Below are 54623 nucleotides of genomic sequence, written 5' to 3' on the forward strand. Positions count from 1 at the left end.
TTCCACTTTACCGGCGACGTCGCCGAGATCCAGCAGTTGCACCACTTTTTCCGCCAGCTGCCGGGGCGGCATGCCCAGCTTTTTGGCGACGGACATCACGCCGTTGGCCTGGTAATCACCAAACTGCGCCTTGGCGGAAGGGCGGACCTGCGCTTCGCAATCGGCTGGCGCGCCAGCGGCGATCAGCGCCTGGCTGACTTTATCTGAAAGAAGAACCTGAATATTCACCGGGTTACCTTAATGACGAACGAGGGGCTGAAGCCAGCCCCTGTGGGATTCAACGGTGGCGGGCGCGATGGGCGACCGCCACAAAACAGCCTGCAATTGTAACCGATCTGACGGAGTCCGTCAGCAGTTGGCGCGGCCGCTGCGATGAAACAGTTGTCGGGTGCGGCGCGTTGATTGCCGGAAGGTGAAAAGCGGAATGAGCTGAACGGAATGTACGGAGGGGAGAGTTGCGAAGCTAGCGCTTTTTATTGCGGCGACCGGCATCCAGCGTGTTGACGCTGCGTGATTTGAAATGACGGTAGATGGCGTATACGGCGATAATTATCAACACCAAGGATATCGTCAGCAATAACATAATGATCATCTCGAATTTAAATTTCCTCCAAAGTAGCCGAGTTGTCTTGGTGAATCAATTGTCTGGGGTTAAATTAAGATAATCCTTAGCTTTTAATCAATTAATGCGTTTTATTTTCTTCTTTTACAATGGGTTGTGATTGCGGATTTGTGCGACATTGATAAGTGAGTCGTTTTGATTAAACCCAGCGATTCAATCGGCTTGACCAATGGCCTGCAGAGGATTTTGTGCAAAATAACTTAAATCATAGCGTCATAAAGAAAAGGTATAATGTCTTGCGAAAAATCTTATTTTTTATTTTTCCGCTGATTTAATAAGCTGTCACCTTAATAAAAATCCGGCTTTTATTCTCCGTGCCCGCAACCAAAAATCATGCTGAACTGCCGCCGAAAAACCTCGCAACGCTGGCGAGCGCTGTCGCCAGCGTGTAAATTACGGCGTTTAACTTTGCGCCCCGTTGTTTTGAGGTTCCTATGACCACTCCCTTGCAGGCCATTGCCGATCTTGACGATCTGAAGCTCGACCTGCCGCGTTTCGAACAGGCGTTGCACCAATTTGCCGCCAAATTGCGGCTTGATCTGTCCGCGTTTACCGCCGATCACATCTCTCTGCGCTGTCACCAGAACGCCACCGCCGAGCGCTGGCGCCAGGGGCTGATGCAGTGCGGGACACTGCTGTCCGAATCGATGATCAACGGGCGACCTATCTGTCTGTTCGATTTGTCTCAGCCACTGGCCGTTGGGCCGTGGCGGATAGACTGCATCGAACTGCCGTATCCGGGGGAGAAACGCTATCCGCACGAAGGCTGGGAACACGTCGAATTAGTGCTCAGTGGCGATCCGCAGACGCTGTACGCCCGGGCGTTGAGCCACCTGGCCGATGAAGCGTTGCTGGCGCCAGGGATCAAGCTGAAGCAAAGCTCGCCAAAAGGCGAGGGCGAACGGCTGCCGAACCCGACGCTGGCCATCACCGACGGAACGGTCACGATCAAATTTCATCCTTATTCCATTCGAGACATCGTCGCCAGCGAACAAGGTTAGCCAGGCAGTGCCGCACAGGCTCGCGCCATGCGATCGAGCGCTTCATCGAGCAGGGCCCATCGGCAACCAAAGTTAAGCCGCACAAAGTGCCGATCGCCAAAGTCCAAACCGGCGCTTAGCCCAACGCCCGCACGTTCGAAGAACTGATGCGGGTTATCCACCGGCAACGCGCTGCAGTCTATCCAGGCCAGGTAAGTGGCCTCGACAGGCAGCAACGTCAAACCCGGCATGGCGTTGATACGCTTTATCAGCCGATCGCGATTGGCGCGCAGATAAATCAACTGCTCATCCAGCCAGGGTTGCCCGTATTGATAAGCCGCCTGCGCCGCCACCAGCGCCAACAGATTGACCTCCGGCACGATACCGCTGCGCGCGCGTTTCAGCTTTTGTCGCAGCGCTTCGTTGGGAACGATCGCCATCGAGGCGCCGAGCCCGGCGAGATTAAACGTTTTTGACGGCGACATCAGCGTCACGCTGCGTTGGGCCGCATCGTCATTCAGGGTGGCGAAAGGGATATGCCGCACGCCGGGCTCAAGCAGCAGTTCGCAGTGGATCTCATCGGAACAGACGATTAAATCGTGTTCGCGAGCGAACTGATGGTGCTGCAACAGCTCATCCCGGCGATAAACGGTGCCACCGGGGTTCTGCGGGTTGCACAGCAACAGGAGTTTCTCGTTGCCACTCAGCCGATCATGCAGCGAGGAAAAATCCAGCACCCAGCGTTGGCCGGTCGCCTGCAGCGGCACCGCGAGGTGCTCGCGCCCGGCGAATTTGGCCGCTTTGCGAAACGGCGGATAAATGGGAGAGGGGGCCAGTGTGCTCTGATGTCCTTCGGTGCAGGCGCGCACGCACAAATTCAGGCCGCACACCAGCCCAGGCAGGAAAATGATCCATTCAGGCTTGATGTGCCAGCCGTAGCGCTCTACCATGCGGCGGGTAAAAACCTCAATAAGATCAGGGGATGGGTGAGTGTAGCCGAATACGCCGTGCGCCACGCGCCGCTGCAAGGCTTCGATCACCGCCGGCGGTGAGGTGAAATCGCTGTCGGCGACCCAAAGCGGGATGATGTCGCGGTCGCGATATTTATCCCACTTAACGCTGTCACTGTGACTGCGGTCTACCCATTGATCAAAATTGAATGCCATAGTTACAACCCTGAGCCGGTTTATGCCTATGCATGAGCCTACGTGAGAAATGAAGAAATGAACAATTGCCGCCGTATGTTGGCCGTTATCTGGGGGTGACAATGATAAAACTGGAAGTTTGTTGCTTTAGCGTCGACTGCGCGCTGACGGCCGAACGGGCGGGCGCCGATCGCATTGAGTTGTGCGCCAGCCAGAGCGAGGGGGGATTGACGCCGAGCTATGGCACGCTGCGTCTGGCGCGCGAGCGGGTTTCGATCCCGGTGCATCCGATCGTTCGCCCTCGCGGTGGCGATTTCTGCTACGGCGCGGTGGATTTCGAGGTGATCAAACAGGATCTCCGCCAGATCCGCGAGATGGGGTTCCCCGGCGTAGTGGTTGGCATGCTGGACGAAGAAGGGCACATCGATCTGCCGCGCATGCGCGAAGTGATGAGGCTGTGCGAGGGCATGGCGGTGACGTTCCATCGCGCGTTCGACATGTGCCAGAACCCGATGGTGGCGTTGGAGCAACTGAGCGAGCTGGGCGTGGCGCGCATTTTGACCTCCGGCCAGCAGCAGAGCGCCGAACTGGGCCTGCCGTTGCTGCGCGATTTGCGCCAGGCCAGTCAGGGCCCGGTAATCATGGCGGGTGCCGGCGTGCGCCTCAGCAATCTGCACAAGTTTGTCGATATTGGCCTGCATGAACTGCACAGCTCTTCCGGTCACCTGGTGCCGTCGACCATGCGTTACCGCAAGGCGGGCGTCACCATGTGCTCCGATAACGAGTTTGACGAATTTAGCCATTATTGCGTGGATGGCGAAATGGTGGAGGCGATGAAAAACGCGCTGGCCTTGGTTGATCCCCTGGCGCAAAGCGCATAAACACGCAGCTAACCGCGTTTGACAACCGGTTTCCGGGCCGTAAGACCCCTTTGCGTGTCACTGAGCCCTCGGCGATCACGCAAGTACCAGGCCCCGGCGTTTTGCCGGGGCTTTTTTTATGTCTTGCGAAGACGCGGTGCCCGTTTCACGCTGTTTCTCTGTCGCACTGCCCCCCATCTCTTCTTGCGCTCATCATGCCCTGCTGATAAGTTTGTGAGTTAAAATCCTTTAAATATCATAATATTAAATGATTTTTTGGTATGCATTTTCGTGGTGAATGATTTGCGCTCTGCCGCTCATCGCCACGTCTGCATTTTCATACCCGTTCATCGCCGGCCTATGGCCGGAACATCACAGCATTAATGAGGAGAGCCGTCGATGCAGCCGCGGAGCGCGTTGGCGGCGGACTTAACAAGGAGATAACGATAATGACCCGAACGGCACACTGTTTGACCGCTGCGCTTTTGCTGACCTTGACCCTGACCGGCTGCCAGACCGCCAAGCGGCCTGTTTCTACATTAAGTAAGCCGCCCAGTGCAGAAGACATTGCGGAACAAGACAAGCGGCAGCGTGAAGCCGAGCGTATACAGCAGTGCCAGCGCGAGTTGGATGCCATGCGCGGCATGGATAACGAAAAATACCAAAAATTCAAACGCGAATTCGATACCTTGATGGGCGGCGCCGCGCAGTATGCCGGGGTGCGCCAGCGGGTCAACACGGGCACGCAGGAAACCGTCGACGCCCTGTATCGTTATCGCACCAGCCGTCTGTGCGCAGACATCAGTTCTGCCATGATGACCGGCCTGGCTGAGCGCGGAGAGCGCGCCCAATGACCCCTCGAGCGAGAAAGGCATTACTGAGCCTGATGATACCGCTGGCGTTTGCGCCAGCGATGGCCGCAGCGGATGACGATGTGCCGGCATTACTGCAGTTCGCCGAGCGCTACCAGCGGCAGGACGCACCGGCAGCTGACGCCGCGGTTACTCCCTCCCGGGAAACCCAAAAGTCGGCGCCCCGGCCGGTTCAACCGCGTGAAACGAGCTCGCAGAGAAAGCAACTGGCGCAGTTGCAAAAGACGCTGCGCGAGAAAGAGGCTCGATTGGAGCAACAGCAAACCGCTATTCAATCACTGCAGCAGGAGCTGACCGCGTTGCGGGTTGCGTCGTCCCTGACGGCTGCCGATAAACCGACAGCTGCTCCCGATCTGAGCGCGTTGAGCGACTTCGCCAGCGGCGTGCGACGGGCGCTGAACCTGACGCCGCAGGAGCGCAAGGCTCAGGCGCAGATCGCCGAGGCGCAGGCAGCGTTAGCGCAGGAAAAACAACAAACCGAGGAGCGCGATCGGCGTATCGCCTTGCTGGAACAACGGCTGGCGGCGTTGCCTGAACAGGCGGATAACGCCTGGCAGGAGAAACTGACGGCGGCGCAGACCGCCAACGATAAAGCGCGCCAGCGTTATGAGCAGGACAAACAAGCGGCCGCCGCTGAGCTGGCGCAACAGAAGGCGGAAGCCGCCAAGGCACTTGGCGCATTGCAACAGCAGCTGGCGCAACTGCAAAAAGAGCAGGAGAATCAACGGCAACAGGACGGGCAGCAAGAGAAAAGCCTGAAAACGGCACTGGAACAGCAAAAGGCCGAAGCCGCCAAGGCGACGGGCGAACTTCAGCAGCAGCTGGCACTGCGGCAGAAAGAGCTGGATGAACAACGCCAACAGGCCGAGCGGCAAGAGAAAAGCCTGAAAACGGCGCTGGAACAGCAAAAGGCCGAAGCCGCCAAGGCGACGGGAGAACTTCAGCAGCAGCTGGCACTGCGGCAGAAAGAGCTGGATGAACAACGCCAACAGGCCGAGCGGCAAGAGAAAAGCCTGAAAACGGCGCTGGAACAGCAAAAGGCCGAAGCCGCCAAGGCGACGGGTGAACTTCAGCAACAGCTGGCGCAGCTACAGGAAAAAAACAAGACGCAAACCGAGCAGGCGAAGGCATTGGAGCAGCGGCTGACAACGGCGGTGGCGGAAAGCGAAAAATCAACGCTGCAACTGGCGAAAACGACGGGGCAGGCGAAAAAAAACGCATTGGCGCTAGCGGACGCCAACCAAACGCAGCAGGCATTGCGTGAGGAGCTGGATGGGCTGCGCTCTCGCGCCAAATGGCTGCCGGATGCACAGGCGCTCGAGAAAAAGCCGGCGCAACAGAGCTATGCTGCCGGTGTCGCTTTGGGGCGCGATATTCAAACGATGCTGGCGGAGCGTAAAAATTGGGGCATCAATCCCGATAAAACCGTGCTGCTGGCGGGCGTGATCGATACCTTCAACGGCCATTACCAGTTAAGCGATGCGCAGTTGACCCGCGCGCTGGCGGAGTCGGAAAAAGCGGTGAACGACGCCCGGAACCAGGCAGCGAAGGTGCAAACCAGCAAGGGCGAGGCGTTCGTCACCGAGTTTAAAAAGAAAAAGGGCACGCAGAAGTCGCCTTCCGGTTTCTGGTATCGCATCGAGTATGCGGGTGATGAAGCCATTAAGGAAAACGCGCGGGTGGACATCGTGGTGAAGGAAAGTTTAACCGACGGCAGCGTGATTCAGGATATGGATCGCAGTGGGAAGGTGATGTCACAGCCGCTCTCTGCCTATCCGCCGTTGTTCCGCGAGGCGATCGGCCATCTGAAAAATCATGGTTCGCTGACGATGGTGGTGCCGCCGGCGTTGGCGTACGGTGAAACGGGCTATGCGCCGCAGATCCCGCCGAACGCGACCATGGTGTATGAGCTGCGGATTGTCGATGTCAACAACGGGTAACGTCGGGCCGGCCCAGGCCGGCCCGATTAGCGAGCGCTAGGGCTTTTTGGCGGTCAGCACGGCGCGCAGGGGCGCCGGATAGCCTTCGATCGTTTTGCTGCGATCGCTCGGATCGAGGAATTCGGCCAGTGATTCGCTGGTCATCCAGCCGGTGCGGCGCTGCTCTTCGAGGCTGGTGACGCACATATCGGCGATCTTCACGTCGACGAAGCCGCACTTCTCCAACCAACATTTCAGCGCCTCGGCGGAAGGGATGAAATACACATTGCGCATCTGCGCATAACGATCGCCCGGCACCAGCACCTGGTGGCGATCGCCTTCCACCACCAGCGTTTCCAGCACCAGTTCACCTTCAGCCACCAGCTGGTTTTTCAGCTGATACAGATGATCGAGCGGCGAGCGGCGGTGATACAGCACCCCCATCGAGAACACGGTGTCGAATGCCGCCAATTCCGGCAACTGCTCGATGCCGAGCGGCAGCAGGTGGGCGCGCTGATCGCCGCCTAATAGCTTGCGCACCGCTTCGAACTGACACAGGAACAGCTGCATCGGATCGATGCCGACGGCGAGGTGTGCGCCGGCGCCAATCATGCGCCACAGGTGATAACCGCTGCCGCAGCCGACGTCGAGAATGGTGCGGCCGGCCAGCGGAGAAATGTGCGGCAGCACGCGATCCCACTTCCAGTCGGAATGCCATTCGGTATCGATATCGATGCCATACAGCGAGAACGGCCCTTTACGCCATGGCATCAGGGTGCGCAGCATTTTCTCGATGCCTTCAAGCTGGCCCGGCGACAGGCCCGGCTCCATCTCGGCGCGCACGCCGTGCAGCAGATCGAGACGGGTCGGGGTCAGCGTCGGCAAATGCTCGACCGAGTTGAACCACTGTTTGAATTTGCCGTGCAGCGATTCGCGTTGCCAGGCGCTCAGCTGCGCAGGCAGCGTGTCCAGCCAATGGCTGAGGGGGCTTTTGGCGATGCGTTGATAGAAATCACCGAACTCGATCATTGCGCATCCCCCGCTTTCAGGGCGATCAGCGAACCGAAGTTGAAGCATTGGAACCACACTTCGGCATGCTCGAACCCGGCCTGTTGCAGGCGCGCCTTGTGCGCTTCCACCGAGTCGGTGAGCATCACGTTTTCCAGCATGCTGCGTTTTTGGCTGATCTCCAGCTCGCTGTACCCGTTGGCGCGTTTGAAATCGTGGTGCATGTTGAACAGCAGCTCGCCGACTTCAGCGTCCTCAAAGCTGAACTTCTCCGACAGCACCAGTGCGCCGCCCGGGCGCAGGCCACGATAGATTTTCTCCAGCAGACGCAGGCGATCGGCCGGTTCGAGGAACTGCAGCGTAAAGTTCAGTACCACCATCGAGGCGTTCTCGATCTCGATGTCGCGAATGTCGGCTTCGATGACATCGACCGGCGTGTCGGCGCGGAAGGCGTCGATATGGCGGCGGCAACGTTCCACCATCGCCGGCGAATTGTCGACGGCGACGATATTGCAGCCGGGCACCTTGATATTCCGCCGCATCGACAGCGTCGCCGCACCCAGCGAGCAGCCCAGGTCATACACCCGGCTGTCGGGTTGCACAAAGCGCTCGGCCAGCATGCCGATCATCGAGATGATGTTGGAATAGCCGGGAACGGAGCGTTGGATCATGTCGGGGAACACTTCGGCGACGCGTTCGTCAAAGGTCCAGTCGCCCAGTTTGGCGATGGGGGCGGAAAAAAGGGTATCGCGGTTTGGCATAGCGGCAAATCAGTTCAGAATTCGAAGCTGCGTAGTCTAACAGAAAAGCGCAAAAAAGCGGAGCGGAAGCAGGCGGCGCGGCCGCCTGATGATAAAACGAGATCAGTGCAGGCTGAAAATCAGATCCCAGGGCAGATAGAAGATATTTGCCAGAACCATCAACAACAAAGAGATATAGGTCGCGGCCATGCCCGAACGGCGCCAGCGAACCTCGCGGTTGCGCAAACCGTAGTAATGCACCAGTCGCCCGGCCATCAGCATCAGGCCGCAAAGGTGAATCATCCAGATTTCCGCGCCGTTCATTTCCATAATCACCAGCAAGACGGCAGCAATCGGAATGTATTCAACGGCGTTGCCATGCACGCGGATGGCGGTCTGCAATTCGTAGAAACCGCCGTCGCCATAGGCTACGCGGTACTGCATCCTTAATCTGACTACGTCATAAGAGAGTTTGATCAACAACAATGCGCCGAGCACCACATAAAGCGCGCTTACCATTTTTAACTCCGTTCCCTAACCAAAACTGGCAGCCAGCATCATAGCCGTCATTGTATTCACTGTCGCGGGGAAATATTTGATGTTATTGGTCAGATTAATAGGTCAAAACAGTGCATCTTGTTCTGGCCAGTCCGGCGGCGCAGGCAAATCGGGGATCGCCAGCCGTAGCTGCTGCCAAATTTTTTGCGCCTGCTGGGGCGAATCGCCGTTGTCCGGCGTATGAATAAACAGATAGGGCTGATGCTGTTGCTGCCACAGCGGCAGTTTTTGCTGCCAGGCCTCGAACCAGCGCAGGTTGTCGGCCAATTGGTCACCGCCGATAAAGCGCACCAGCGGTTGGTCGGCGGTGACCAGAGCGTGCACCGGCAGCTTCGGCTTTTTCTGCTGGGCATCGCGCACGGCGGCGGTGTTGGGGGCGGCGTGATGCACCGGGCGGCTGTCGAGGATCACTCGATTGATGCCGCGCTGGTGCAATCCCTGATTCAGCGCACGCTCTTCCTCGCCCTTGGCGAAAAACGCCGGATGACGCACTTCTACGCCGTAGGTGAATTCCTTCGGCAGGCTTGCGAAGAACTGCCACATGCGCGGCAGCTCATCGGGGCCGAAGGCGGCGGGCAACTGCAGCCACAGTTGGCCGATGCGTTGATGCACCGGGCTCAGGCAGTGGTAAAACGCCTGCAGCTCGGCGGCGCAGTTGCGCAGGGCGGCCTTGTGGCTGATGTCCGACGGGAATTTGAAGCAGAAGCGAAAATCGTCACCGGTCATGTCGCGCCAGCGCTGCACGATTTCCAGCTTCGGCAGCGCGTAGAAGGTGGTATTGCCTTCCACGCAGTTGAAATAGCGGCTGTAATCCGCCAAATCACGCAGCCCGATGCGATTCCAGGCTGCATGTTGCCATTGCGGCAGTCCGATATAGATCACGGCGTCGTCTTCCTTTACTTGTCCTTGGCTTATCAGGCTACAACTTAACGTTACCGCTCGAGCGCGGCAAGAATTTCGCCGGTGTCGCGCACCCGTGCCAAACGCGGGAAGATGTGTTCGAACGCGAAACGGTGCATTTCCGCGTTCTGCGCGCTGCAGACATCTTCGGCGATCACCAGCTCATAGCCATGCTCCCAGGCGGCGCGGGCGGTGGATTCCACGCCGATATTGGTGGATATGCCGCCCAATACCACGGATTTGATGCCGCGGCGGCGCAGCTGCAAATCCAGATCGGTGCCGTAGAAGGCGCCCCATTGGCGCTTGGTGACCAGAATATCGCTGTCGCAGACCGCCAGCGGCGCGGGGAACTCCCACCAACTGGCCGGCAAGCCGCCGACGGGCGCGGGAGCCGGCTTGTCCACCGGCTGTTTCAGCGCTTCGGCGAAGGAGTCTGACCAGCCGACGCGCACCAGCAGCACCGGCGCGCCCAGCAGACGAAAACGGGCGGCCAGCAGGGCGGCGTTCGCTACCACCTGGTCGGCGCTGTGCGGGCCGCCGGCGTAGGGCAGAATGCCGTTTTGCAAATCGATCAGCACCAGAGCGGTGGTTTGGGCGTCAAGTTTCAGCATGGATTTCATCTCGTTGCGAAGTGGATAAAAACTGTTCGGCGCGCCGGGCGAGCTGCGTTCGGCGCAAAACCGGGGGAGAATCAGGCTACGTGAAAAAACTGTCGCAGGTTAATGGGAAATTTGTTAACCGATGTGTTGATTCGAGCAAAAACGCGCCATTTAGTGCAGTAACAATGCTGTGTTCGCACTTATCGGGCGGATGAATTTCCTTTATAATGACTCCCTTTTTTCAACACTCTTTAATCCAACGACCTATGCCGATTTATGAATATGCATGTGGTGCTTGCAACCATCGGTTAGAGAAATTGCAAAAATTTTCCGATGCGCCGCTGGCAGACTGCCCGGCGTGTGGGCAGCCCGCGTTGACCAAGTTGATTTCATCCTCCGGTTTCCAGCTTAAGGGCACCGGCTGGTATGCGACGGATTTTAAACCGGGTAACAAGTAGAATTTATCAGATAACAGCCGCGCGACAGGGGCGCAGTAGCCCGGCGCGGCATCGGCTGTGTAAAAGGATAGCGTATGCGTACTGAATATTGCGGGCAGTTGAATCTGTCCCACGTGGGCCAGGAAGTCACTCTGTGTGGTTGGGTCAATCGTCGTCGCGATCTCGGCGGCCTGATCTTTATTGATATGCGCGACCGCGAAGGCATCGTGCAGGTGTTCTTCGATCCGGACCAGAAAGTGGCGTTCGACAAGGCCTACGACCTGCGCAATGAGTTCTGCATCCAGATCGTCGGCACCGTGCGTGCGCGTCCGGACAGCCAGATCAATAAAGATATGGCCACCGGCGAAGTGGAAGTGTTCGCCCACGCGCTGGAGATCATCAACCGCTCCGAGCCGCTGCCGCTGGACTCCAATCAGGTCAACAGCGAAGAAGCGCGCCTGAAATACCGCTACCTGGATCTGCGCCGCCCGGAAATGGCCGAGCGTCTGAAGACCCGCGCCAAAATCACCAGCTTCGTGCGCCGCTTCATGGACAGCCACGGCTTCCTCGATATCGAAACGCCGATGCTGACCAAGGCGACGCCGGAAGGCGCCCGCGATTACCTGGTGCCAAGCCGCGTACACAAGGGCAAATTCTACGCGCTGCCGCAGTCCCCGCAGCTGTTCAAACAGCTGCTGATGATGTCCGGCTTCGATCGTTACTACCAGATCGTCAAATGCTTCCGCGACGAAGACCTGCGTGCGGACCGTCAGCCTGAATTCACCCAGATCGACGTCGAAACCTCCTTCATGACCGCCGATCAGGTGCGTGAAGTGATGGAGAAGTTGGCGCGCGAACTGTGGCTGGACGTGAAGGGCGTGGATCTGGGCGATTTCCCGGTCATGACCTTCGCCGAAGCGATGCGTCGCTTTGGCTCCGACAAGCCGGACCTGCGTAACCCGCTGGAGCTGGTGGACGTGGCCGACCTGGTCAAAGACGTCGAGTTTAAAGTCTTCTCCGGCCCGGCCAACGACGCCAAAGGCCGCGTGGCGGCGATCCGCGTACCGGGCGGCGCGCAGCTGACCCGCAAGCAGATCGACGAGTACGGCGCTTTCGTCAACATCTACGGCGCCAAAGGCCTGGCGTGGCTGAAGGTCAACGACCGCGCCGCCGGCATGGAAGGCGTGCAGAGCCCGATCGCCAAATTCCTCAGTGCAGACGTGCTGGAAGGCATCCTGGCGCGCACCGATGCGCAGACCGGCGATATCCTGTTCTTCGGCGCCGACAGCGTCAAGATTGTCACCGATGCGATGGGCGCGCTGCGCCTGAAGCTGGGGCGCGATCTGGCGCTGACCCAACTCGACAGCTGGGCACCGCTGTGGGTGGTTGACTTCCCGATGTTCGAAGAAGACGAAGAGGGCGGCCTGGCGGCCATGCACCACCCGTTCACCTCGCCACGCGACATGAGCCCGGAAGAGCTGGCGGCAGCGCCGGTCAACGCCATCGCCAACGCCTATGACATGGTGATCAACGGTTACGAAGTGGGCGGCGGTTCGGTGCGTATCCACCGTAGCGAAATGCAGCAGACGGTGTTCAGCATTCTGGGCATTAACGAACACGAACAGCGCGAGAAGTTCGGCTTCCTGCTGGACGCGCTGAAGTACGGTACGCCGCCGCACGCCGGCCTGGCCTTCGGCCTGGATCGTCTGGTGATGCTGTTGACCGGCACCGACAACATCCGCGACGTCATCGCCTTCCCGAAAACCACCGCGGCGGCCTGTCTGATGACCGACGCGCCGAGCTTCGCCAACCCGGCTGCGCTGCAGGAGCTGGCGATCAGCGTGGTAAAGAAAGCCGGTGCGGAACAAGAGAGCGAGTGATGAGTTACAAGCGCCCTGAATCTATCCTGGTAGTGATTTACGCGAAATCCAGTGGTCGGGTGCTGATGTTACAGCGGCGCGACGATACCGAGTTCTGGCAGTCGGTCACCGGCAGCCTGGAACAGGATGAGTCGCCACCGCATGCCGCGCGGCGTGAAGTCATGGAAGAAGTCGGCATCGATATCGAAGCAGAGCACCTGCCGTTGTTCGATTGCCAGCGCTGCGTGGAGTTTGAACTCTTTGTCCATTTGCGACATCGCTATGCGCCGGGAACCACGCGCAATAAAGAGCACTGGTTCTGTCTGGCGTTGCCCGAGGAGCGCGATCCGGTGATTACCGAGCATCACGCTTACCAATGGCTTGAGGCGGCCGAGGCCGTGAAGTTGACCAAGTCGTGGAGCAATCAGCAGGCGATTGAAGAGTTCGTGATCAATTCAGTCCAGTAGTTTTTTTCGGAGATTTTTTATGGCAGGTCATAGTAAGTGGGCCAACACAAAGCACCGTAAAGCGGCGCAGGACGCCAAGCGCGGTAAAATTTTCACCAAGATTATTCGTGAGCTGGTCACGGCCGCCAAGCTGGGCGGCGGCGATCCGGATTCCAACCCGCGTCTGCGCGCGGCGATGGACAAGGCGCTGTCGAACAACATGACGCGCGACACCATGAACCGTGCGATTGCGCGCGGCGTGGGCGGCGATGATGATACCAATATGGAAACCATCATCTATGAAGGTTACGGCCCTGGCGGCACCGCCGTGATGATCGAATGCCTGAGCGACAACCGCAACCGCACCGTGGCGGAAGTGCGCCACGCCTTCACCAAATGCGGCGGTAACCTCGGCACCGACGGTTCCGTGGCTTACCTGTTCACCAAGAAGGGCGTGATCACCTACGCACCGGGCCTGGATGAAGACAGCGTGATGGAAGCGGCGCTGGAAGCCGGTGCGGAAGACATCGTGACCTATGACGACGGCGCCATCGACGTGTTCACCGCCTGGGAAAGCCTGGGCGCGGTGAAAGACGCGCTGACCGCGGCGGGCTTCGAAGCCGAAGCGGCGGAAGTGTCGATGATCCCATCGACCAAGGCCGACATGGACGCGGAAACCGCGCCTAAGCTGCTGCGCCTGATCGACATGCTGGAAGACTGCGACGACGTGCAGGAAGTTTACCATAACGGTGAAATCTCCGACGAAGTGGCGGCGACGCTGTAATCCGGTAAAACGGGCGCCGCCGTTCGGCGGCGCCGTGCATGCAAGGTGGATGTAGATATGGCGATCATACTCGGTATCGATCCCGGCTCACGCGTCACCGGCTATGGCCTTATCCGCCAGCAGGGGCGTCAGTTGAGCTATATTGCCAGCGGCTGCATCCGCACGGTGGTGGACGACATGCCGACGCGGCTGAAGCTGATTTACGCCGGCGTCAGCGAGATCATCACCCAGTTTCAGCCCGACTTCTTCGCCGTCGAACAGGTGTTTATGGCCAAGAACCCGGACTCGGCGCTCAAGCTCGGCCAGGCGCGCGGCGTCGCGATCGTCGCGGCGGTGAATCAGAATCTGGAAGTGTTCGAGTATGCGGCGCGGCAGGTCAAACAGACCGTGGTCGGCACCGGCGCGGCCGAAAAGGCGCAGGTACAGCACATGGTGCGCTCGCTGCTCAAACTCTCGGCCAACCCGCAGGCGGACGCCGCCGATGCCCTGGCCATCGCCATTACCCACTGCCACCTCAGCCAGAACGTACTGCGGATGAGCGAAGGGCGGTTGAACCTGGCGCGCGGGCGTTTGCGCTGACGCAAAGCGATGATTGCTCAGGCTGGATATTCATCCAGCCTTTTTTATGTTATAAGCTTTACCAGCAACGGCATGGCAGGGCGCCATGCCCGGTCATTCTGCAGGAGGGTAAATGATAGGTCGTCTCAGAGGAAATATTCTGGAAAAGCAGCCGCCGCTGGTGTTACTGGAGGCGAACGGCGTGGGCTATGAGGTACACATGCCGATGACCTGCTTTTACGAGCTGCCGGAACTGGGGCAAGAGGCCATCGTGTTTACCCACTTCGTGGTGCGTGAAGACGCGCAGCTGCTGTACGGTTTCAACGACAAGCAGGAGCGCGCGCTGTTTCGCGAGCTGATCAAGGTCAATGGCGTCGGGCCGAAGCTGGCGCTGGCGATCCTGTCGGGCATGTCCGCGCAGCAGTTCGTCAGCGCGGTGGAGCGCGAAGAGATCACCGCGCTGGTCAAGTTGCCGGGCGTAGGCAAGAAAACCGCCGAGCGCCTGGTGGTAGAGATGAAAGACCGCTTCAAAGGGCTGAACGGCGATCTGTTCAACAGCAGCAGCGAGATCAGCCTGCCGTCCGCCGCCGCCAACGCGCCGGAAGCGGACGCAGAAGCCGAAGCTGTCTCGGCGTTGGTGGCACTGGGCTATAAGCCGCAGGAAGCCAGCCGCATGATCAGCAAAATTGCCAAACCGGGCGCCGACTGCGAGACCCTGATCCGCGACGCGCTGCGCGCGGCTTTGTAAGGCCGCTAAGAGGTAGATAATGATTGAAGCCGATCGCCTGATCTCCGCCGAACCGATCAACGAGGAAGAAGTCCTCGATCGCGCCATTCGTCCCAAGCTGTTGAGCGAATACGTTGGCCAGCCGCACGTGCGCGAGCAGATGGAGATCTTCATCCAGGCGGCCAAGCAGCGTGGCGACGCGCTCGACCATCTGCTGATCTTCGGCCCGCCGGGCCTGGGGAAAACCACCCTGGCCAACATCGTGGCCAACGAAATGGGCGTGAATCTGCGCACCACCTCCGGCCCGGTGCTGGAGAAGGCGGGCGATTTGGCGGCGATGCTGACCAACCTCGAACCGCACGACGTGTTGTTCATCGACGAAATCCACCGTTTGTCTCCGGTGGTGGAAGAGGTGCTGTATCCGGCGATGGAAGACTATCAGCTGGATATCATGATCGGCGAAGGGCCGGCGGCGCGTTCGATTAAGCTCGATCTGCCGCCGTTTACCTTGGTGGGCGCCACCACCCGCGCCGGCTCGCTGACCTCGCCGCTGCGCGATCGCTTCGGCATTGTCCAGCGGCTGGAGTTTTATCAGGTGGCGGATCTGCAGCACATCGTCTCGCGCAGCGCCGGCTGCCTGGGGTTGGAGCTGTCCGACGAGGGGGCTCATGAAGTGGCCCGCCGTGCGCGCGGTACGCCGCGTATCGCCAACCGCCTGCTGCGCCGGGTGCGCGACTTCGCCGAGGTGCGCGCCAACGGGGTGATCAGCGGTTCGGTGGCGGCGCAGGCGCTCGATATGCTCAACGTCGATGCCGAAGGCTTCGACTATATGGATCGCAAGCTGCTGCTGGCGATTATCGACAAGTTTACCGGCGGCCCGGTTGGGCTGGACAACCTGGCGGCGGCGATCGGCGAAGAGCGCGAAACCATCGAGGACGTGATCGAGCCGTTCCTGATCCAGCAGGGCTTTATCCAGCGCACGCCGCGCGGCCGCCTGGCGACGCAGCATGCTTACCGGCATTTCGGGCTGGAACGCGAAGCATAAGTTTGCCATCCTCCATACAAAAGGGCCGCATCTGCGGCCCTTGACGTTAATATTGAACTTGATGACGTTATCGGATTAATAGAAGGCGCATATAAAAAATAAGGAAAATCAATTCATTGATTTTCGGCTGCTCACCACAGAGGAGGAAAAACCGCGTTTTTTCCTCCTCTGTCAGCAGTAGAAAGGGCCGCATCTGCGGCCCTCGTCATATTCTGGTTCTGGCTTCAATCAAGCCTGCTGTTTTTTGAACAGGCTCAGCGTGAACAGCACGGCGGCGCAGAGCACTACCGAAGGGCCGGCCGGCGTATCGTAACACGCCGAGAAAGTCAGGCCGCCGGTGACGGCCACCATGCCGAGCAGCACCGCGACGCCGGCCATCTGTTCCGGCGTGCGCGCGAAGCGGCGAGCGGTGGCTGCGGGAATGATCAGCAGCGAAGTGATGATCAGCGCGCCGACGAATTTCATCGCCAGGCCGATGGTCAACGCGGTCACCAGCATCAGCACGGTGCGCGCCCGCGCCAGATTGACGCCGTCGACGTGCGCCAGCTCCGGGCTGATGGTCATCGACAGCAGATCGCGCCACTGCCACCACAGCACCAACAGCACCACGGCGACGCCGCCGGCGATCATCAGGATATCGCTCAGCGTAACCGACAGCAGATCGCCGAACAGGTAGGCCATCAGATCGACCCGCACGTTGGACATCAGCGCCACCACCACCAGCCCCAGCGACAGGGCGCTGTGGGCCAGAATGCCGAGCAGGGTATCCACCGAAAGCTGCGGGCGGCGTTCCAGCCATACCAGGGCCAGAGCCAGCAGCAGCGTAATGGCGATCACCGCATAGAAAGGATTGATGTCGAGCAGCAGACCAAAGGCGACGCCGAGCAGCGAGGCATGCGCCAGGGTATCGCCAAAGTAGGACATGCGGCGCCAGACCACGAAGGAGCCCAGCGGCCCGGCGGCGCCGGCCAACAACACGCCGGCCAGCCAACCGGGAAGTAACAGTTCGATCATGCTTCGCGGCTCCCGGTTTTCTTCAAGACAATTCTTCCCTGCAGGTCGTGGCGGTGATTGTGATGGTGGCGATACACCGCCAGTTGCTCTGCGCCGCGATTGCCGAACATGGCGATGAATTCGGGATGCATCGACACCACTTCCGGCGCCCCTGAGCAGCAGATGTGCTGATTGAGGCACAAGACCTCGTCGGTTTTCGCCATCACCAGATGCAGATCGTGCGACACCATCAGCACGGCGCAGCCGAGCTCTTTACGCAGTTGATCGATCAGATCGTAGAGCGCCAGCTGACCGTTGACGTCCACTCCCTGCGTGGGTTCGTCCAGCACCAGCAGCTGCGGTTTGTTCAACAGCGCTCGCGCCAGCAGCACGCGTTGGTTTTCACCGCCGGAGAGCTTTTGCATCGGCTGGTCGAGCAGGTGGGCGGCGTGCACGCGCTTGAGCGCCGGCAGAATGTCGGCTTTCTTGACGCCGGGCTTGAGGCGCATAAAGCGGCTGACGGTCAGCGGCAGGGTGGCGTCAAGATGCAGCTTTTGCGGCACGTAGCCGATGCGCAGATCGGGCTCACGCTCCAGCGTGCCGGCGGTCGGTTTGACCAATCCCAACACTACGCGCACCAGCGTAGACTTGCCCGCGCCGTTCGGGCCCAGCAGCGTGAGAATACGGCCGGGTTGCAGGCTGAGGGAAATGTTCGACAGCACCTTGCGGCTGCCGAAGGCGACGGAGATATTTTTTAGCGTTATCAGTGTAGACATCTCGAGATTACAGGTTGCAGAACGAAGCGAATGTTATAATATCACGCCTTGTTGATGAAAACGATGGGATTACTGATGATGGCAAAGAAAAATAAATGGCTGCAGCGCACGCTGCTGGCCAGCGCACTGTTGATGGCCGGCCCTCTGAGCAGCGCTTCCGCGGCGGTGGTGACCTCGATTCGTCCGTTGGGCTTTATCGCTTCGGCCATCGCCGACGGCGTGACGCCGACCGAAGTGTTGCTGCCGGATGGCGCTTCACCGCACGATTTTGCGTTGCGTCCTTCCGATATCCAGCGCTTGCGTTCCGCGGACCTGGTGCTGTGGGTTGGGCCGGATATGGAGGCGTTCCTGAACAAGGCGCTGGTGCCGATCTCGGCGACCCGAAAGCTGGCCATCAGCGAACTGTCGGCGGTGAAGCCGCTGCTGATGAAAGGCGAAGAGGACGACGATCATGATCATGCAGGCGAAGCGCATAACCATGCCGATGACGATCATGGGCATCATCACGGCGAGTACAATATGCACGTTTGGCTGTCGCCGGAGATAGCAAAAGTGACCGCGATCGCGATTCACGACAGATTGTTGGAACTTATGCCGCAAAATAAGGACAAATTAGACGCAAACCTGCGCCAGTTCGAGAATCTGCTGACGCAAACTGACAAAAATGTTGGTAACATGCTTACGCCTGTGCAAGGTAAGGGTTATTTTGTTTTTCATGATGCTTACGGCTACTTTGAGAAACACTACGGTTTGAGTCCGCTGGGCCATTTCACCGTCAATCCCGAAATTCAGCCTGGAGCACAGCGCCTACACCAAATTCGAACACAGTTGGTTGAGCAGAAAGCGGTATGCGTTTTTGCTGAGCCACAATTCAGGCCGGCCGTAATCAATGCCGTCGCCAAGGGTACCAAAGTGCGTTCCGGAACGCTGGACCCGCTGGGCGTCGGCATCGCGCTGGGGAAGGACAGCTACGGGAAATTCCTGACTCAGCTGTCAAACCAGTACGTGAGCTGCCTGAAGTAAAGCTTATGAGGATAATATCGAGTGCAGCAGATAGTCCGAACTATCGCTCTGGCGTATAACAACCTGCCACGGCCCCACCGCGTCATGCTGGGGTCGCTGACAGTCGTCACATTGGCCGTCGCTGTTTGGCGGCCTTTTGTTTACCACCCAGAACACAACCCCATTGCCAAGAGCGTCGAGTTAGAATCCAGCCAGATGCGGTCATTGCTCCCCGAAGCCAGTGAGCCGATTGATGCCGACCAACCCACCCCCGATGACGAAATCCCGCAGGATGAGCTGGATCAGAAAGACGCCGGCGACGATGGCGTGCATGAATATGTGGTTTCCACCGGCGACACCCTCGGCAGCATTCTGACGCAATATGGCATCGATATGTCGGATGTCACGCTGCTGGCCTCGCAAAACCGCGATCTGCGTAATCTGAAGATCGGCCAACAGCTGTCGTGGACCGTGAACGATGCGGGCGATCTGCAGCAGTTGACCTGGGAAGTTTCCCGCCGCGAAACCCGCACCTATGACCGCGTCGGCAACAGCTTCAAAGAGTCGAAAGAGGCGCAGCAGGGCGAATGGCGCAACAACGTGATCAGCGGTCGGGTCAACGGCAGCTTCGTCAGCAGCGCTGGCGACGCCGGGCTGAGCCGTAACGAAATCAACTCGGTGATTAAGGCGCTGCAGTGGCAGCTCGATTTTCGCAAGCTGCGCAAAGGCGACCAGTTCTCCGTGCTGATGTCGCGCGAGCATTTCGACGGCAAGAAATCGCAAAGCCAGCTGTTGGGCGTGCGTCTGCGCACCGGCGGCAAGGATTACTACGCGATCCGCGCCGAAGACGGCAAATTCTACGATCGCCAGGGCTCAGGCCTGGCGCGCGGCTTCATGCGTTTCCCGACCATGAAACAGTTCCGCATCTCCTCCAACTTCAACCCGCGCCGCGTGAACCCGGTGACCGGCCGCGTGGCGCCGCACAAAGGCGTCGATTTCGCCATGCCGGTCGGCACGCCGGTGCTGGCGGTCGGCGACGGTGAAGTGGTGATCGCCAAACGCAGCGGCGCGGCGGGCAACTATGTGGCGATCCGCCACGGTCGCCAGTACACCACGCGTTATATGCACCTGAAAAAGCTGCTGGTGAAACCGGGCCAGAAGGTGAAACGCGGCGATCGCATTGCGCTCTCCGGCAACACCGGCCGCTCCACCGGGCCGCACCTGCACTTTGAACTGTGGACCGGCCAACAGGCGGTGAACCCGCTGACGGCCAAGCTGCCGCGTTCCGAAGGGCTGGGCGGCAAAGACCGCAGCGATTATCTGGCACAGGTGAAGGAAGTGGTTCCTCAACTGCAGTTGGATTAACGTCCCCCTTTTTCCGGCGCTTCGGCGCCGCTAATTTCATCGGCCTGATTGCGGGCCGATGCTGTTTTATCTGGGCGGTTCGCGGTTGTTAATTGCAAAATCGGTGATGGCAATTATGATTAGCCGAATCGCTAAGCTAAGAGCATGTGCATGCAAAACGAGAAGAAATCGAACGTAGAGTTCATCCCGCAGTTTCAAAAAGCCTTTTTATATCCGCGCTACTGGGGCGTGTGGTTGGGAACCGGCCTGATGGCCGGCATTTCGCTGGTGCCCGCGCGCCTGCGCGATCCGGTGCTGGGTGCGGTCGGCAAACTGGCCGGCAAGCTGGCGAAGGGCGCGCGCCGCCGTGCCCGCATCAACCTGCTGTATTGCTTGCCGGGGCTGCCGGAAAGCGACCGCGAGCACATTATCGACCAGATGTTCGCCTGTGCGCCGCAGTCGATGGTGCTGATGGCGGAGCTGGCCTGCACCAAGCCCGAGAAAGTGCTCAAGCGCGTGCGTTGGCACGGTGAAGAGGTGCTGGACAAGATCCGGGCGGAAGGGCGCAACGTGATTTTCCTTGTGCCTCACGGCTGGGCGGTGGATGTGCCGGCGATGCTGATGGCCGCGCGCGGCCAACCGATGGCGGCGATGTTCCACAACCAGCGCAATCAGCTGATCGACTACCTGTGGAACGCCGTGCGGCGTAAATTCGGCGGCCGCATGCACGCGCGCAACGACGGCATCAAACCGTTTATCAGTTCGGTGCGGCAGGGGTATTGGGGTTACTATCTGCCCGATCAGGATCACGGCGCCGAGCACAGCGAGTTCGTCGATTTCTTCGCCACCTATAAGGCGACGCTGCCGGCGGTGGGGCGGCTGATGAAGGTGTGTCGCGCGGCGATCGTGCCTTTGTTCCCGGTGTACGACGGCAAAACCAGCATGCTGGATATTTATATTCGCGAGCCGATGGACGATCTGGCCGAAGCCGACGATCCGCGCATTGCCCGCCGCATGAATGAAGAAGTGGAAAATCTGGTGGGCCCGAATCCGGAGCAGTATACCTGGATCCTCAAACTGCTGAAGACGCGCAAGGAAGGGGAGATTGAACCTTACTCGCGCGACGATCTGTATCGTTAATCCTTTCTGCCGCTAACGCCGGCCGGGCCGCAATCCGGCCGGCGTCTCTTCATATATGCACCCTACAGCCGCGAGCACGCAGGATGTCGATGACGTTGGGGGTGTGGGTGAAATCATTCCAGCGCAGGTCCAGTTTGCGCAGGCGGCTCAGTTCGCCAAGGCTTTCCGGCAGGTCGCTCAGGCGGTTGGCGCGCAGATCCAGACTTCTCAGCGCCGTCAGCTCGCCGATATTTTCCGGCAGGCGCGTCAGCTGGTTGAAACGCAGGTTCAGCTCGCTCAGCCGCGGCAACCGACAGAAGGCCTGCGGCAGCTCGGCGATGGCATTGTTAGCCGCGTCGAGTATCTCCAGCTCACCGAGCTGAGCCATTTCCGCCGGCAGCGAGGTCAGGGCATTTTTCATGATATGCAGTTCGCGCAGCGCGTGCAGTTGCCCGATTTCGGCGGGCAGGTTGCCGATGCGGTTGTTGTATAAACGCAACTCCTGCAATGCCGCCAGCCTCGGTATCGCCTGTGGCAAAACGGTTAAATGGTTGTCGGTCGCGTTGAGGTAAACCAGCTGCTGCAGCTGCGCCAGCGAGCGCGGCAGATCGCTAAAGCCGTTATCGCTCAGATAGAGGTATTTCAACCGATGCAGCTGCCCCAGTTCTTCGGGGAGTTCGTTTGCGCGATTGTGGCCAAAGTCGAACATCTCGAGCTGTTGCAACTGGCCAATCTCCGGCGGCAGGCGGTCGAGCTGATTGCAGGAGATATTCAGCACCCGCAGATTTCGGTGCCGGAAGAGGGCGACAGGGAGGGCCGTCAGCTGATTATCGTACAGGCTAATCTTGCGCAGCGCGTGGCCGGCTAACGGCGACTCGTCGAGCTGCGTCAGGCCGTGGCCGTCGAGATCGAGCTCATCACCGCTCGCTGCGGGATTGTGTTGGTGGAGCATGGTGTTCTCCGTCTTTTATGGCGGTGCAGGGGCAAAAAAAATGCCGGCCAACGTGAGCCGGCCGGCATTTCGTCTGCGGCGTGGATTACTCGACGCGCAGGATACGGCTGGTATTGGTGGTGCCGACGGTTTCCATCACGTCGCCCTGGGTAACGATCACCAGATCGCCGGAGACCAGGAAGCCCTTGTCGCGCAGGCGATTGACGGCTTCATTGGCGGCGATCACGCCGTCTTTGTGGCTGTCGAAATACACCGGCGTCACGCCGCGATACAGCGCGGTCAGATTCAGCGTATGCTCATGACGCGACATGGCGAAGATCGGCAGGCCGGAGCTGATGCGCGACATCATCAGCGCGGTGCGGCCGGACTCGGTCATGGCGATCAGCGCGGTAACGCCTTTCAGGTGGTTGGCGGCATACATCGAAGACATGGCAATCGCTTCTTCGATGTTGTCGAACTGCACGTCCAGGCGGTGTTTGGAAACATTGATGCTCGGGATCTTCTCGGCGCCCAGACAAACGCGCGCCATCGCCGCCACGGTTTCCGCCGGGTATTGGCCGGCGGCGGTTTCCGCCGACAGCATAACGGCGTCGGTGCCGTCCAGCACGGCGTTGGCCACGTCCATGACTTCGGCGCGGGTCGGCATCGGGTTGGTGATCATCGACTCCATCATCTGGGTTGCGGTGATCACCGCGCGGTTCAGGGTACGGGCGCGGCGGATCAGTTTCTTCTGAATGCCGACCAGTTCCGGATCGCCGATTTCGACGCCGAGATCGCCACGGGCAACCATCACCACGTCGGAGGCCAGAATAATGTCGTCCATCGCTTCGTCGCTGCAGACCGCTTCGGCGCGCTCAACCTTGGACACGATCTTGGCGTTGCAGCCGGCGTCGCGCGCCAGGCGGCGGGCATAGTTCAGGTCTTCACCGGTGCGCGGGAAGGAAACCGCCAGATAGTCGACGCCAATCTTGGCGGCGGTCACGATGTCCGCCTTGTCTTTTTCGGTCAGCGCTTCGGCCGACAGGCCACCGCCGAGCTTATTGATGCCCTTGTTATTGGACAGCGGGCCGCCGACCGTCACTTCGGTAAACACTTTCATGCCCTGAACTTCGAGCACTTTCAACTGAACGCGGCCGTCGTCGAGCAGCAGGACATCGCCCGGCACCACGTCGGCAGGCAGGCCTTTATAGTCGATACCGACTTTTTCTTTATCGCCTTCGCCTTTTGACAGGTTGGCGTCCAGCAGGAATTTATCGCCCACGTTGAGGAAGATTTTGCCTTCCTTGAAGGTGGAGACGCGGATTTTCGGCCCTTGCAGATCGCCGAGTATAGCGACGTGACGTCCCAGTTTTGCGGCGATTTCGCGCACTTTGTCAGCGCGAGCCTGGTGATCTTCCGGGCTGCCGTGGGAGAAGTTAAGCCGAACTACGTTGGCGCCGGCGGCAATGATCTTTTCCAGATTATTGTCGCGGTCAGTAGCCGGACCCAGGGTGGTAACGATTTTGGTTCTTCTGAGCCGTCTGGACATGTATTACTCCGTTGACTGGTGAAGCAAATATTGGTGTTGCGATAACGTCGGATAACGAAACCAGGCGTGAAATGTAATTTTACAACACTGATATTTCACCCGGGTTACCCGCATGAGCATGTTAACAGGGTACCGCCTCTGATGCCGTCATTCAAATGTCTGTTGAACGGCGATTTTTTCTTCGTCGGGTCACGAATCAAAACTGTTGGGAATGACCACGCCTTTATCAAAGCGCGATTCTTTGAGTGCTTCTTTGACCCGCTTCAAGTTATCTCTGAATTTAGCCCCTCGGCGCAAGGTAAATCCGGTGGCGAGCACGTCAATGAGCGTTAATTGCGCGATCCGCGACACCATCGGCATGTAAACGTCGGTGTCTTCGGGCACGTCGAGCAGCAGAGCGAGGGTCGCCGCTTGGGCGAGCGGGGTGTCGCGCGAGGTGATAGCCAGTACCGTGGCGTCGTTTTCTCGCGCCAGGTGGGCCATCTCCACCAGATTCTTGGTGCGGCCGGTGTGTGAGATCAGCACCACCACGTCGCCTTCGCCGGAGTTCATGCAGCTCATGCGCTGCATAACGATGTCATCGAAGTAGACCACCGGAATGTTGAAGCGGAAAAATTTGTTCATCGCATCGTGCGCCACCGCCGCGGAGGCGCCCAGGCCGAAGAAAGAGATCTTTTTTGCCTGGGTGAGCAGGTCAACCGCACGATTGATTGCGGCAATATCCAAATTTGCCTTTACTGTATCCAGGCTGGCCATGACCGATTCGAAGATCTTGCTGGTATAGGCATCGACGCTGTCATCTTCCTCGACGTTACGGTTTACGTAGGGCGTGCCGTTAGCCAGGCTTTGGGCGAGATGCAGTTTGAAGTCGGGAAAGCCTTTGGTATCAAGGCGGCGGCAAAAACGGTTGACGGTGGGTTCGCTGACGTCGGCCATGCGCGCCAGCGTGGCGATGCTGGAGTGAATGGCGGTCTGCGGGGAGGCCAGGATCACCTCGGCGACTTTCCTTTCAGATTTGCTCAGGAGTTCCAGATGGCTCTGGATTTTGTCCAGCGTATTCATATAACGAGAGTCACTCATGGTTTTATCCCTGTGGCTTTCAAGCAACAGCGTCGAATCTCGCCCGTGTTCGCCGTGCAAGCAGACGCCAAACGAGCGGCTGTAACCTGGAATCGATAGGGTATGACGATTTCAAACAAAGGAGAAATCAATGCCGGTTTAGTGAAAATATACTACGTGCTGGTAACCGTTGGCAGTCTCGACAGGGCGTATGCAGGCTTTTTTCACCAGAATATGACCTGTGTCTAACTTTCATAATGGTAACAGAGCGTCAAAAAAGACGAAAAATTACAGTTTTGCCCGGGACGAGGGCGCTGGCGCACATTGGCGCTTTCCACTGGAATATTGAGGTCTTTTTTCTGCTTCTGCGCTGGGTTTGCTGGCCGTAGTCAAACAGAGTACATTAGTAATGTAAGAAAATTACAAATATCCTGCAACGAGGAGATGAACATGGCGGTAACCTCTACAGCCCAGGCGTGTGACCTGGTTATTTTCGGCGCGAAAGGTGATTTGGCGCGCCGTAAGCTGCTGCCTTCCCTGTACCAGTTAGAGAAAGCCGGACACATCCACCCGGAAACGCGGATCATCGGCGTCGGCCGCGCGGAGTGGGATAAAAAAGCCTATACCGAAGTGGTCAAGGAAGCGCTTGGCACCTTCATGAAGGAAAAACTGGATGACGAACTCTGGGCCACGCTGAGCGCACGCCTGGACTTCTGCAATCTGGACGTCAACGACAGCAAGAACTTTACCAAATTGGGTAAAATGCTGGATCAGAAACACCGCACCACCATCAACTACTTCGCCATGCCGCCAAGCACCTTCGGCGCCATCTGCAAAGGGTTGGGCGAAGCCAAACTGAACCATGAGCCGGCGCGCGTGGTGATGGAGAAGCCGCTGGGCACCGATCTGGCGTCTTCCCGCGTGATCAACGACCAGGTGGCGGAGTACTTCAACGAATCCCAGGTTTACCGTATCGACCACTATCTCGGCAAAGAGACGGTGCTGAACCTGTTGGCGCTGCGTTTCGCCAACTCGCTGTTCGCATCCAACTGGGATAACCGCACCATCGATTCGGTGCAGATCACCGTGGCGGAAGAGGTGGGCATCGAAGGGCGCTGGGGTTACTTCGACCAGGCCGGCCAGATGCGTGACATGATCCAGAACCACCTGCTGCAGATCCTGACCATGATCGCCATGTCGCCGCCGGCGGATCTGACCACTGACCGTATCCGCGACGAGAAGGTGAAGGTACTGCGTTCGCTGCGCCGTATCGATCAGACCAATGTACGGGAAACCACCGTGCGCGGTCAGTACACCGCCGGTTTCGTCCAGGGCAAGAAAGTGCCGGGTTATCTGGAAGAGGAAGGGGCGAACAAGAGCAGCAGCACCGAAACTTTCGTCTCCATCCGCGTGGATATCGACAACTGGCAGTGGGCCGGGGTGCCGTTCTACCTGCGTACCGGTAAACGTCTGCCGACCAAATGCTCGGAAGTGGTGGTGTACTTCAAAAACCCACCGCTTAACCTGTTCAGCGACTCTTATCAACAGCTGCCGCAGAACAAGCTGACCATCCGCCTGCAGCCGGACGAAGGCATCGAAATTCAGGTGCTGAACAAGGTGCCGGGGCTGGATCACAAGCACCGTCTGCAGACCACCAAGCTGGATCTGAGCTTCTCGGAAACCTTCAACCAGGAGCACGTGGCGGACGCCTACGAGCGCCTGCTGCTGGAGACCATGCGCGGTATTCAGGCGCTGTTTGTGCGCCGCGATGAAGTGGAAGAGGCCTGGAAGTGGGTCGACTCCATCATGGACGCATGGAAAGCCGACAACGAGGCGCCGAAGCCTTATCAGGCGGGCACCTGGGGGCCGGTGGCCTCGGTGGCGATGATCACCCGCGACGGCCGTTCCTGGAACGAGTTCGAGTAATGCGCAATGCCGGCAGCCTGTCTGCCGGCTTTTTTTTGCCTGCGATCTGCGCGTGGGCCACATCACTTACGGTACGGCCGGACGTCCGCGCATTTGCGCGGAGCCCTGTGGCAGGGGCGTGCCATTGTTAACCGCGAGTAATGGAGAAATAACGATGAAAAACTGGAAAACCAGCGCCGAGCAGATCCTGACGGCAGGGCCGGTGGTGCCTGTTATCGTGATCAACAAGCTGGAACAGGCGGTGCCGCTGGCGAAAGCGCTGGTTGCCGGCGGCGTGCGGGTATTGGAGGTGACGTTGCGCACCGCCTGCGGGCTGGAGGCGATCCGCGCTATCGCCAAAGAGGTGCCGGAGGCCATTATCGGCGCCGGTACGGTGATCAATCCGCAGCAGCTGCGGGAGGTGACCGAGGCGGGAGCGCAGTTCGCCATCAGCCCGGGGCTGACCGAAGCCTTGCTGCAGGCGGCGGCGGCGGGGCCAATCCCGCTGATCCCGGGCATCAGCACCGTTTCCGAGCTGATGCAGGGCATGGATCACGGCCTGCGCGAGTTCAAATTCTTCCCGGCGGAAGCCAACGGCGGCGTGAAGGCGCTGCAGGCGATCGGCGGCCCGTTCCCGCAGGTGCGTTTTTGCCCGACCGGCGGCATTACGCCGAACAACTACCGCGATTATCTGGCGCTGAACAGCGTACTTTGCATCGGCGGTTCCTGGCTGGTGCCGGCGGACGCGCTCGAAAGCGGCGACTACGCGCGCATCACTGAACTGGCGCGCAGCGCCGTCAGCGGGGCCGCGTTGTAACCCGCGCCGCGCCTGGGGTTGGCGCTTATTTGCGCGCCCGCGAATATCGCAAGGCTCAACGCTCCGTTGAGCCTTTTTTAATTTTTATCGTGATTAACGTTCTTATTTTTAACCCGTTTTTTTTCGATTTTTATGAAAACGGCAGTTTGCTTTCTTATTTTGGCTGTGGTAAAAATATCTCAGTCGAAAATTTTACTTTCATGAGGATATTGGGCAAATCGCACGGTGTGCGGCTGATAATAGAGAACGATTATGATGACTATTAACGGAATTACCCTCAGAACCTCTACGTGCCAACTCTTCCTGTCTGCGATCCTTGCCAGTGAGCATCACTGGTGCAGCGAGCTATAGCGTCTTTCTCCCTTAACCGGTGCCGGTAGCGGGCTTTCGCCTTCGCTCTACCGTTCAGCCGGGCAAACATTCTTTTTGCGTTTGGGTCAGTTTATCCCCAGGGATCTCTGCGTCTTGCGCGCCGCAATGCGGCCGTTCGACGAGATAAATCGGGATAAATATGCCTTGGCGCGCGTTATTCGCCGTTTGGGAGAAAAATTATGATTTATTGGATCTTTTTAGGTTTGGCCATCATGACCGAAATCATCGGCACCTTGTCGATGAAATACGCCAGCGTCAATGGCGGCATGATCGGGCACATCGTGATGTACGTGATGATCACCGCGTCTTATGTGTTGCTGTCCGTAGCGGTAAAACGCGTGGCGCTGGGCGTGGCCTATGCGCTGTGGGAAGGCATCGGTATTCTGTTCATTACCCTGTTCAGCGTGCTGTGGTTCGACGAGCCAATCTCGGCGCTGAAGGTGCTGGGCCTGGCTACGCTGATCGCCGGCATCATGCTGGTGAAATCCGGTACCCGCAAAGAGCGAAAACAGGTCAGCCCGCGAGGTAACAACCATGCAACAGTTTGAGTTGTACCATATTGGGTTCCTGGGGCTGGCGATCGTGCTGGAAATCATCGCCAACATCTTCCTGAAGATGTCGGACGGCTTCCGTAAAATTTGGCTGGGGCTGTTGTCGCTGCTGTCGGTGCTCGGCGCGTTCAGCGCCCTGGCGCAGGCGGTGAAGGGCATCGATCTGTCGATCGCTTATGCGCTGTGGGGCGGTTTCGGTATCGCCGCCACCATCGCCGCAGGCTGGATCATGTTCGGCCAGCGGTTGAACGCCAAAGGCTGGATTGGCCTGGCGCTGCTGCTGATGGGGATGGTGATCCTTAAACTGTCCTGATAACGGGCAATAAAAAACCGCAGGCGTTGCCGTCTGCGGTTTTTTTTCGTCTGCGCTCAGGCTTACAGCGCGGCGATGATTTTGATTTCCACCTTGTACTTCGGATTCATCAGCTGCGCCTGCACCGTGCAGCGCACCGGCGCGCTGCCGGCGACCACCCAGGCGTCCCAGGCGGCGTTCATCGCGGCGAAGTCGGCGCTGTTGGCCAGGAAGATGGTGGCGTCCAGAATGCGGCTTTTGTCCGAACCTACGCGCGCCAGCAGCACGTCGATGGCGGCGAGGGCGTTGGCGGTCTGCGCGGTCGCGTCGTCGTCCAGGTTCTCCGGCACGCTGGTGTAGTAAACAGTCTCGTTGTGCACCACGGCTTCGGACCAGCGCTGATCGGGATCAATTCTTTCGATATTCATTTGCTTATCTCCATATCATAGTCCCGCTAAGGGTAGCACAGCCGGTGATGAAAAAGCGCGGCGATAAAGTGGGTGGTAGCCGGGCGGCAGGCTTGGCATAATCACCGCTGAATGACACCGGCAGAGAGACAGCGTGACAGACGATTTTGCAACAGACGGCGCCTTGGCGCAGGCTATCAAGGGATTCAAACCGCGTGAGCCGCAGCGGCAGATGGCGCAAGCCGTCACCGAGGCGATCAATTTCAAGCAGGAGCTGGTGGTCGAAGCCGGCACCGGCACCGGCAAAACCTTCGCTTATCTGGCGCCGGCGCTGCGCGCCGATCGCAAAGTGATCATCTCGACCGGTTCGAAAGCGTTGCAGGATCAGCTGTATGCGCGCGATCTGCCCACCGTCGCCAAGGCGTTGAAGTACAAAGGTAAGCTGGCGCTGCTGAAGGGGCGCTCCAACTATTTGTGTCTCGAGCGGCTGGAGCAGCAGTCGATGGCCGGCGGTGAGCTGGCGGGGCAGACGCTGATCGATCTGGTGCAGTTGCGCAAGTGGTCGTCGCAGACCAAAGAGGGCGACATCAGTACCTGCAGCGAAGTGGCGGAGGACAGCTTCGTCTGGCCATTGGTGACCAGCACCAATGACAACTGTCTGGGCAGCGACTGCCCGCTGTATCAGGATTGCTTCGTAGTCAAGGCGCGCCGCCGTGCGATGGATGCGGATGTGGTGGTGGTGAACCATCACCTGTTCCTGGCAGATATGGTGGTGAAAGAGGGCGGTTTCGCCGAGCTGATCCCGGAAGCCGAGGTGATGATTTTCGACGAAGCGCACCAAATCCCCGACATCGCCAGCCAGTATTTCGGCCAACAGCTCACCAGCCGCCAACTGTTGGATCTGGCGAAGGACATCACCATCGCCTACCGCACCGAGGTGCGCGACGCCGCTCAACTGCAAAAAAGCGCCGACCGTCTCAGCCTGAGCACGCAAGATTTCCGTCTGAATCTGGGCGAGCCGGGTTTTCGCGGCAATCTGCGTGACGTGCTCGGTGAACCGAACGTGCAGCGCGCTCTGTTGCTGCTCGATGACGCGTTGGAGCTGTGTTATGACGTGATGAAACTGTCGCTGGGGCGTTCGGCGCTGCTGGACGCCGCCTTTGAGCGTGCCACGCTGTACCGCGCGCGCCTCAAGCGGCTGAAGGCGGTGACGGAGCCGGGCTACAGCTATTGGTATGAATGCAACTCGCGCCATTTCGTGCTGGCGCTGACGCCGCTGACGGTAGCCGATCGGTTCCGCGAAATGCTGGACGAGAAGCCGGGCAGTTGGATTTTTACCTCGGCCACGCTGTCGGTCAACGAGCGGTTGGGCCACTTCACCGAACGGCTGGGGCTGACCAAGGCCAAAACGCTGCTGTTGCCGAGCCCGTTCGACTATGCCAAGCAGGCGCTGCTGTGCGTGCCGCGCTTTTTGCCTTCGCCGAATCAGCGCGGCGGAGCGCACCAGCTGGCGCGCATGCTGCGGCCATTAATTGAAGCCAACAACGGCCGCTGCTTCTTTTTATGCACCTCGCACCAGATGATGCGCGAGCTGGCGGAAGAGTTCCGCGCCACGATGACGTTGCCGGTGCTGTTGCAAGGGGAAACCAGCAAAGGGCAGCTGCTGGCGCAGTTCGTCGCCGCCGGTAACGCGCTGCTGGTGGCGACCAGCAGCTTCTGGGAGGGGGTGGACGTGCGCGGCGATGCGCTGTCGTGCGTGATCATCGATAAGCTGCCGTTCACTTCACCGGACGATCCGCTGCTGAAGGCGCGCATTGAAGATTGCCGCCTGCGCGGCGGCGATCCGTTCAATGACGTGCAACTGCCGGATGCGGTCATCACCCTGAAACAGGGGGTGGGCCGTTTGATCCGCGACACCGACGATCGCGGCGTGCTGGTGATTTGCGATAACCGTCTGGTCATGCGGCCCTACGGCGAGGTGTTCCTCAATAGCCTGCCGCCTACGCCGCGCACCCGCGATTTGAAGCAGGCGATCGCCTTCCTGCAGGCTGCCGACACGTCGGCCACGTGAAAGATGAAGGGCTTACGGGGCTGTGCTACAATGCGCGCCCTGTATGAAAAACCCAGTTTTATTCCCGCCAGAGGTTGGCATGTCCACGCGAATTTTAGCGATCGATACCGCGACGGAAGCCTGTTCCGTCGCCGTCTGGAATCAAGGCGAAATCCACGCCCTGTTTGAGCTGTGCCCACGCGAGCATACGCAACGTATTTTACCTATGGTGCAGCAGGTGCTGGCGGAATCCGGCCTGGCGCTCAACCAGCTCGATGCGCTGGCCTTTGGCCGCGGCCCCGGCAGCTTTACCGGGGTGCGCATCGGCATTGGCATCGCTCAGGGCCTGGCGCTGGGCGCCGATCTGCCGATGCTCGGTATTTCCACGCTGCAAACCATGGCGCAGGGCGCCTGGCGCGTCTGCGGGGCGGAGCGGGTGCTGGCGGCGATAGATGCGCGCATGGGCGAAGTCTACTGGGGGCAGTTCGAACGCCAGGCGGACGGTAGCTGGTTGGAAAGCGAAGGCGAGGCGGTGTTGTCGCCGGCGCAGGCGCTGGAGCGTGCGCAGCGCCTGCAGGGCGAATGGGCCCACGTCGGCACCGGCTGGCAAACCTATCCCGATCTGGTCAAGGGGTCTACGCTGAGCGTGCGTGACGGGCAGATGCTGTTGCCGCAGGCGCAAGACATGCTGCCGCTGGCGCTGCACGCCTGGCAACTGGGGCTGGCGGTGGCGGTGGAAAACGCCGAACCGACCTATCTGCGCAATGAAGTCACCTGGAAAAAACTGCCGGGCCGCGAGTAAGCGCGGCCTATTGTGCTGTTGTTGAGGCCGGGCGATGAAAGCCTGCAACTTGAACGATGAAACGCGGTCAAAGTTACAGCCATTTCAGGAGATTGCGACCATGTTAATCCGCACTGCAAGTAAAAAGCTGTCGCTGCTGGCCGTCGCCTGCGGCGCGCTGGTTCTGTCCGGGTGCGTCACCGTACCGGATGCGATCAAAGGTTCCACCCCTTCGCCGGTGACTCAGCTTTCCTCGGTACAAAATGCACCCAATCTGTTTACCGGCGCGGAAGCCCGCTTCGGCGGCACCGTAGTAAACGTCGCCAACGAGCAAGGGCGCACGGTGCTGGAGATCGCGGCGGTGCCGCTCGACAGCGGTGCGCGGCCGGTTTTGGGCGAACCGTCGCGCGGCCGCTTGCTGGCCACTGTAAACGGTTTCCTCGAACCGGTTGATTTCAAAGGCCAGTTGGTGACCGTCGTCGGCCCCATTACCGGCCTGAAAGAGGGGCGTATCGGCATGACGCCGTATCGCTTCGTGACGATGAACGTGACCGGTTTCAAACGCTGGCACCTGGTGCAGCAGGTGGTGATGCCGCCTGCGCCAATGGGCCCCTGGGGCTGGCGCGGTGGCCCGTGGGGACCCGGTTGGGGCGCAGGCTATGGTTGGTACAATCCCGGCCCGGCACAGGTGCAAACCATCGTAACCGAGTAGCATACGCTTGATGTGAACACATTTGACAGGGCGGCTCAGGCCGCCCTTTTGCTTTTTGGGATAAGGAATATCCGACAATTAGTGACGTACATCGCAACCTGAATAATGTTTAAAACCTGCACTGGTCTGCTGAGTTAAAATATTGTTATGGTTAGGCTGCGAGTTTGAGGCTGCGATGATAATTAGTAATGATTTCAGGAGTAATACCTTGGATAAGGTCTGGTTAAAACGGTATCCGGCAGATGTGCCCGCAGAGATTGATGCCGATCGCTATTCGTCGTTGATCGAAATGTTTGAGCATGCCGTGCAGCGCTATGCCGATCAGCCCGCCTTTATCAACATGGGCGAGGTGATGACCTTCCGCAAACTGGAAGAGCGCAGCCGGGCTTTCGCGGCTTACCTGCAAAATGAACTGGGCCTGAAGAAGGGCGACCGCGTCGCGCTGATGATGCCTAACCTGTTGCAATACCCCATCGCCCTGTTCGGCATTCTGCGCGCCGGTATGGTGGTGGTTAACGTCAACCCGCTGTATACCCCGCGCGAGCTGGAACACCAGTTGAACGACAGCGGCGCCAGCGCCATCGTCATCGTCTCCAACTTTGCCCATACGTTGGAAAAAGTGGTGTTCAACACCCAGGTCAAGCACGTGATCCTCACGCGCATGGGCGATCAGCTTTCGGCCGCCAAAGGCACGCTGGTCAACTTTGTGGTCAAGTACATCAAGCGCCTGGTGCCCAAATATAACCTGCCGGACGCCATTTCATTCCGCAGCGCGCTGCAGCGCGGACGCCGTCTGCAATATGTAAAGCCGGACATCATTAATACCGATTTGGCCTTCCTGCAATACACCGGCGGCACCACCGGCGTAGCGAAAGGCGCGATGCTGACGCACCGCAACATGCAGGCCAACCTCGAACAGGCCAAAGCCGCCTACTCGCCGCTGTTCCGTGAAGGGCAGGAACTGGTGGTGACGGCGTTGCCGCTGTACCACATTTTCGCGCTGACGGTGAACTGCCTGCTGTTTATCGATCTGGGCGGGCGCAATTTGCTGATCACCAACCCGCGCGATATTCCGGGGCTGGTGAAGGAGCTGGGCAAATACCCGTTCACCGCCATGAGCGGGGTGAATACCTTGTTCAACGCGTTGCTGAACAACGAAGAGTTCCACAAACTCGACTTCTCCACGCTGCGTTTCTCGGTCGGCGGCGGCATGTCGGTGCAAAAAGCGGTGGCCGAGAAGTGGGAGAAAACCACCGGCAAACACCTGCTGGAAGGCTATGGCCTGACGGAGTGCGCGCCGCTGGTGGCCGGCAACCCTTACGATCTGAAACACTACAGCGGCAGCATCGGCTTACCGGTGCCATCGACGGATATTCGGCTGTTGGACGACAATGGCCAGGATGTGCCGCCGGGAGAACCGGGCGAACTGTGGGTCAAAGGCCCGCAAGTTATGTTAGGCTATTGGCAACGCCCGGAAGCTACCGACGAAGTGCTGAAAGATGGCTGGTTGGCGACCGGTGATGTGGTGACCGTGGACGAGCAGGGGTTTGTGCGCATCGTCGACCGTAAGAAAGACATGATCCTGGTCTCTGGTTTCAACGTTTACCCGAACGAGATCGAGGACGTGGTCAGCCAGCATCCGAAGGTGCTGGAATGTGCGGCGATCGGGGTACCCAGCGAGGTCTCCGGCGAGACGGTGAAGATCTGCGTGGTGAAGAAAGACGCCTCGCTGACCAAGGAAGAGCTGTTGACCCATTGCCGTCGGCACCTGACCGGGTATAAAGTGCCTAAAATTGTTGAGTTCCGCGATGAATTGCCGAAGTCGAACGTCGGCAAGATTTTGCGGCGAGAACTGCGCGATGAGCTAAAAACGCCGAAACCGGCCGATGCCGCCTAGGTTTCGCTCTTGCGCCTGACTATCGACAACGCCGGTGAATGCCGGCGTTGTTGTGTTTGAATCCTACAAGAGAATGATGTTTTGAATTATCAGTTGATCACTACCGATGCCGGATTGCAGCAGGTCTGCGAGCAGGCGAGAAAGCATGCCCAGATTGCGCTGGACACCGAGTTTGTCAGAACGCGCACCTACTATCCGCAGCTGGGCCTGATCCAGCTCTACGACGGTGAACAACTCTCCCTTATCGATCCTCTGCCGATCAAGCAATGGCAGCCGTTTGTCGACCTGCTGGCCGATACCGCCGTGGTGAAGTTCCTGCATGCCGGCAGTGAAGATCTTGAAGTGTTTCTCAACGCCTTTAAAACGCTGCCGACGCCAATGGTCGATACCCAGATCCTGGCGGCGTTTACCGGCCGGCCGCTCTCCTGCGGTTTCGCGACGCTGGTGGCGGAGTATATGAAAGTTGAGCTGGACAAGAGCGAGTCGCGCACCGACTGGCTGGCGCGTCCGCTGACCGAAAGGCAGTGCGTGTACGCAGCCGCCGACGTGTTCTATCTGCTGCCGATGGCCAAACAGCTGGTGCAGGAGACCGAAGAGGCCGGTTGGACCGCGGCGGCCAACAATGAGTGCCTGCTGCTGTGCCAGCGCCGCAGCGAGGCGCTGGCGCCGGAATTGGCCTATCGCGAAATCAGCAATGCCTGGCAGCTGCGCCCGCGTCAGCTCGGTTGTTTGCAGAAGTTGGCGCAATGGCGGCTGCGCCAGGCGCGCGAGCGCGATCTGGCGGTGAACTTCGTGGTGCGTGAGGAAAACCTGTGGCAGGTGGCGCGCTATATGCCGTCTTCGCTGGGAGAACTGGATTCGCTGGGCCTGAGCGGGCCGGAGATCCGTTATCACGGTAAAACGCTGCTGGCGCTGGTGGCGGAGGCCGAAGCGCTGGACGAATCCGAGCTGCCGGCGCCGTTGGCAAACCTGATCGATCAGCCGGGCTACAAGAAGGTGTTCAAAGACATCAAGGCGGCAATCGCTACTGTCAGCGAGCAAAGCGGGTTGAGCAGCGAGCTGCTGGCATCCCGTCGCCAAATTAACCAATTGCTGAACTGGCATTGGCAACTGAAAGACGGCGAAAGTCGCCCTGAATTAATCAGCGGCTGGCGTGGCGATCTATTAATGGCACCGCTGCAGGACATCCTGAAAGATTATTAATCGCTGATTATCACCAGGGCAGGGTAGGGAAACTCTGCTCGGGTGAATATAGGCAGGAAATAATGCGTTGAAGGTAAATCTGGCCAGAATTTACTTTAAACGAGGCGGCGGCAAAGTTAATTGGGAATAGTCCCAAAGGGAAAAATCCCTTTTTTACTGCCGATAAAGCTTAATAACTGGATGCACATACAGTTACCCCCTGCATAAAATATACAGGGGGTAATTAATGCGTCGCAATCATTTAGCTGCTTCTTCCGATTCCGGTAATGTCACGTTAAGTTCAAGTACCGAAATATCGTCCCCTTTCTGCTCGAACTGCACGTGCAGCATTTCAGGATCGATCTGAATGTATTTGCAAATAACCGCCAGAATATCGCGTTTCAGATCAGGCAGATACGGGGGCTCACTGTCCCCGCGACGACGCTCTGCGACGATAATCTGCAGCCGTTCCTTGGCTATATTGGCTGTCTGTTTTTTGCGGGACAGAAAGAAGTCTAATAAGGCCATGGTTTATCCCCCAAAAAGGCGTTTCAGGAAACCCTTCTTCTCTTCTTCAATGAAGCGGAATGGGCGTTCTTCCCCCAACAAGCGGCAAACGGTATCGTCGTACGCCTTACCGGCGTCTGACTCGGCATCCAGAATGACAGGCTCACCCTGGTTGGAAGCGCGCAGCACGGACTGGTCTTCCGGGATCACACCCACCAGTGGAATGCGCAGGATTTCCAGCACGTCTTCCATGCTCAGCATGTCGCCACGGCTGACGCGACCCGGGTTGTAACGGGTCAGCAGCAGGTGTTCCTTGATGGGCGACTCGCCTTTCTCGGCGCGGCGTGACTTGGAGGAGAGGATGCCCAGGATACGGTCGGAGTCGCGTACCGAAGACACTTCCGGGTTGGTGGTGATGATAGCTTCGTCGGCGAAATACAGCGCCATCAGCGCACCGGTTTCGATACCGGCCGGTGAATCGCACACCACGAAGTCAAAATCCATCTCGCCGAGATCGTTGAGAATTTTTTCAACGCCTTCGCGGGTCAACGCGTCTTTGTCGCGCGTCTGCGAAGCAGGCAGGATATAGAGGTTTTCAGTGCGTTTGTCTTTGATCAACGCCTGATTCAGCGTGGCATCGCCCTGAATCACGTTCACGAAATCATACACTACCCGACGTTCGCAGCCCATGATCAGGTCAAGATTACGCAGGCCGATATCGAAATCGATCACGACGGTTTTCTTGCCTTTCTGGGCCAGGCCGGTAGCGATGGCCGCGCTCGAAGTGGTCTTGCCAACGCCCCCTTTACCCGATGTAACAACAATAATGCGTGCCATGAAATGGATTCCTTGTCAAAAGGGCTTAATTTAAAGGTTGTATGGTTAAAGCGTTATCCAACAGGCTGAGTCGTACGGCCTGCCCGACGTAATCGGACGGGATTTGGTCGCTCAACCAGTACTGCCCTGCGATAGAGACTAGCTCAGCCGCCAGGTGGGTGCAAAAAATCTGACATTGCGTGTCGCCTGACGCGCCTGCCAGTGCGCGACCGCGCATCATGCCGTAGACATGAATGTTGCCGTCGGCAATCAGTTCGGCGCCGGCGCTGACGCTGCTGGTCACGATAAGATCGCAGTTGCGGGCGTAAATCTGTTGGCCGGAACGGACAGGCGTGCTGATGATGCGCGTTTTGGCGGGGGCGTTATCCGCCACCACGGGCGCAGGTGCAGGCTCCGGCGCCGCCATTTTCTGGCCTTTGCCTTCGCTCAGCAGCGGCAGCCCGGCGCGGGCTATCGCGCGCTTTTGACGCTCATCTCTGCAACCGCTGATACCCACAACGCGCAGACCTGCTGCCGCGACAGCCTGTTGAAGTTCTTTCCAGTTCGCATCGCCTTCCAGCGTTGCGACGTTGATAACAACAGGGGCGTTTTTCAGAAAAGCGGGCGCTTGCTCAACTTTTTCCTGTAACGCCTGACGTATTACCTCGGGCTGCGAATTATGCAAATGAACAACCGATAGGGTAAAACTGCTGCCTTTTAGCTCAATTGGCGATTGTGACATCTATCCTGACTCAGTCTCAGCAACTTTAAATCCCCGGAATACCACTCGGGGTGCGATATTCCGATGTACTATAAGCATGTTATAGTCAGAGTTATATCCAGGCAAGACGCTCCCTCAATTAAATAGAGTTAAAAAAATGCTTTGTGTGATCTATAGAAGCCCGAAACGCGATCAAACTTATCTTTATGTCGAAAAAAAAGACGATTTCTCTCGTGTGCCAGAGGATCTGATGAAAAGTTTCGGCGTGCCGCAATTCGCCATGATGCTTTCGCTCGATGAGCGCAAGAAATTGGCCTCGGCGGATATCGAAAAGGTGAAGCAGGCGTTGAAAGACGAAGGCTATTACCTGCAGTTCCCGCCGCCGGTTGAAAACCTGCTCAATCAGCATCTGGCGGGCGACAAGGCCTGAGACAGTCGCCACGGGCAAGGGAGGCGCGATGACACGTTCGGCGAGAAGAACCGTATTGGCCGCCTGGCTGGCGCTGAGCGGTGTGCTGATGCCCGGCGCGCCGCAGGCGGCTCAGGAGACGACGCTGGCGGCGAGCGGCCGCGATCCGGCGCAGTTCCCGGCGTATGTCGAGCAGCTCAAGCGCCGGGCGCGGGAGCAGGGCATCAGCCAGGGCACCCTTGACCGCGCTTTTGCGCAAATCCATTTCGTCGATCGGGTGATCAAGGCCGATCGCAATCAGCCGGAGCAGAAAATTACCCTGGACGACTACCTGCGGCGGGTGATGTCGCCCGCCAAGGTGCGCCAAGGGCGCGAACTGTATCGGCAGCGCCAGGCGCAATGGGCGCGCGCCAGCGAGCGCTACCGGGTGCCGGGGCGCTATATCATTGCGCTGTGGGGCATGGAGAGCGCCTACGGCAAGATTCAGGGGCGGGAAGACGTGGTGTCCGCGCTGGCGACGCTGGCGTTTGAAGGGCGCCGCGAGGCCTTTTTCAGCCAGGAGCTGATGGCGGCACTGCGGATAGTCGAGCAGGGGCACGTCGGCGATACGCCGCTGAAAGGCTCCTGGGCCGGCGCGATGGGGCAATGCCAGTTTATGCCGAGCTCCTTCTTGCGCTACGCGGCGGACGGCGACGGTGACGGGCGCATCGATATCTGGAATAACATTGATGACGTCTTTGCGTCTACGGCCAGTTATTTGTCCAAAGAGGGCTGGCAGCCCGGTATCGGCTGGGGGCGCGAGGTTAAACTGCCCGCCGGTTTCAAGCGATCCGAGCTGGGGTTGAAAGACGCGCAGGCGCGCAGCGTCAACGCCTGGCAACAGCGCGGGGTGCGTCGTGCGGATGGCAGTGCATTGCCGCATGCCGTCCAGCGCGGTTGGATCATCGCGCCGGATGATCTGCAGGGGCGGACGTTCCTGGTCTATGATAATTTCCGCACCCTCATGCACTGGAATCGCTCTTACTATTTCGCCATCGCCGTGGGTATGATGGCGGACGCGATCGGGCATTGATCCGGCACACCAATAATCGGCTTGGCGCGCCAAGCCTCCACAGTTTGGGAGAAGCGGTATGTATCAACATAGAGACTGGCAGGGTTCGCTGCTCGATTTTCCGGTGAACAAGGTGGTTTGTGTCGGCAGCAACTACGCCGATCACATCAAGGAAATGGGCAGTGCGGTTTCCGTCGAGCCGGTGGTGTTCATCAAACCGGAAACGGCGCTGTGCGATATTCGTCAGCCGGTGGCTATCCCCAAAGAGTTCGGTGCGGTGCACCATGAGGTGGAGCTGGCGGTATTGATCGGCACGCCGTTGAAACAGGCCAACGAAGACCGCGTTGCGCGGGCGATCGCCGGCTACGGCGTGGCGCTCGATCTGACGCTGCGCGATCTGCAGGCGGGTTTTAAAAAGGCCGGTCAGCCGTGGGAAAAGGCCAAGGCTTTCGATGGTTCCTGCCCGATGTCGGGGTTTATCCCGGTGGCGGAATTTGGCGATCCGCAAAACGCCGAGCTGTCGTTGACCGTCAACGATCAACTGCGCCAGCAGGGCAATACGCGTGACATGATCACGCCGATCCTGCCGCTTATCAGTTACATGAGCCGTTTCTTCACGCTGCGCGCCGGCGACATTATCCTGACCGGCACGCCGCAGGGCGTGGGCCCGATGGCCTCCGGCGACATGCTGAAAATCAGCCTGAACGGCAAAATGCTCAGTACCCGCGTGATCTGATCTCTCGCCGCCGGCGCCGTCGGCGGCAAAGCTTGCATCTTGCGGCTAATATGTCTATATAGTCCCCCCTCGAACCTGTGCGCAGGTGACTTATCCATTTACCGAAACCGGACGCTAACATGTCACAACTCGCTTTTTGGCAACAGAAAACGCTGGCGGAAATGTCAGAACAAGAGTGGGAATCGCTGTGCGACGGGTGCGGGCAATGCTGTTTGAATAAGCTGATCGACGAAGATACCGACGAGATTTATTTTACCAACGTAGCCTGCAACCAGCTCAACATCAAATCCTGCCAATGCCGCAACTACGAGCGGCGCTTCGAGATGGAAGAAGACTGCATCAAACTGACGCGCGAGAACCTCACCACCTTCGATTGGTTGCCGCCGACCTGCGCCTATCGCCTGATCGGCGAAGGCAAGCCGCTGTTCCCCTGGCATCCGCTGCTGAGCGGCTCCAAGGCGGCGATGCACGGCGAGCGCATCACGGTGCGGCATATCGCGGTGCGCGAGAGCGAAGTGGTGGACTGGCAGGATCATATCCTCAACAAGCCGGACTGGGCCAGATAAAGGCGGGCGCCTGCAGGGCAAGACGGGGCTTCATGTAAGAGGGCGGCGTGTTCAGACATGCCGCCCTCTTGCATTATTTAATCATTGGCGTGCGAATGGCGTTGACGCTCGAGGCCGGACAGAGGGAAATTTCAACATTTGATTCAAGGATGATAGGGGCTTGCGTAATAAGAGGTAGGGGGAAAAAAGCCCCTGCAAAGATGAGGGGCAAGACACACAACAACACCAGGGAAATCGGTAGTACTCACTTTGCCGATACTATAAGGATTTTATGGGTAAACTTCACCAAAATATTGTGCTCTGAATGTGACAAAGGTGCGGTCGTTCATAAGTAACGGTAATTTATTGATGCCTGTAGGTAGGGATGGCCGCGCTGGCGCAGCCTGTTTTTACCCGCCGGCGTCGCAGAAGTTTAATGTTATGTAAATTACGCGTTTAACCGCGCCAGGATGCTTCTTTTCAAACGATAAGTTGGGTAATTTGGCCGCTCTCCCGCAAGTTCGAGAGTATAACAATGAAAATGGTCCGTCTGTTTGCCGTGGCTGGAGCGCTGATCGTGCTCGTTTACTTCCTTACACATACCTGAGAGGGTTTTATCTCGGAATGTGACAGCAATACCTAAAAAAACGGCGCCTTTCGGCGCCGTTGTTGTTTGTCAGCCGATCAGCGGCCGAACAGATCGCGGCGACGTGGGCGAACAAATTGTGCGATCAGCACAATCAGCGCCACCAGCAGATAGGCGCCGAAGATGCCGACCAGCCACTGCGGCATTTCCAGCGTCAGGAATTGCCATTGGCGCACGGAGCAGTCGCCGGAAGCGTGGAACACCGCCGGCAGCCATTTGTCCAGCGGCAGCCACGAAGGGAAGCTCACGAAGAAGTCGCAGGTATTGAACGGCGAAGGGTGCAACTGGATCATGGTGTGCTTCCACGCCAGCTGGACGCCTTCCCAGGCGCTGTAGATCCACAGCAAGATCGCCGCGTAGCGCAGTGGGGTTTTCGGCGCGATGGCGCCCACCAGCGAGGCGCCGAGGATGCCGAACAGCGCACAACGCTCATAAATGCACATCACGCACGGCTGCAGCAGCATAACGTGCTGAAAATAGAGCGCGACCAGTTCCAACACCAACGCTGTCAGGGCCATTAGCAGCCAGGCGCCGCGTCCTTGTGAACAGCGGTTAAAGAATTGCAACATATCTAGATTCTTCCATGCAGTAAGCAATTGAACCGGCAGTGTAAACCAATTCCTCCTCGCTGCCAGCCACCTGGGCTGGATTCAGCGTAAAAATAGTCGGTTCACCCTGCCGGCACCGTTTCAGTGGCCGACGGCGTCGATGGGCGGCAGCGTCAGCCAATGCCACTGGGTCAACAGCTCGGTCGCCGGTTCCAGCGTGAACTGGACGCACAGCAAGCCAACCACCGTCAGCACCACCGTATAAGGCAGGGCCATCCACACCATGCGGCCATACGACAGACGCACCAGCGGCGCCAATGCCGACGTCAGCAGGAACAGAAACGCCGCCTGCCCGTTAGGGGTGGCAACCGATGGCAGGTTGGTGCCGGTATTGATGGCGACCGCCAGCAGCTCGAACTGCTTCAGCCCGATAGCGCCGGTTTCCAGCGCGGTGCGCGCCTCGTTGATGTAAACCGTGCCGACGAACACGTTGTCGGAAACCGACGACAGCAGGCCGTTGAACAGATAGAACAGCGAAAGCTGAGAGGCGGGCTCGGCGCGCAGCACGAACTGGATCACCGGGCTGAACAGGTGCTGTTCGATGATCACCGCGACCACGGTGAAAAACACCGTCAGCAGAGCGGTGAACGGCAGCGCTTCCTGGAACGCTTTGCCGATGGCGTGCTCATCGTTCACGCCGCACAGGGAGGTGGCGAGCACGATCACCGACAGGCCGATCAGCCCCACTTCCGCCAGGTGGAAGGCCAGCGCCAGCACCAGCCAAACGCCGATCAGCGCCTGCATCACCAGTTTGAGCCGTTCTTGCTTGCTGCGGCCCGCAGTGGCCTTGCGATCATACTCTTTCAGCACGTCGCGCACCGCCTCCGGCAACTGCGCGCCATAGCCAAACAGGCGAAAACGTTCTACCAGCCAACAAACCAGCAGGCCGCACACCAGCACCGGCAGCGTGACCGGCGCCATACGCAGGAAGAAATCGATAAAGCCCCAGCCCGCGTTTTTGGCGATGATCAGGTTCTGCGGTTCGCCCACCATGGTCATGACCCCGCCGAGCGCGGTGCCGACGCCGGCGTGCATCAGCAGGCTGCGCAGAAAGGCGCGGAATTGCTCCAGCGTCTGTTTACGCTCTTCACCGGCGAAATCGCTGTCATCGCCGATGTCGCCATCGGGGCGATTCGAGGTCACGTTGTGATAGATGGAATAAAAGCCGGTGGCCACGCTGATCACTACCGCCACGACCGTCAGCGCGTCGAGGAAGGCGGAAAGTAAGGCGGCGGCCAGGCAGAACGCCAGCGACAGCAGCGTTTTCGAACGGATGTTGAGCAGCAGCTTGGTGAACACGAACAGCAGCAGCTGCTTCATAAAGTAGATGCCGGCCACCATAAAGATCAGCAGCAGCAGCACTTCCAGGTTATGTTCGATTTCCTGCGAAACCTGCGCCGGGCTGGTCATGCCGATGGTCACCGCCTCCAGCGCCAGCAGGCCGCCCGGCAGCAGCGGATAGCATTTCAGCGCCATCGCCAGGGTAAAGATGAACTCGACCACCAGCAGCCAGCCCGCGATAAACGGGCTGGCGAAAAAGAACACCAGGGGGTTGATCGCCAGAAAAATGAGAATGGTCAGTTTGTACCAGTCGGGAGATTGCCCCAGAAAATTTTTGAGCAGGGCGCTGCGCAAGGTTGTTTCCATTGTCCTTTATGCATCCTTAAATCAGTCGTAGCACGTACCCTAACAATGCGGCGGGGGCGGGCGCAACCGGAGCTTGTTTTACGGCGGCAAATTTCTGCCGGCCGGTATTTTTGCTCGTTTTTTGCCACGTTATGCACACTTTCGTTTATTGTTTTTCGCTCACGCTATGTCATGTCAGCGCGATCTGGTATGATGAGCTGATTACTTTTACTGATTTTATCGTCGCAACGGAACGTCAAACACATGGTCATAAAGGCGCAGAGTCCTGCCGGTTTCGCGGAAGAGTACATTATTGAGAGTATTTGGAATAATCGCTTCCCCCCTGGCTCTATTTTGCCCGCGGAGCGTGAGCTTTCGGAGTTGATTGGCGTCACGCGCACCACGTTACGTGAAGTGTTGCAACGTCTGGCCCGCGATGGCTGGTTGACCATTCAGCATGGCAAACCGACCAAAGTGAACAATTTCTGGGAAACGTCCGGCCTCAATATCCTTGAGACCGTAGCCCGTCTCGATCACAAAAGCGTCCCGCAGCTGATCGATAACCTGTTGTCCGTGCGTACCAATATCGCGTCGATCTTTATTCGCGCCGCGGTGCGCAATCATCCTGAGCAGGCGCAGGAAGTGCTGGCGAAAGCCGCCGAGGTGGAAGATCAGGCGGACGCTTTCAATCTGCTCGATTACGAGATCTTCCGCGGCTTGGCGTTCGCTTCCGGCAACCCGATCTACGGCCTGATTTTCAACGGCCTGAAAGGGCTGTATACCCGCGTGGGCCGTTACTACTTCTCCAACCCGGAAGCGCGCAAGCTGGCGTTGGCCTTCTACAGCAAGCTGTCCACGCTGTGCCATGAGAAGCTATACGACCAGGTGATGGATACCGTGCGCAACTACGGTAAAGACAGCGGGGCGATTTGGCAGAGCATGCAGGGCACCATGCCGAGCGATCTGACCGAAGCGCGTCGCTAATCGCGTGTCGATGAAATAACGAAGGGCGCCATGCGGCGCCCTTTGTCGTTGTGGCGGTTACAGCGGCGTCGGCCGCGGCGGGCAGCGATCGAGCAACTCCACGCTGCCGTCTTCGTTTTGCTGTTCGAGGATCACGTCGAAGCCCCACAGGCGATGCAGGTGCTTCAACACGTCGCGGCGGCTCTTATCCAGCGGCGCGCGTTCCTGTGGGATGTAGCGCAGCGTCAGCGAGCGGTCGCCGCGCAGATCCACGTTCCAGATCTGAATGTTCGGCTCGTGATTGCTCAGGTTGTATTGCGCCGACAGCTCCTGGCGGATCGCCCGGTAACCGGCCTCGTTGTGGATCGCGGCAATTTCCAGATAGTTGTTGCGATCGTCGTCCAGCACGGTGAACAACCGGAAATCGCGCATCACTTTGGGCGACAGAAACTGGCTGATAAAGCTCTCGTCCTTGAAGTCGCGCATGGCGAAGTGCAAGGTGTCCAGCCAGTCTTTGCCGGCGATGTCCGGGAACCAGTAGCGGTCTTCTTCGGTTGGCGACTGGCAGATTCGCTTGATGTCCTGGAACATGGCGAAGCCCAGCGCATAAGGGTTGATGCCATTATAGTACGGGCTGTTGTACGGCGGCTGATACACCACGTTGGTGTGGCTGTGCAAAAACTCCAGCATAAACCGCTCGGTCACACGGCCCTCGTCGTACAAATGGTTGAGGATGGTGTAGTGCCAGAAAGTGGCCCAGCCCTCGTTCATCACCTGAGTCTGTTTTTGCGGATAAAAATACTGGCTGACTTTGCGCACGATGCGCAGCACCTCACGCTGCCAGGGTTCCAGCAGCGGCGCATTTTTCTCGATAAAATAGAGGATGTTTTCCTGCGGCTCGCTCGGATAGCGGCGCGCCTGCTCCGGCGACTCTTCACGTTCGACGCGTGGCAGGGTCTTCCACAGCGTGTTCACCTGGCTTTGCAGATACTCTTCGCGGCTTTTCTGGCGCGCTTTCTCTTCCACCAGTGAGATTTTCTGCGGGCGTTTGTACCTGTCGACCCCGTAGTTCATCAGCGCGTGGCAGGAGTCCAGCAGCCGCTCCACTTCATCGACGCCGTAGCGTTCTTCGCACTGGCTGATGTAGTGGCGGGCGAACAGCAGATAATCGACGATGGAGCTGGCGTCGGTCCAACTGCGGAACAGATAGTTATTCTTGAAGAACGAGTTGTGGCCATAGCAGGCGTGCGCCATCACCAGCGCCTGCATGGTGATGGTGTTCTCCTCCATCAGGTAGGCGATGCAGGGATTGGAGTTGATGACGATTTCATACGCCAGCCCTTGCTGGCCCTGTTTGTAGCGCTGTTCGGTTTCGATGAATTTCTTGCCGAAGGACCAATGGGTATAGTTGATCGGCATGCCGACGCTCGAATAGGCGTCCATCATCTGCTCGGAGGTGATCACCTCGATCTGATGGGGGTAGGTGTCGAGCCGGTAATGCTTGGCGACGCGGTCAATCTGCTCCAAATACACCTGCAGCAGTTCGAACGTCCAGTCCGGTCCATCGCTCAGACGTTTGTCATCCTTGACCTTTTCATGTGTTGAAGTAGTCATCAGCGCACCCTCATTATTCACGGGTCTTGCTCAAACGGCAGACCCTGTATCAAGCATAGTTCAAGTCATAATTAACCATTGCAAATCAGTGAAATAAAAATGCCGGTACGCAAGGGAGCGAGCGGCGGTCAATCCGGCGCCCGTCCCGGCAGAAAGCGCCTCAGCACTTGGCTCCCTCTCCGAGTATAGCCCTGCGGCAAGGGCGCGCAACACACTGCCTGCTGCGCGACAGGGATTGAAAAATGTTATGTTATATTGTAACTTTTAATTTTTCTCAATAACGGACAAGGAGCGCATTTTGGCGAGGCATTTTGGCAAACTGGCGGTGGCGCTGGCCGCACTGTTTATCAGCGGGCAGGCGTTTGCCCACGGGCATCATTCACATGGCAAGCCGCTGACGGAGGTGGAAAAAAAAGCGGAGGCGGGCGTGTTCGACGATAAGGACGTCAAAGATCGCAATCTGGCGGATTGGGAGGGCGTCTGGCAATCCGTGTATCCTTATCTGCTCAATGGGGATCTTGACCCGGTGTTCAAGAAGAAAGCGGCAAAGGATAAGAGCAAGACCTTCGAGGAAGTAAAAGCGTATTACCGCAAAGGGTATGCTACCGATGTGGATACCATCGGCATTGAAAACGGCGTCATGGAGTTTCATCGCGGCGACCAATCCAGCGCCTGTCAGTATAAGTACGCCGGGCATAAGATCCTGACGTATGTCTCTGGTAAGAAGGGCGTGCGTTATCTGTTCGAATGCCAGGATGCCGGCAGCCTGGCGCCGAAATTCGTGCAGTTCAGCGATCATATTATCGGCCCGCGCAAATCGGCGCATTTCCATATCTTTATGGGCAACACGTCGCAGGAAGCGTTGCTGAAAGAAATGGACAACTGGCCGACTTATTACCCATTCCAACTGCAGACCAAAGAAGTCGTGGACGAGATGCTGCATCATTGATGCCACTCGCTCACGTCACCACAAGCCCGCTTATGTGGGCTTGTGCTCAGTCAAACGGTCTGATTTGCAGGTAATCGTCCGTCACTGCCATTTCAAACAGCGTTTCATCCGCCAACAGGGTCGCCCGCATTCGCTCCCGGGCTTGCCGGTAGCGTTCATCCAACTGAATATCCCCGGCGTTTTCCCATGCGGCTCGGCTTGGCCATTGCGCATAGCCGATAAACTTCCCGCTCATATCTCGATGCAGGCGCGAGCCGAGGCTGCCGCGCTGCAGATAGATCCCTTGGGTCAACTCAAGCCAGGCCAGGCGAAAGGCGTGTTCGTGCCCGGTTTTGACTGAGAACCGGTAGATGGCGATGAACATAAAGGGTTCTCCAGAAAAGCAACAGTGTGAACTTTAGGATCTGCTTCTGGCTTCAACGTTCATATCGTGCTGCCGCGTTCAACATAAACGGGCGGGGCTAAGGGCTCGGCTGTTTTAATCCAGTAGTGAAAACAAGGTTAATTTTTTGCCGAAATTTTACGCGTTTTTTCTGCTGCGGGGAGAGGGGATTCATTTTGTCTGTTATGTTGGTATTTTTTGTTTTATTGGGTTTTTATTCTGTTTATATGTTGGCTGATGTTTTTATATTCTGTTAAATCAATGTTGCTTATTACGCCTTTTTTGGCTGCTATCATTGATAGCATTGCTATCGATTCAGCGGCGGTCTGACGCTATAATCCCTTCTAAACCGCATCTTATCGCTATTTACGAGCGGCTATTGCAAATGCTCGGCTCATCGACGATAAATTAATTGTGAATATTGTCACGTTTGATGACGAAGTTGTTGGACGGATTTTTTCACTGAGTTAATTTCCTGTGAGCAGAAGATTATGCTTTGTGAAGCCTTGGGCTGGAGTCAGCGATGCGAGTGGTAATTTTAGGTAGTGGAGTGGTGGGCGTAGCCAGTGCCTGGTATTTGGCGAAGGCAGGGCATGAGGTGACGGTGATCGATCGTCAGCCAGGTCCGGCACTGGAAACCAGCGCGGCGAACGCCGGGCAGATTTCACCGGGCTATGCCGCGCCCTGGGCGGCACCGGGCGTGCCGTTGAAGGCCATCAAGTGGATGTTCCAGCGCCATGCGCCGTTGGCGATCCGCCTCGACGGCAGCAGCTTCCAGCTGAGCTGGATGTGGCAGATGTTGAAAAACTGCAACACCGAACACTACATGACCAACAAAGGCCGCATGGTGCGCCTGGCGGAATACAGCCGCGACTGTATCAAGGCGCTGCGTCAGGAGACCGGCATCCAGTACGAAGGTCGCCAGGGCGGCACGCTGCAGCTGTTCCGCACCCAACAACAGTTCGAAAACGCAGCGAAAGACATTGCGGTATTGGAAGATGCCGGTGTGCCTTACAGATTGCTGGAAGCCGGCCAGCTCGGCAGCGTCGAGCCGGCGCTGGCGCAGGTGGCGCACAAGCTGACCGGCGGCCTGCAGCTGCCGAACGACGAAACCGGCGATTGCCAGCTGTTTACGCAGCAGCTGGCGAAAATGGCGCAGCAGGCGGGCGTAACCTTCCTGTTCAACCGCAGCGTTGACCGCCTGCTGGTGGAGGGCGACAAGATCGCCGGCGTGCAGTGCGGCGAGGACGTGTTCAAGGCCGACAGCTACGTGGTGGCATTCGGTTCGTATTCCACGGCGCTGCTGCGCGGCCTGGTTTCTATCCCGGTTTATCCGCTGAAGGGCTATTCGCTGACCATTCCGATCACCGATGAAGCGGCGGCGCCGTTCTCCACGGTGTTGGACGAGACGTACAAAATCGCCATCACCCGTTTCGATCAGCGCATCCGCGTCGGCGGCATGGCGGAGATCGTCGGTTTCAATACGCAGTTGGAGCAAAAACGGCGCGAAACGCTGGAGATGGTGGTGCGCGATCTCTACCCGAACGGCGGCAGAGTGAAAGACGCGACGTTCTGGACCGGCCTGCGGCCGATGACGCCGGACGGTACGCCCATTGTCGGCCGCACTTCGCTGAAGAACCTGTATCTCAATACCGGGCATGGCACGTTGGGCTGGACGATGGCCTGCGGTTCCGGGCAGTTGTTGTCCGATCTGATGTCCGGCATTACGCCGGCGATCCCTTCCGATGATCTGGCGGTGGCGCGTTACAGCGCCGGGTTTCGCCAGCAACACGCGGTTCCGCTGAACGACGTGCATCCCGCGCGTTAATCGTCGACGCTGTCATAGACTTTCCCGGCCACGCGCAGGCGCGCGTGGCCGCTGTACGCTGCCCCAAGGAGAAGCGATGCCCCGTCCGATAACCGCCACGATGCATCTTGGCGCAATTGAAAATAACCTGCAGGTGGTGCGCCGTTTCGCCCTCGGCGCCAAAGTCTGGGCGGTGGTCAAGGCCAACGCCTATGGCCACGGCATCAAACACGTTTGGCGCAGCATGGCGCAAACCGACGGCTTCGCCATGCTGGATCTGGCCGAAGCGGTGCTGCTGCGTGAGTCGGGTTGGCAAGGGCCGATTCTCCTGCTGGAAGGTTTCTTCCAACCGCAGGATTTGGCGTTGCTCGATCGTTATCGCCTGACGACGGCGGTGCACAGCGACTGGCAGCTGGCGGCGATCGCCGATGCCACGCTGAGCGCACCGCTCAATGTCTATCTGAAAGTGAACAGCGGCATGAATCGGCTGGGGTTCGCACCCGAGCGGCTGCACGAGGTGTGGCGCAGGGCGCAGGTGGTTGCCAACATCGGCGAGCTTACGCTGATGAGCCATTTCGCCACCGCCGACGGCCCGGAAGGCGTGACCCAGCAGATGGCTACCATCGAGGCGGCCGCTGCCGATATCCCGCTGCCGCGCTGCCTGGCCAACTCGGCCGCCACGCTGTGGCATTCTTCTACCCACGGCAGTTGGGTACGCCCTGGGATCATTCTGTATGGCGCTTCGCCGAGCGGGTGCTGGAATGACGTTGCGGCGACGGGGTTGCAGCCGGCGATGACGCTGAGCAGCGAGATCATCGGCATTCAGCAGCTGAAGTCTGGCGATCGCGTGGGTTACGGCGGCCGTTACAGCGCCGCCGGCGCGCAGCGTATTGGCGTGGTGGCCTGCGGTTACGCCGACGGCTATCCGCGTCATGCGCCGACCGGCACGCCGGTATGGGTTGACGGCGTGCTGACGCGCACCCTGGGAACGGTATCGATGGATATGCTGGCGGTGGATCTGACGCCCTGTCCGCAAGTCGAGCTGGGCGCCGAAGTGGAGCTGTGGGGGAAACGCCTGCCGGTGGACGAGGTGGCCACGGCGGCAGGAACGTTGGGCTATGAGCTGCTGTCGGCGTTAGCGGCGCGGGTGCCGGTCGCCATTGAAGCCTGAGCCGCGGCTCAGGCGACTTTTCTGATCTGCCCTTTAATCTGCTTGCTGAGCCGCCGCGCGTGCAGCGCCAGCAGGCAGCCTGCCAGCATCACCAGCGCCAGCGACAGCTTCGGTTGCAGCGGCAACGCCATCGCCACCAGACCCAGCGCGGCACCGCCCGCCATCTGCACGAAACCGACCAGCGCGGACGCGACGCCGGCCTCATTGGAATACGGTTCCAGCGCGTAGCTGGTGGCCGGGCCCATCACGAACGCCAACCCGGCGCAGGCGCTGGCGACCGGCAACATATATGCCAGCCAGTGCGCTTGCGCCGTCGCGGGCAGCAGCATAACGCCCAGCAGCAGGCCCAGACAGCCCAGCCCCATCAACATGCCGCCGGTCGCCAGACAAACCGGGCGGCCGACCTTGTGGATGATGCGGTTGGCGAAGAAGCTGACCAGCATGATCCAGAAACCGTTGGCGCCGAACACCAGCGAGAATTGCAGCGGGGTCAGGCCGGCGGTGCCCATCAGCACGTTCGGCGCCAGAGAAACGTAGGTCAGCGCCATGCCCATTGCCCCGGAGTTGACCACCGCAAAGGAGAGGAAATGGCGATCGCTGAGGATGCGCGCGTATTGGCGCACCGGCAGCCCTTTGACCGGCACGGTGTCGGCAGGGCGAGTTTCCGGCAGGCGCAGCGCGATCAGCACCAACACCAGCAGCGCGTAGCCGACCAGGAACCAGAAGGGGGCGCGCCAGCCGAAGGCTTCGGCGAGCAGGCCGCCGAGCAGCGGCGCCAGCGCCGGGATGATGTTCAGCGTGCCGTTGAGAAAGCCGAAAGCGCGGGCGGCATCGTCGCCATTCAGGCGATCGCGCACGCCGCTGAAGGCGACGACGGCGGTGCAGCAAACCGCCACCCCTTGCAGCAGACGCGAAGCGATGAAAATCGTCGGGCTGGTGGCCAGCGCCGCCATCGCGGCGCCGATCATGTAGAGGATAATGCCGGCCAGCGCCACCGGCTTGCGGCCATAGTTATCCACCAGCGGCCCGGCGATGACCTGGCCGAGGCCAAGCACCAGAATAAACAGTGAAATGGTGGATTGGATCAGCGCTTCGCTGCTGCCCAGGCCGACGGCAATGGCGGGAATGGTCGGCAGGTAAAGATCGATGCCTAATGGGCCGAGCAGCACCAGGCTGAGAAGCATAAACAGAAACTTTTGCATAACAGGAAAGGCACGTCCAAGTGACAAAGAGGGCTAGAGTAGAGACTCTGGCGGCAAATGAAAAGGGGCAAAGCGGGTCAGCGCTGCGCCCCTTGGCGGTAATAGAGCGCCGAGACGGTATCGGCCACATAACGGGCCTGGTGGCGAGCATCATCCAGCGCGCGATGCGGCATACCTTCGAACGGGCGGGCTTTTTTCGGGTTAAAGCCGTGCAGTTCCGCCAGCGTGATCACCGTGCGCACGTCCTGGGTATCCCAGAATTTCCACGGGCAGGGCATTTCCAATTGCTGGAAGGCGTGTTCGAGGATCGCGCAGTCGAACTCTTTGCCGTTGCCCCAGACTTTCACCGTGTCGGTGCTGTTCATATGGATAAAGCGGCTGAGGCTGCTCAGCACGCGTTTCAGGCTCTCGGTGCCGCTGAAGGCCTGTTTGCGGGCCTCATCGGACTGTTTCGCCCACCAGGCGACCGTATCCAGGCTAATGGTTCGGCCCGGCTGGTCTTTCTGGCTGCTGACGGCGGCTTCGAATTCGGCGCCCAGCTCCCCGGTTCGGGGATCGAAAAACACCGCCGCCACCACCAGAATGACGGCGCTGGGTTTTATATCCAGGGTTTCAATGTCTAACATCAGATGGTGCATCGGCGTATCCGGCGGTTGCGTGGTGGCTTAATGTTACTACAGAACGTGCGCCGATGAGGGCGGTGTGCGCATGAAATCCTTTTAAAGCGCCGCGTTCAGGTTATGATATTCGGGATACTCTTGTCAGGTTGGTCGCTATCGGTGAGAACGCTTATCTTTATTCTGTGCATGGTCGGCTACTTGCTGCTGCTGGGCTACCTTGGCATGTTCGTCACGGACAAGATCTGTGAGAAGGCGGGTAACTACACTAAAATCTGCCGTATCGTAGACATTTCCGAACCGCACATCCCCTAATAGCCCCCTGTTTATCCCAGATAGTCGGTGGTAATCAGCGGCGTCAGGATGGCCGCCAGCGCCGTGAGCGCTCCCCATTGCCGCCAGCCCAGCCGCGCCAGCCAGTCATGCCGCTGCGGCGGCGTGGCCAGTTGCCCGACGGCCACGGCGCCGGTAAGCAGCAGCGTCAGAATCAGCAGCACCAGGCCACGGCTTACCAGCGTGAACTCTACATGCAGTACATTGGCGTAATACAGGCGCATCAGAATAAAATAGCTGAGCAAGACCCAGGCGAAAACGACGTTCTTCTTGAGCACCTGCTGCAGCATCAGCGCGAGGAACAGGCTGTGAAACAGCGACAGCAGCGGGGCCTCGATCGGATGCCGAACGCAGACGTTGTAGACCGCCATGTAAATGTTGAAAACCAGCAGGCTATAGATCACGTAAATATACCAGCCGTAGATGACCTTGAGCTTTTTCGGGTTCGGCGGCAGAGAGAGTGCGTCCGGTTTCATTAATGCCTCCTGATGATGCCATGCGAACGCTGCGGTTGAAGACGGCGCGGCGACATCGTAATTTAAAATCCACAGGGTATATATCACCCGAGCGCTAAATGACAATTAAACGCCGGATCGGCTTTATTTCCGCGTTTGCCTGGAACTCTTTTGCGCTTGCGGGGTCGATTGGCGTGTGAACGCCTGGCGGTGTTCGCACCACAATGGAAGACGTAATGCATTGATATGAAAGATTATAAAAACACTTCGGGCACAAAAATCCTGCTGCTGTTCAGCCTGGCGTTTTATACGTTGTTGCCGCCGTTGTTGACGGCGGCCGTGTTCGACCGTTTCAATCTTAACCCGTTTGCGATCGTCAAATTTTTCCACTTTAACCCGTTTTCAGCCGATCGGGGCATACCCGGTTATCAGACGTTCTTCTACTTGCTGATGTTATGGTTGGGGTTGAATATTTTTCTCTGGCTGCTGGTGTGGGGCGCAGGGCGGCTGTATCAACGCTGGCGTGCGCCGCGAGGCTGATATTTTTCCAGGGGGAAGAGTTACGCAGGGAAATGACTTTACATTCAATAATGAGACGTATTATCATTTGAATCGCCGGTGAGGGGAAAAGGGTTGTCTCCTTCTGTGCCCCCCGATCCGGCACGACATTGCTCACATTGCTTCCAATTTTCATGCCAGCCTTGTGCTGGCGTTTTTTTATCCCGCGCCAAAAATCCACTGCGCCGGTGGTCGGCCTCTTTTCATTAGCATGCCTGTTTAAAAACCCACGCGAGGTATTGGGGGCGTCAGAACAGCGAAAACAGCAACACCACCGGCAGGCTTAACGGCCAGGTTAACCCGATGGTCAGCGCGCTGATACAGCGAATTTTGACGGTGTCCCGGCTAACCAGGTAGGTGAAAATCATAGAAACTAACAGGCCGATAAAATAACAGTATTGCGTTGCAACCCACAGCGACGACATGAAACCCGATCCCAGTTGTATTTTTACGCGCGAATTCTAGGAGCTTGGCGGGTGATAATCAATGACCAAAGGCCGTTTATTCAAACCTTTATCCATAAGAATGCATAATTTATTTCTATAAAGAACGTAGGGTTATTAACGGTCTTACGTTTATTACCAAAAGAAATCAACAGCATAGTTACCGGTAACATTCCGCGTCTGGCAAACCCTCTTTCTGGAGGTGACTCCCCTAAGCAGTAAAAGAGCCGGTGAAGGGGGGAACGCGATGGGGGTTATGACTCATAAAAATTAATGATGTATTGGCGGACGGACGGCTAAGGTGAGGTGGCGTCGGGTTTGGCGGTACGTGAACCCTTCAAGTGCCGGTTTTAGCGCATCTGTCACGATGCGCCGCCAGCCGGCCAGGGAGGGGGATTGTGGACGTTGCGGGTTTAATGAATGTTAAGACCGTAGACGAACAGCCACGAAAACAGCAGCGCCAGCAGGCATGCCATAAAAACGATGGAGATCATTTCCTTCACAACTTCATTCCTTTTCCCGTTGGGCTAAATTTACTTCTCTTTGTTTTTGCGCGAAATTTTAGATCGACATGGGTAAAAATCCTAGTTTTAATCGTTTTTTTCTCCACCCTTGCGGCGTAAGCCGCTTCGATAAGGCCGTGGCGACGCCGGAAAACCGGGAACG

The 54623-nt window shown here is 58.4% G+C and carries 57 protein-coding genes (1 of these 57 cut by a window edge); 33 read left to right on the forward strand and 24 right to left on the reverse strand.

The annotated features are described in order from the left end of the window. Window positions 1-228, reverse strand: the 5' portion of a protein-coding gene (gene argS / locus ACJ8MK_RS07265) for an arginine--tRNA ligase (RefSeq protein ID WP_060706631.1). 1503 nt of this gene lie to the left of the window's left edge; 228 of the gene's 1731 nt are visible here — the first part of the coding sequence; it begins with the start codon at window positions 226-228; the stop codon falls past the left edge of the window. 828 nt (window positions 229-1056) lie between these two features. On the opposite strand from argS, the gene ACJ8MK_RS07270 reads away from it, so the two are divergent. Next, entirely contained in the window at window positions 1057-1623 is a 567-nt protein-coding gene (locus ACJ8MK_RS07270; RefSeq protein WP_442517623.1) for a VOC family protein, read from the forward strand. Here ACJ8MK_RS07270 and ACJ8MK_RS07275 read toward each other — a convergent pair. Next, window positions 1620-2768: a MalY/PatB family protein gene (locus ACJ8MK_RS07275; protein WP_094859899.1), complete on the reverse strand. Its 1149-nt coding sequence runs from the start codon at window positions 2766-2768 to the stop codon at window positions 1620-1622. The genes ACJ8MK_RS07270 and ACJ8MK_RS07275 overlap by 4 nt on opposite strands. 101 nt (window positions 2769-2869) lie before the next feature. On the opposite strand from ACJ8MK_RS07275, the gene cutC reads away from it, so the two are divergent. The 3 genes from cutC (at window position 2870) to ACJ8MK_RS07290 (ending at window position 6419) form a co-directional block, all read left to right on the forward strand. Then, the gene (cutC, locus tag ACJ8MK_RS07280; RefSeq protein WP_033634860.1) at window positions 2870-3628 is read left to right on the forward strand and encodes a copper homeostasis protein CutC; all 759 of its coding nucleotides are present in this window, start codon (window positions 2870-2872) and stop codon (window positions 3626-3628) included. A gap of 428 nt (window positions 3629-4056) precedes the next feature. After that, window positions 4057-4461: a hypothetical protein gene (locus tag ACJ8MK_RS07285; RefSeq protein ID WP_369949461.1), complete on the forward strand. Its 405-nt coding sequence runs from the start codon at window positions 4057-4059 to the stop codon at window positions 4459-4461. Then, entirely contained in the window at window positions 4458-6419 is a 1962-nt protein-coding gene (locus tag ACJ8MK_RS07290; RefSeq protein ID WP_442517624.1) for an FKBP-type peptidyl-prolyl cis-trans isomerase N-terminal domain-containing protein, read from the forward strand. Before ACJ8MK_RS07285 ends, ACJ8MK_RS07290 begins: the two co-directional genes overlap by 4 nt. A gap of 36 nt (window positions 6420-6455) precedes the next feature. Here the strand turns inward: ACJ8MK_RS07290 and cmoB are convergent, their stop codons facing one another. From cmoB to ACJ8MK_RS07315, 5 genes are all read right to left on the reverse strand, one after another. Beyond that, window positions 6456-7427: a tRNA 5-methoxyuridine(34)/uridine 5-oxyacetic acid(34) synthase CmoB gene (cmoB, locus tag ACJ8MK_RS07295; RefSeq protein ID WP_033647645.1), complete on the reverse strand. Its 972-nt coding sequence runs from the start codon at window positions 7425-7427 to the stop codon at window positions 6456-6458. Further along, a complete protein-coding gene (gene cmoA, locus ACJ8MK_RS07300; RefSeq protein ID WP_033634856.1) occupies window positions 7424-8167 on the reverse strand; it encodes a carboxy-S-adenosyl-L-methionine synthase CmoA in 744 nt (247 codons plus the stop codon). Before cmoA ends, cmoB begins: the two co-directional genes overlap by 4 nt. A 102-nt stretch (window positions 8168-8269) precedes the next feature. Further along, complete coding sequence (locus ACJ8MK_RS07305) at window positions 8270-8665, reverse strand: MAPEG family protein (protein WP_004932387.1); 396 nt, start codon at window positions 8663-8665, stop codon at window positions 8270-8272. Window positions 8666-8767: 102 nt separating this feature from the next. Then, entirely contained in the window at window positions 8768-9583 is an 816-nt protein-coding gene (locus ACJ8MK_RS07310) for a DUF72 domain-containing protein (protein ID WP_086581081.1), read from the reverse strand. Window positions 9584-9636: 53 nt separating this feature from the next. Continuing rightward, entirely contained in the window at window positions 9637-10215 is a 579-nt protein-coding gene (locus tag ACJ8MK_RS07315) for a hydrolase (RefSeq protein ID WP_442517625.1), read from the reverse strand. A 254-nt stretch (window positions 10216-10469) separates the two neighbouring features. On the opposite strand from ACJ8MK_RS07315, the gene ACJ8MK_RS07320 reads away from it, so the two are divergent. The 7 genes from ACJ8MK_RS07320 to ruvB all read left to right on the forward strand — a co-directional run bounded on the left by ACJ8MK_RS07320 (window position 10470) and on the right by ruvB (window position 16059). Next, on the forward strand, window positions 10470-10661 hold the full coding sequence (locus tag ACJ8MK_RS07320; RefSeq protein WP_033632845.1) for an FmdB family zinc ribbon protein: 192 nt from the start codon (window positions 10470-10472) through the stop codon (window positions 10659-10661). Window positions 10662-10735: 74 nt separating this feature from the next. Then, window positions 10736-12520 carry an aspartate--tRNA ligase gene (gene aspS, locus ACJ8MK_RS07325; RefSeq protein WP_043147580.1) on the forward strand — a complete coding sequence of 595 codons (1785 nt, stop codon included), beginning with the start codon at window positions 10736-10738 and terminating at the stop codon, window positions 12518-12520. Continuing rightward, complete coding sequence (gene nudB / locus ACJ8MK_RS07330) at window positions 12520-12966, forward strand: dihydroneopterin triphosphate diphosphatase (protein WP_004932373.1); 447 nt, start codon at window positions 12520-12522, stop codon at window positions 12964-12966. Before aspS ends, nudB begins: the two co-directional genes overlap by 1 nt. A gap of 19 nt (window positions 12967-12985) precedes the next feature. Next, on the forward strand, window positions 12986-13729 hold the full coding sequence (locus ACJ8MK_RS07335) for a YebC/PmpR family DNA-binding transcriptional regulator (protein WP_004932370.1): 744 nt from the start codon (window positions 12986-12988) through the stop codon (window positions 13727-13729). Between the two features lie 57 nt (window positions 13730-13786). Next, window positions 13787-14308 (forward strand): crossover junction endodeoxyribonuclease RuvC, encoded by a 522-nt coding sequence (gene ruvC, locus ACJ8MK_RS07340; protein ID WP_033634853.1) that lies wholly within the window; start codon window positions 13787-13789, stop codon window positions 14306-14308. A 112-nt stretch (window positions 14309-14420) separates the two neighbouring features. Next, window positions 14421-15035, forward strand: a complete 615-nt coding sequence (gene ruvA, locus ACJ8MK_RS07345; protein ID WP_033634852.1) for a Holliday junction branch migration protein RuvA — start codon at window positions 14421-14423, stop codon at window positions 15033-15035. Between the two features lie 19 nt (window positions 15036-15054). Beyond that, window positions 15055-16059 (forward strand): Holliday junction branch migration DNA helicase RuvB, encoded by a 1005-nt coding sequence (ruvB, locus tag ACJ8MK_RS07350; protein WP_442517626.1) that lies wholly within the window; start codon window positions 15055-15057, stop codon window positions 16057-16059. Window positions 16060-16287: 228 nt separating this feature from the next. Here ruvB and znuB read toward each other — a convergent pair whose 3' ends face one another. Beyond that, on the reverse strand, window positions 16288-17073 hold the full coding sequence (znuB, locus tag ACJ8MK_RS07355; RefSeq protein WP_033634849.1) for a zinc ABC transporter permease subunit ZnuB: 786 nt from the start codon (window positions 17071-17073) through the stop codon (window positions 16288-16290). Beyond that, window positions 17070-17828 carry a zinc ABC transporter ATP-binding protein ZnuC gene (gene znuC / locus ACJ8MK_RS07360; RefSeq protein ID WP_004932357.1) on the reverse strand — a complete coding sequence of 253 codons (759 nt, stop codon included), beginning with the start codon at window positions 17826-17828 and terminating at the stop codon, window positions 17070-17072. Before znuC ends, znuB begins: the two co-directional genes overlap by 4 nt. Window positions 17829-17906: 78 nt before the next feature. On the opposite strand from znuC, the gene znuA reads away from it, so the two are divergent. From znuA to lpxM, 3 genes are all read left to right on the forward strand, one after another. Next, complete coding sequence (znuA, locus tag ACJ8MK_RS07365; protein WP_060430831.1) at window positions 17907-18851, forward strand: zinc ABC transporter substrate-binding protein ZnuA; 945 nt, start codon at window positions 17907-17909, stop codon at window positions 18849-18851. Between the two features lie 21 nt (window positions 18852-18872). Beyond that, complete coding sequence (mepM, locus tag ACJ8MK_RS07370; RefSeq protein ID WP_033654402.1) at window positions 18873-20195, forward strand: murein DD-endopeptidase MepM; 1323 nt, start codon at window positions 18873-18875, stop codon at window positions 20193-20195. A gap of 150 nt (window positions 20196-20345) precedes the next feature. Further along, window positions 20346-21314, forward strand: coding sequence for a lauroyl-Kdo(2)-lipid IV(A) myristoyltransferase (gene lpxM / locus ACJ8MK_RS07375; RefSeq protein ID WP_033638507.1), 969 nt, complete (start codon window positions 20346-20348; stop codon window positions 21312-21314). Between the two features lie 49 nt (window positions 21315-21363). Here the strand turns inward: lpxM and ACJ8MK_RS07380 are convergent, their stop codons facing one another. The 3 genes from ACJ8MK_RS07380 to ACJ8MK_RS07390 all read right to left on the reverse strand — a co-directional run bounded on the left by ACJ8MK_RS07380 (window position 21364) and on the right by ACJ8MK_RS07390 (window position 24835). Continuing rightward, the gene (locus ACJ8MK_RS07380) at window positions 21364-22245 is read right to left on the reverse strand and encodes a leucine-rich repeat domain-containing protein (protein WP_442517627.1); all 882 of its coding nucleotides are present in this window, start codon (window positions 22243-22245) and stop codon (window positions 21364-21366) included. An 85-nt stretch (window positions 22246-22330) separates the two neighbouring features. Further along, complete coding sequence (gene pyk / locus ACJ8MK_RS07385) at window positions 22331-23773, reverse strand: pyruvate kinase (protein ID WP_019452801.1); 1443 nt, start codon at window positions 23771-23773, stop codon at window positions 22331-22333. Between the two features lie 189 nt (window positions 23774-23962). Beyond that, complete coding sequence (locus ACJ8MK_RS07390) at window positions 23963-24835, reverse strand: MurR/RpiR family transcriptional regulator (protein WP_033634845.1); 873 nt, start codon at window positions 24833-24835, stop codon at window positions 23963-23965. Between the two features lie 447 nt (window positions 24836-25282). On the opposite strand from ACJ8MK_RS07390, the gene zwf reads away from it, so the two are divergent. The 4 genes from zwf to mdtI all read left to right on the forward strand — a co-directional run bounded on the left by zwf (window position 25283) and on the right by mdtI (window position 28790). After that, complete coding sequence (gene zwf, locus ACJ8MK_RS07395) at window positions 25283-26758, forward strand: glucose-6-phosphate dehydrogenase (protein WP_033634844.1); 1476 nt, start codon at window positions 25283-25285, stop codon at window positions 26756-26758. Window positions 26759-26912: 154 nt separating this feature from the next. Beyond that, window positions 26913-27554: a bifunctional 4-hydroxy-2-oxoglutarate aldolase/2-dehydro-3-deoxy-phosphogluconate aldolase gene (locus ACJ8MK_RS07400; protein WP_060418888.1), complete on the forward strand. Its 642-nt coding sequence runs from the start codon at window positions 26913-26915 to the stop codon at window positions 27552-27554. Window positions 27555-28105: 551 nt separating this feature from the next. Beyond that, entirely contained in the window at window positions 28106-28474 is a 369-nt protein-coding gene (gene mdtJ, locus ACJ8MK_RS07405) for a multidrug/spermidine efflux SMR transporter subunit MdtJ (RefSeq protein WP_033634840.1), read from the forward strand. Beyond that, window positions 28461-28790: a multidrug/spermidine efflux SMR transporter subunit MdtI gene (mdtI, locus tag ACJ8MK_RS07410; protein ID WP_033634839.1), complete on the forward strand. Its 330-nt coding sequence runs from the start codon at window positions 28461-28463 to the stop codon at window positions 28788-28790. The genes mdtJ and mdtI overlap by 14 nt, the downstream gene beginning before the upstream one ends. 62 nt (window positions 28791-28852) lie before the next feature. On the opposite strand, the gene ACJ8MK_RS07415 is transcribed toward mdtI, so the two are convergent. Continuing rightward, a complete protein-coding gene (locus ACJ8MK_RS07415) occupies window positions 28853-29197 on the reverse strand; it encodes a RidA family protein (protein ID WP_033634838.1) in 345 nt (114 codons plus the stop codon). A 133-nt stretch (window positions 29198-29330) separates the two neighbouring features. On the opposite strand from ACJ8MK_RS07415, the gene ACJ8MK_RS07420 reads away from it, so the two are divergent. The 5 genes from ACJ8MK_RS07420 (at window position 29331) to rnd (ending at window position 35819) form a co-directional block, all read left to right on the forward strand. Continuing rightward, on the forward strand, window positions 29331-31247 hold the full coding sequence (locus tag ACJ8MK_RS07420) for an ATP-dependent DNA helicase (RefSeq protein WP_442517628.1): 1917 nt from the start codon (window positions 29331-29333) through the stop codon (window positions 31245-31247). Window positions 31248-31326: 79 nt separating this feature from the next. Continuing rightward, on the forward strand, window positions 31327-32028 hold the full coding sequence (gene tsaB / locus ACJ8MK_RS07425) for a tRNA (adenosine(37)-N6)-threonylcarbamoyltransferase complex dimerization subunit type 1 TsaB (protein WP_041035465.1): 702 nt from the start codon (window positions 31327-31329) through the stop codon (window positions 32026-32028). Between the two features lie 100 nt (window positions 32029-32128). Further along, a complete protein-coding gene (locus ACJ8MK_RS07430) occupies window positions 32129-32719 on the forward strand; it encodes a Slp family lipoprotein (protein WP_342098208.1) in 591 nt (196 codons plus the stop codon). A gap of 208 nt (window positions 32720-32927) precedes the next feature. Further along, window positions 32928-34616, forward strand: a complete 1689-nt coding sequence (fadD, locus tag ACJ8MK_RS07435) for a long-chain-fatty-acid--CoA ligase FadD (RefSeq protein ID WP_033654397.1) — start codon at window positions 32928-32930, stop codon at window positions 34614-34616. Between the two features lie 81 nt (window positions 34617-34697). Beyond that, entirely contained in the window at window positions 34698-35819 is a 1122-nt protein-coding gene (gene rnd / locus ACJ8MK_RS07440; protein WP_041035461.1) for a ribonuclease D, read from the forward strand. 237 nt (window positions 35820-36056) lie between these two features. On the opposite strand, the gene minE is transcribed toward rnd, so the two are convergent. From minE to minC, 3 genes are read right to left on the reverse strand one after another with little or no spacing between them, the layout of a single operon-like run. Continuing rightward, the gene (gene minE, locus ACJ8MK_RS07445; RefSeq protein WP_004932303.1) at window positions 36057-36326 is read right to left on the reverse strand and encodes a cell division topological specificity factor MinE; all 270 of its coding nucleotides are present in this window, start codon (window positions 36324-36326) and stop codon (window positions 36057-36059) included. Between the two features lie 3 nt (window positions 36327-36329). Next, the gene (gene minD / locus ACJ8MK_RS07450; RefSeq protein ID WP_016927452.1) at window positions 36330-37142 is read right to left on the reverse strand and encodes a septum site-determining protein MinD; all 813 of its coding nucleotides are present in this window, start codon (window positions 37140-37142) and stop codon (window positions 36330-36332) included. A gap of 25 nt (window positions 37143-37167) precedes the next feature. Beyond that, complete coding sequence (gene minC, locus ACJ8MK_RS07455; protein ID WP_025303113.1) at window positions 37168-37863, reverse strand: septum site-determining protein MinC; 696 nt, start codon at window positions 37861-37863, stop codon at window positions 37168-37170. A gap of 136 nt (window positions 37864-37999) precedes the next feature. Here minC and ACJ8MK_RS07460 point away from each other — a divergent pair, with 136 nt between their 5' ends. From ACJ8MK_RS07460 to ACJ8MK_RS07475, 4 genes are all read left to right on the forward strand, one after another. Next, on the forward strand, window positions 38000-38272 hold the full coding sequence (locus ACJ8MK_RS07460) for a YcgL domain-containing protein (protein WP_033634832.1): 273 nt from the start codon (window positions 38000-38002) through the stop codon (window positions 38270-38272). Window positions 38273-38300: 28 nt separating this feature from the next. After that, window positions 38301-39323, forward strand: coding sequence for a lytic murein transglycosylase (locus tag ACJ8MK_RS07465; protein ID WP_442517629.1), 1023 nt, complete (start codon window positions 38301-38303; stop codon window positions 39321-39323). 58 nt (window positions 39324-39381) lie between these two features. Then, the gene (locus tag ACJ8MK_RS07470) at window positions 39382-40038 is read left to right on the forward strand and encodes a fumarylacetoacetate hydrolase family protein (RefSeq protein WP_033634830.1); all 657 of its coding nucleotides are present in this window, start codon (window positions 39382-39384) and stop codon (window positions 40036-40038) included. Window positions 40039-40157: 119 nt separating this feature from the next. Beyond that, window positions 40158-40604 carry a YcgN family cysteine cluster protein gene (locus ACJ8MK_RS07475; protein WP_442517630.1) on the forward strand — a complete coding sequence of 149 codons (447 nt, stop codon included), beginning with the start codon at window positions 40158-40160 and terminating at the stop codon, window positions 40602-40604. Window positions 40605-41267: 663 nt separating this feature from the next. Here ACJ8MK_RS07475 and dsbB read toward each other — a convergent pair. Both dsbB and nhaB read right to left on the reverse strand, forming a co-directional pair. Then, window positions 41268-41798, reverse strand: a complete 531-nt coding sequence (gene dsbB, locus ACJ8MK_RS07480) for a disulfide bond formation protein DsbB (protein ID WP_004932277.1) — start codon at window positions 41796-41798, stop codon at window positions 41268-41270. A 120-nt stretch (window positions 41799-41918) separates the two neighbouring features. Continuing rightward, window positions 41919-43484 carry a sodium/proton antiporter NhaB gene (gene nhaB, locus ACJ8MK_RS07485; RefSeq protein WP_101427017.1) on the reverse strand — a complete coding sequence of 522 codons (1566 nt, stop codon included), beginning with the start codon at window positions 43482-43484 and terminating at the stop codon, window positions 41919-41921. A 243-nt stretch (window positions 43485-43727) separates the two neighbouring features. Here nhaB and fadR point away from each other — a divergent pair, with 243 nt between their 5' ends. Further along, window positions 43728-44447, forward strand: a complete 720-nt coding sequence (gene fadR / locus ACJ8MK_RS07490; RefSeq protein ID WP_033634827.1) for a fatty acid metabolism transcriptional regulator FadR — start codon at window positions 43728-43730, stop codon at window positions 44445-44447. 57 nt (window positions 44448-44504) lie between these two features. Here the strand turns inward: fadR and ACJ8MK_RS07495 are convergent, their stop codons facing one another. Beyond that, window positions 44505-46040 carry a SpoVR family protein gene (locus tag ACJ8MK_RS07495; RefSeq protein ID WP_004932268.1) on the reverse strand — a complete coding sequence of 512 codons (1536 nt, stop codon included), beginning with the start codon at window positions 46038-46040 and terminating at the stop codon, window positions 44505-44507. A gap of 319 nt (window positions 46041-46359) precedes the next feature. On the opposite strand from ACJ8MK_RS07495, the gene zinT reads away from it, so the two are divergent. Continuing rightward, window positions 46360-46989 carry a metal-binding protein ZinT gene (zinT, locus tag ACJ8MK_RS07500; RefSeq protein WP_181423049.1) on the forward strand — a complete coding sequence of 210 codons (630 nt, stop codon included), beginning with the start codon at window positions 46360-46362 and terminating at the stop codon, window positions 46987-46989. A 46-nt stretch (window positions 46990-47035) separates the two neighbouring features. Here zinT and ACJ8MK_RS07505 read toward each other — a convergent pair whose 3' ends face one another. Further along, window positions 47036-47353, reverse strand: a complete 318-nt coding sequence (locus ACJ8MK_RS07505; protein ID WP_060418882.1) for an antibiotic biosynthesis monooxygenase family protein — start codon at window positions 47351-47353, stop codon at window positions 47036-47038. A 541-nt stretch (window positions 47354-47894) separates the two neighbouring features. Here ACJ8MK_RS07505 and ACJ8MK_RS07510 point away from each other — a divergent pair. Further along, the gene (locus ACJ8MK_RS07510; protein ID WP_442517631.1) at window positions 47895-49199 is read left to right on the forward strand and encodes a D-amino acid dehydrogenase; all 1305 of its coding nucleotides are present in this window, start codon (window positions 47895-47897) and stop codon (window positions 49197-49199) included. 76 nt (window positions 49200-49275) lie between these two features. After that, a complete protein-coding gene (gene dadX, locus ACJ8MK_RS07515; RefSeq protein ID WP_442517632.1) occupies window positions 49276-50349 on the forward strand; it encodes a catabolic alanine racemase DadX in 1074 nt (357 codons plus the stop codon). Between the two features lie 8 nt (window positions 50350-50357). On the opposite strand, the gene ACJ8MK_RS07520 is transcribed toward dadX, so the two are convergent. Beyond that, on the reverse strand, window positions 50358-51551 hold the full coding sequence (locus ACJ8MK_RS07520; RefSeq protein WP_442517633.1) for a multidrug effflux MFS transporter: 1194 nt from the start codon (window positions 51549-51551) through the stop codon (window positions 50358-50360). Window positions 51552-51628: 77 nt separating this feature from the next. After that, complete coding sequence (locus ACJ8MK_RS07525; protein WP_033634819.1) at window positions 51629-52189, reverse strand: 3'-5' exonuclease; 561 nt, start codon at window positions 52187-52189, stop codon at window positions 51629-51631. 141 nt (window positions 52190-52330) lie between these two features. Here ACJ8MK_RS07525 and ACJ8MK_RS07530 point away from each other — a divergent pair, with 141 nt between their 5' ends. Further along, window positions 52331-52483, forward strand: coding sequence for a hypothetical protein (locus tag ACJ8MK_RS07530; protein ID WP_223479875.1), 153 nt, complete (start codon window positions 52331-52333; stop codon window positions 52481-52483). A gap of 11 nt (window positions 52484-52494) precedes the next feature. Here ACJ8MK_RS07530 and ACJ8MK_RS07535 read toward each other — a convergent pair whose 3' ends face one another. Then, window positions 52495-52977 (reverse strand): hypothetical protein, encoded by a 483-nt coding sequence (locus tag ACJ8MK_RS07535; protein ID WP_033654383.1) that lies wholly within the window; start codon window positions 52975-52977, stop codon window positions 52495-52497. A 225-nt stretch (window positions 52978-53202) separates the two neighbouring features. On the opposite strand from ACJ8MK_RS07535, the gene ACJ8MK_RS07540 reads away from it, so the two are divergent. Further along, complete coding sequence (locus tag ACJ8MK_RS07540) at window positions 53203-53496, forward strand: hypothetical protein (protein WP_033647615.1); 294 nt, start codon at window positions 53203-53205, stop codon at window positions 53494-53496. Window positions 53497-53762: 266 nt separating this feature from the next. Here the strand turns inward: ACJ8MK_RS07540 and ACJ8MK_RS07545 are convergent, their stop codons facing one another. Then, window positions 53763-53939 (reverse strand): GhoT/OrtT family toxin, encoded by a 177-nt coding sequence (locus tag ACJ8MK_RS07545; protein ID WP_033634815.1) that lies wholly within the window; start codon window positions 53937-53939, stop codon window positions 53763-53765. Between the last annotated feature and the right edge of the window lie 684 nt (window positions 53940-54623).

The organism is Serratia sp. CY38905 (genome assembly GCF_052168875.1).
GTDB classification, from domain to species: domain Bacteria; phylum Pseudomonadota; class Gammaproteobacteria; order Enterobacterales; family Enterobacteriaceae; genus Serratia; species Serratia sarumanii.

What these genes read in the sequence shown, in the direction of transcription:
- ACJ8MK_RS07270 (WP_442517623.1), top strand. Translation starts at nt 1,057, where the DNA reads ATGACCACTCCCTTGCAGGCCATTGCCGATCTTGACGATCTGAAGCTC.
- ACJ8MK_RS07275 (WP_094859899.1), bottom strand. Translation starts at nt 2,768, where the DNA reads ATGGCATTCAATTTTGATCAATGGGTAGACCGCAGTCACAGTGACAGC.
- cutC (WP_033634860.1), top strand. Translation starts at nt 2,870, where the DNA reads ATGATAAAACTGGAAGTTTGTTGCTTTAGCGTCGACTGCGCGCTGACG.
- ACJ8MK_RS07285 (WP_369949461.1), top strand. Translation starts at nt 4,057, where the DNA reads ATGACCCGAACGGCACACTGTTTGACCGCTGCGCTTTTGCTGACCTTG.
- ACJ8MK_RS07290 (WP_442517624.1), top strand. Translation starts at nt 4,458, where the DNA reads ATGACCCCTCGAGCGAGAAAGGCATTACTGAGCCTGATGATACCGCTG.
- cmoB (WP_033647645.1), bottom strand. Translation starts at nt 7,427, where the DNA reads ATGATCGAGTTCGGTGATTTCTATCAACGCATCGCCAAAAGCCCCCTC.
- cmoA (WP_033634856.1), bottom strand. Translation starts at nt 8,167, where the DNA reads ATGCCAAACCGCGATACCCTTTTTTCCGCCCCCATCGCCAAACTGGGC.
- ACJ8MK_RS07305 (WP_004932387.1), bottom strand. Translation starts at nt 8,665, where the DNA reads ATGGTAAGCGCGCTTTATGTGGTGCTCGGCGCATTGTTGTTGATCAAA.
- ACJ8MK_RS07315 (WP_442517625.1), bottom strand. Translation starts at nt 10,215, where the DNA reads ATGCTGAAACTTGACGCCCAAACCACCGCTCTGGTGCTGATCGATTTG.
- ACJ8MK_RS07320 (WP_033632845.1), top strand. Translation starts at nt 10,470, where the DNA reads ATGCCGATTTATGAATATGCATGTGGTGCTTGCAACCATCGGTTAGAG.
- aspS (WP_043147580.1), top strand. Translation starts at nt 10,736, where the DNA reads ATGCGTACTGAATATTGCGGGCAGTTGAATCTGTCCCACGTGGGCCAG.
- nudB (WP_004932373.1), top strand. Translation starts at nt 12,520, where the DNA reads ATGAGTTACAAGCGCCCTGAATCTATCCTGGTAGTGATTTACGCGAAA.
- ACJ8MK_RS07335 (WP_004932370.1), top strand. Translation starts at nt 12,986, where the DNA reads ATGGCAGGTCATAGTAAGTGGGCCAACACAAAGCACCGTAAAGCGGCG.
- ruvC (WP_033634853.1), top strand. Translation starts at nt 13,787, where the DNA reads ATGGCGATCATACTCGGTATCGATCCCGGCTCACGCGTCACCGGCTAT.
- ruvA (WP_033634852.1), top strand. Translation starts at nt 14,421, where the DNA reads ATGATAGGTCGTCTCAGAGGAAATATTCTGGAAAAGCAGCCGCCGCTG.
- ruvB (WP_442517626.1), top strand. Translation starts at nt 15,055, where the DNA reads ATGATTGAAGCCGATCGCCTGATCTCCGCCGAACCGATCAACGAGGAA.
- znuB (WP_033634849.1), bottom strand. Translation starts at nt 17,073, where the DNA reads ATGATCGAACTGTTACTTCCCGGTTGGCTGGCCGGCGTGTTGTTGGCC.
- znuC (WP_004932357.1), bottom strand. Translation starts at nt 17,828, where the DNA reads ATGTCTACACTGATAACGCTAAAAAATATCTCCGTCGCCTTCGGCAGC.
- znuA (WP_060430831.1), top strand. Translation starts at nt 17,907, where the DNA reads ATGGCAAAGAAAAATAAATGGCTGCAGCGCACGCTGCTGGCCAGCGCA.
- lpxM (WP_033638507.1), top strand. Translation starts at nt 20,346, where the DNA reads ATGCAAAACGAGAAGAAATCGAACGTAGAGTTCATCCCGCAGTTTCAA.
- ACJ8MK_RS07380 (WP_442517627.1), bottom strand. Translation starts at nt 22,245, where the DNA reads ATGCTCCACCAACACAATCCCGCAGCGAGCGGTGATGAGCTCGATCTC.
- pyk (WP_019452801.1), bottom strand. Translation starts at nt 23,773, where the DNA reads ATGTCCAGACGGCTCAGAAGAACCAAAATCGTTACCACCCTGGGTCCG.
- ACJ8MK_RS07390 (WP_033634845.1), bottom strand. Translation starts at nt 24,835, where the DNA reads ATGAATACGCTGGACAAAATCCAGAGCCATCTGGAACTCCTGAGCAAA.
- zwf (WP_033634844.1), top strand. Translation starts at nt 25,283, where the DNA reads ATGGCGGTAACCTCTACAGCCCAGGCGTGTGACCTGGTTATTTTCGGC.
- ACJ8MK_RS07400 (WP_060418888.1), top strand. Translation starts at nt 26,913, where the DNA reads ATGAAAAACTGGAAAACCAGCGCCGAGCAGATCCTGACGGCAGGGCCG.
- mdtJ (WP_033634840.1), top strand. Translation starts at nt 28,106, where the DNA reads ATGATTTATTGGATCTTTTTAGGTTTGGCCATCATGACCGAAATCATC.
- mdtI (WP_033634839.1), top strand. Translation starts at nt 28,461, where the DNA reads ATGCAACAGTTTGAGTTGTACCATATTGGGTTCCTGGGGCTGGCGATC.
- ACJ8MK_RS07415 (WP_033634838.1), bottom strand. Translation starts at nt 29,197, where the DNA reads ATGAATATCGAAAGAATTGATCCCGATCAGCGCTGGTCCGAAGCCGTG.
- tsaB (WP_041035465.1), top strand. Translation starts at nt 31,327, where the DNA reads ATGTCCACGCGAATTTTAGCGATCGATACCGCGACGGAAGCCTGTTCC.
- ACJ8MK_RS07430 (WP_342098208.1), top strand. Translation starts at nt 32,129, where the DNA reads ATGTTAATCCGCACTGCAAGTAAAAAGCTGTCGCTGCTGGCCGTCGCC.
- minE (WP_004932303.1), bottom strand. Translation starts at nt 36,326, where the DNA reads ATGGCCTTATTAGACTTCTTTCTGTCCCGCAAAAAACAGACAGCCAAT.
- minD (WP_016927452.1), bottom strand. Translation starts at nt 37,142, where the DNA reads ATGGCACGCATTATTGTTGTTACATCGGGTAAAGGGGGCGTTGGCAAG.
- minC (WP_025303113.1), bottom strand. Translation starts at nt 37,863, where the DNA reads ATGTCACAATCGCCAATTGAGCTAAAAGGCAGCAGTTTTACCCTATCG.
- ACJ8MK_RS07460 (WP_033634832.1), top strand. Translation starts at nt 38,000, where the DNA reads ATGCTTTGTGTGATCTATAGAAGCCCGAAACGCGATCAAACTTATCTT.
- ACJ8MK_RS07465 (WP_442517629.1), top strand. Translation starts at nt 38,301, where the DNA reads ATGACACGTTCGGCGAGAAGAACCGTATTGGCCGCCTGGCTGGCGCTG.
- ACJ8MK_RS07470 (WP_033634830.1), top strand. Translation starts at nt 39,382, where the DNA reads ATGTATCAACATAGAGACTGGCAGGGTTCGCTGCTCGATTTTCCGGTG.
- ACJ8MK_RS07475 (WP_442517630.1), top strand. Translation starts at nt 40,158, where the DNA reads ATGTCACAACTCGCTTTTTGGCAACAGAAAACGCTGGCGGAAATGTCA.
- dsbB (WP_004932277.1), bottom strand. Translation starts at nt 41,798, where the DNA reads ATGTTGCAATTCTTTAACCGCTGTTCACAAGGACGCGGCGCCTGGCTG.
- nhaB (WP_101427017.1), bottom strand. Translation starts at nt 43,484, where the DNA reads ATGGAAACAACCTTGCGCAGCGCCCTGCTCAAAAATTTTCTGGGGCAA.
- fadR (WP_033634827.1), top strand. Translation starts at nt 43,728, where the DNA reads ATGGTCATAAAGGCGCAGAGTCCTGCCGGTTTCGCGGAAGAGTACATT.
- ACJ8MK_RS07495 (WP_004932268.1), bottom strand. Translation starts at nt 46,040, where the DNA reads ATGACTACTTCAACACATGAAAAGGTCAAGGATGACAAACGTCTGAGC.
- ACJ8MK_RS07505 (WP_060418882.1), bottom strand. Translation starts at nt 47,353, where the DNA reads ATGTTCATCGCCATCTACCGGTTCTCAGTCAAAACCGGGCACGAACAC.
- ACJ8MK_RS07510 (WP_442517631.1), top strand. Translation starts at nt 47,895, where the DNA reads ATGCGAGTGGTAATTTTAGGTAGTGGAGTGGTGGGCGTAGCCAGTGCC.
- dadX (WP_442517632.1), top strand. Translation starts at nt 49,276, where the DNA reads ATGCCCCGTCCGATAACCGCCACGATGCATCTTGGCGCAATTGAAAAT.
- ACJ8MK_RS07520 (WP_442517633.1), bottom strand. Translation starts at nt 51,551, where the DNA reads ATGCAAAAGTTTCTGTTTATGCTTCTCAGCCTGGTGCTGCTCGGCCCA.
- ACJ8MK_RS07525 (WP_033634819.1), bottom strand. Translation starts at nt 52,189, where the DNA reads ATGCACCATCTGATGTTAGACATTGAAACCCTGGATATAAAACCCAGC.
- ACJ8MK_RS07535 (WP_033654383.1), bottom strand. Translation starts at nt 52,977, where the DNA reads ATGAAACCGGACGCACTCTCTCTGCCGCCGAACCCGAAAAAGCTCAAG.
- ACJ8MK_RS07540 (WP_033647615.1), top strand. Translation starts at nt 53,203, where the DNA reads ATGAAAGATTATAAAAACACTTCGGGCACAAAAATCCTGCTGCTGTTC.
- ACJ8MK_RS07545 (WP_033634815.1), bottom strand. Translation starts at nt 53,939, where the DNA reads ATGTCGTCGCTGTGGGTTGCAACGCAATACTGTTATTTTATCGGCCTG.